Source organism: Sphingomonas sp. SP2, assembly GCF_058313385.1.
Genome location: NZ_JBZFLD010000002.1, coordinates 220,020 through 275,764, shown reverse-complemented (window position 1 = coordinate 275,764; position 55,745 = coordinate 220,020). Strand labels below are relative to the sequence as shown.

The 55,745-nt window shown below is 68.6% G+C and carries 51 protein-coding genes (2 of these 51 cut by a window edge); 21 read left to right on the top strand and 30 right to left on the bottom strand.

The genetic code is table 11. The features are described from left to right. Window positions 1-45 carry the final stretch of a cryptochrome/photolyase family protein gene (locus AC4GYU_RS11980; protein ID WP_491087181.1) on the top strand. Its footprint begins 1,308 nt before the window's first position, so 45 of the gene's 1,353 nt are visible here — the last part of the coding sequence; its start codon lies beyond the left edge, outside the window; the stop codon is at window positions 43-45. Between the two features lie 111 nt (window positions 46-156). Next, the gene (locus tag AC4GYU_RS11975) at window positions 157-1,407 is read left to right on the top strand and encodes a class I SAM-dependent methyltransferase (protein WP_491087180.1); all 1,251 of its coding nucleotides are present in this window, start codon (window positions 157-159) and stop codon (window positions 1,405-1,407) included. A 7-nt stretch (window positions 1,408-1,414) separates the two neighbouring features. On the opposite strand, the gene AC4GYU_RS11970 is transcribed toward AC4GYU_RS11975, so the two are convergent. Continuing rightward, window positions 1,415-2,119, bottom strand: a complete 705-nt coding sequence (locus tag AC4GYU_RS11970) for an SDR family NAD(P)-dependent oxidoreductase (protein ID WP_491087179.1) — start codon at window positions 2,117-2,119, stop codon at window positions 1,415-1,417. Between the two features lie 115 nt (window positions 2,120-2,234). Here AC4GYU_RS11970 and AC4GYU_RS11965 point away from each other — a divergent pair, with 115 nt between their 5' ends. Beyond that, entirely contained in the window at window positions 2,235-3,803 is a 1,569-nt protein-coding gene (locus AC4GYU_RS11965) for a DNA recombination protein RmuC (RefSeq protein WP_491087178.1), read from the top strand. On the opposite strand, the gene AC4GYU_RS11960 is transcribed toward AC4GYU_RS11965, so the two are convergent. The 8 genes from AC4GYU_RS11960 to AC4GYU_RS11925 all read right to left on the bottom strand — a co-directional run bounded on the left by AC4GYU_RS11960 (window position 3,804) and on the right by AC4GYU_RS11925 (window position 9,862). Beyond that, window positions 3,804-4,511, bottom strand: a complete 708-nt coding sequence (locus tag AC4GYU_RS11960) for an META domain-containing protein (protein ID WP_491087177.1) — start codon at window positions 4,509-4,511, stop codon at window positions 3,804-3,806. It lies immediately after the preceding gene. Between the two features lie 105 nt (window positions 4,512-4,616). Then, window positions 4,617-5,411, bottom strand: a complete 795-nt coding sequence (locus AC4GYU_RS11955; RefSeq protein WP_491087176.1) for a TrmH family RNA methyltransferase — start codon at window positions 5,409-5,411, stop codon at window positions 4,617-4,619. 129 nt (window positions 5,412-5,540) lie between these two features. Beyond that, window positions 5,541-5,813 carry an HPr family phosphocarrier protein gene (locus AC4GYU_RS11950; protein WP_491087175.1) on the bottom strand — a complete coding sequence of 91 codons (273 nt, stop codon included), beginning with the start codon at window positions 5,811-5,813 and terminating at the stop codon, window positions 5,541-5,543. Further along, window positions 5,810-6,217 (bottom strand): PTS sugar transporter subunit IIA, encoded by a 408-nt coding sequence (locus AC4GYU_RS11945; protein ID WP_491087174.1) that lies wholly within the window; start codon window positions 6,215-6,217, stop codon window positions 5,810-5,812. Before AC4GYU_RS11945 ends, AC4GYU_RS11950 begins: the two co-directional genes overlap by 4 nt. Window position 6,218: 1 nt before the next feature. Further along, window positions 6,219-7,154: an RNase adapter RapZ gene (gene rapZ / locus AC4GYU_RS11940; protein WP_491087173.1), complete on the bottom strand. Its 936-nt coding sequence runs from the start codon at window positions 7,152-7,154 to the stop codon at window positions 6,219-6,221. Then, a complete protein-coding gene (locus tag AC4GYU_RS11935) occupies window positions 7,151-7,585 on the bottom strand; it encodes an HPr kinase/phosphorylase (protein WP_491087172.1) in 435 nt (144 codons plus the stop codon). The genes rapZ and AC4GYU_RS11935 overlap by 4 nt, the downstream gene beginning before the upstream one ends. Further along, entirely contained in the window at window positions 7,582-9,147 is a 1,566-nt protein-coding gene (locus tag AC4GYU_RS11930; RefSeq protein WP_491087171.1) for a sensor histidine kinase, read from the bottom strand. The genes AC4GYU_RS11935 and AC4GYU_RS11930 overlap by 4 nt, the downstream gene beginning before the upstream one ends. Further along, on the bottom strand, window positions 9,140-9,862 hold the full coding sequence (locus AC4GYU_RS11925) for a response regulator transcription factor (RefSeq protein WP_491087170.1): 723 nt from the start codon (window positions 9,860-9,862) through the stop codon (window positions 9,140-9,142). The genes AC4GYU_RS11930 and AC4GYU_RS11925 overlap by 8 nt, the downstream gene beginning before the upstream one ends. Before the next feature lie 162 nt (window positions 9,863-10,024). Here AC4GYU_RS11925 and AC4GYU_RS11920 point away from each other — a divergent pair, with 162 nt between their 5' ends. Beyond that, on the top strand, window positions 10,025-11,632 hold the full coding sequence (locus AC4GYU_RS11920; protein ID WP_491087169.1) for a phosphoenolpyruvate carboxykinase: 1,608 nt from the start codon (window positions 10,025-10,027) through the stop codon (window positions 11,630-11,632). 10 nt (window positions 11,633-11,642) lie between these two features. On the opposite strand, the gene AC4GYU_RS11915 is transcribed toward AC4GYU_RS11920, so the two are convergent. The 4 genes from AC4GYU_RS11915 to AC4GYU_RS11900 all read right to left on the bottom strand — a co-directional run bounded on the left by AC4GYU_RS11915 (window position 11,643) and on the right by AC4GYU_RS11900 (window position 16,625). Continuing rightward, a complete protein-coding gene (locus AC4GYU_RS11915) occupies window positions 11,643-13,073 on the bottom strand; it encodes a B12-binding domain-containing radical SAM protein (RefSeq protein ID WP_491087168.1) in 1,431 nt (476 codons plus the stop codon). A gap of 166 nt (window positions 13,074-13,239) precedes the next feature. Then, window positions 13,240-15,087 (bottom strand): DUF885 domain-containing protein, encoded by a 1,848-nt coding sequence (locus AC4GYU_RS11910; RefSeq protein WP_491087167.1) that lies wholly within the window; start codon window positions 15,085-15,087, stop codon window positions 13,240-13,242. Window positions 15,088-15,209: 122 nt separating this feature from the next. Next, a complete protein-coding gene (locus AC4GYU_RS11905) occupies window positions 15,210-15,656 on the bottom strand; it encodes an NfeD family protein (protein ID WP_491087166.1) in 447 nt (148 codons plus the stop codon). 3 nt (window positions 15,657-15,659) lie between these two features. Next, window positions 15,660-16,625 (bottom strand): SPFH domain-containing protein, encoded by a 966-nt coding sequence (locus tag AC4GYU_RS11900; protein WP_491087165.1) that lies wholly within the window; start codon window positions 16,623-16,625, stop codon window positions 15,660-15,662. A 66-nt stretch (window positions 16,626-16,691) separates the two neighbouring features. Here AC4GYU_RS11900 and AC4GYU_RS11895 point away from each other — a divergent pair, with 66 nt between their 5' ends. From AC4GYU_RS11895 to AC4GYU_RS11880, 4 genes are all read left to right on the top strand, one after another. Continuing rightward, a complete protein-coding gene (locus tag AC4GYU_RS11895) occupies window positions 16,692-17,534 on the top strand; it encodes an HpcH/HpaI aldolase/citrate lyase family protein (protein ID WP_491087164.1) in 843 nt (280 codons plus the stop codon). Between the two features lie 72 nt (window positions 17,535-17,606). Next, window positions 17,607-19,085 (top strand): IMP dehydrogenase, encoded by a 1,479-nt coding sequence (guaB, locus tag AC4GYU_RS11890; RefSeq protein ID WP_491087163.1) that lies wholly within the window; start codon window positions 17,607-17,609, stop codon window positions 19,083-19,085. A gap of 113 nt (window positions 19,086-19,198) precedes the next feature. After that, on the top strand, window positions 19,199-20,353 hold the full coding sequence (locus AC4GYU_RS11885) for an RsmB/NOP family class I SAM-dependent RNA methyltransferase (RefSeq protein WP_491087162.1): 1,155 nt from the start codon (window positions 19,199-19,201) through the stop codon (window positions 20,351-20,353). After that, window positions 20,350-20,880 carry a tetratricopeptide repeat protein gene (locus AC4GYU_RS11880; RefSeq protein ID WP_491087161.1) on the top strand — a complete coding sequence of 177 codons (531 nt, stop codon included), beginning with the start codon at window positions 20,350-20,352 and terminating at the stop codon, window positions 20,878-20,880. The genes AC4GYU_RS11885 and AC4GYU_RS11880 overlap by 4 nt, the downstream gene beginning before the upstream one ends. Here the strand turns inward: AC4GYU_RS11880 and rsmA are convergent. From rsmA to AC4GYU_RS11860, 4 genes are all read right to left on the bottom strand, one after another. Next, entirely contained in the window at window positions 20,843-21,688 is an 846-nt protein-coding gene (gene rsmA / locus AC4GYU_RS11875) for a 16S rRNA (adenine(1518)-N(6)/adenine(1519)-N(6))-dimethyltransferase RsmA (protein WP_491087160.1), read from the bottom strand. The two genes, AC4GYU_RS11880 and rsmA, sit on opposite strands and share 38 nt — an antisense overlap. A gap of 1 nt (window position 21,689) precedes the next feature. Continuing rightward, entirely contained in the window at window positions 21,690-22,685 is a 996-nt protein-coding gene (pdxA, locus tag AC4GYU_RS11870) for a 4-hydroxythreonine-4-phosphate dehydrogenase PdxA (protein WP_491087359.1), read from the bottom strand. Window positions 22,686-22,728: 43 nt separating this feature from the next. Further along, the gene (locus tag AC4GYU_RS11865) at window positions 22,729-24,069 is read right to left on the bottom strand and encodes a peptidylprolyl isomerase (protein WP_491087159.1); all 1,341 of its coding nucleotides are present in this window, start codon (window positions 24,067-24,069) and stop codon (window positions 22,729-22,731) included. A gap of 79 nt (window positions 24,070-24,148) precedes the next feature. Continuing rightward, a complete protein-coding gene (locus AC4GYU_RS11860; RefSeq protein WP_491087158.1) occupies window positions 24,149-26,383 on the bottom strand; it encodes an LPS-assembly protein LptD in 2,235 nt (744 codons plus the stop codon). Window positions 26,384-26,528: 145 nt separating this feature from the next. Between AC4GYU_RS11860 and AC4GYU_RS11855 the strand changes: the two genes are divergently transcribed. From AC4GYU_RS11855 to ndk, 3 genes are all read left to right on the top strand, one after another. Next, window positions 26,529-28,001 carry a leucyl aminopeptidase gene (locus AC4GYU_RS11855; RefSeq protein ID WP_491087157.1) on the top strand — a complete coding sequence of 491 codons (1,473 nt, stop codon included), beginning with the start codon at window positions 26,529-26,531 and terminating at the stop codon, window positions 27,999-28,001. Window positions 28,002-28,104: 103 nt separating this feature from the next. Then, window positions 28,105-28,542, top strand: coding sequence for a DNA polymerase III subunit chi (locus tag AC4GYU_RS11850; RefSeq protein WP_491087156.1), 438 nt, complete (start codon window positions 28,105-28,107; stop codon window positions 28,540-28,542). A gap of 76 nt (window positions 28,543-28,618) precedes the next feature. Continuing rightward, window positions 28,619-29,041, top strand: coding sequence for a nucleoside-diphosphate kinase (ndk, locus tag AC4GYU_RS11845; RefSeq protein ID WP_491087155.1), 423 nt, complete (start codon window positions 28,619-28,621; stop codon window positions 29,039-29,041). Between the two features lie 81 nt (window positions 29,042-29,122). On the opposite strand, the gene AC4GYU_RS11840 is transcribed toward ndk, so the two are convergent. Then, window positions 29,123-29,398 carry a DUF1294 domain-containing protein gene (locus AC4GYU_RS11840; protein WP_491087154.1) on the bottom strand — a complete coding sequence of 92 codons (276 nt, stop codon included), beginning with the start codon at window positions 29,396-29,398 and terminating at the stop codon, window positions 29,123-29,125. A gap of 94 nt (window positions 29,399-29,492) precedes the next feature. On the opposite strand from AC4GYU_RS11840, the gene AC4GYU_RS11835 reads away from it, so the two are divergent. Together AC4GYU_RS11835 and AC4GYU_RS11830 are read left to right on the top strand one after the other, a co-directional pair. After that, window positions 29,493-29,960, top strand: coding sequence for a DUF2231 domain-containing protein (locus tag AC4GYU_RS11835; RefSeq protein WP_491087153.1), 468 nt, complete (start codon window positions 29,493-29,495; stop codon window positions 29,958-29,960). After that, the gene (locus tag AC4GYU_RS11830; protein ID WP_491087152.1) at window positions 29,957-31,303 is read left to right on the top strand and encodes a PQQ-dependent sugar dehydrogenase; all 1,347 of its coding nucleotides are present in this window, start codon (window positions 29,957-29,959) and stop codon (window positions 31,301-31,303) included. Before AC4GYU_RS11835 ends, AC4GYU_RS11830 begins: the two co-directional genes overlap by 4 nt. Here the strand turns inward: AC4GYU_RS11830 and purN are convergent. Both purN and purM read right to left on the bottom strand, forming a co-directional pair. After that, the gene (gene purN / locus AC4GYU_RS11825) at window positions 31,300-32,262 is read right to left on the bottom strand and encodes a phosphoribosylglycinamide formyltransferase (protein ID WP_491087151.1); all 963 of its coding nucleotides are present in this window, start codon (window positions 32,260-32,262) and stop codon (window positions 31,300-31,302) included. The two genes, AC4GYU_RS11830 and purN, sit on opposite strands and share 4 nt — an antisense overlap. Before the next feature lie 99 nt (window positions 32,263-32,361). After that, a complete protein-coding gene (purM, locus tag AC4GYU_RS11820) occupies window positions 32,362-33,447 on the bottom strand; it encodes a phosphoribosylformylglycinamidine cyclo-ligase (protein WP_491087150.1) in 1,086 nt (361 codons plus the stop codon). A 63-nt stretch (window positions 33,448-33,510) separates the two neighbouring features. Between purM and AC4GYU_RS11815 the strand changes: the two genes are divergently transcribed. From AC4GYU_RS11815 to AC4GYU_RS11800, 4 genes are all read left to right on the top strand, one after another. Then, window positions 33,511-34,788: a heavy-metal-associated domain-containing protein gene (locus AC4GYU_RS11815; RefSeq protein ID WP_491087149.1), complete on the top strand. Its 1,278-nt coding sequence runs from the start codon at window positions 33,511-33,513 to the stop codon at window positions 34,786-34,788. Beyond that, window positions 34,788-35,414, top strand: coding sequence for an HdaA/DnaA family protein (locus AC4GYU_RS11810; protein ID WP_491087148.1), 627 nt, complete (start codon window positions 34,788-34,790; stop codon window positions 35,412-35,414). Before AC4GYU_RS11815 ends, AC4GYU_RS11810 begins: the two co-directional genes overlap by 1 nt. After that, window positions 35,411-37,555: an RNA degradosome polyphosphate kinase gene (locus tag AC4GYU_RS11805; protein WP_491087147.1), complete on the top strand. Its 2,145-nt coding sequence runs from the start codon at window positions 35,411-35,413 to the stop codon at window positions 37,553-37,555. The genes AC4GYU_RS11810 and AC4GYU_RS11805 overlap by 4 nt, the downstream gene beginning before the upstream one ends. 80 nt (window positions 37,556-37,635) lie before the next feature. Further along, on the top strand, window positions 37,636-39,090 hold the full coding sequence (locus AC4GYU_RS11800; protein WP_491087146.1) for a Ppx/GppA phosphatase family protein: 1,455 nt from the start codon (window positions 37,636-37,638) through the stop codon (window positions 39,088-39,090). A gap of 78 nt (window positions 39,091-39,168) precedes the next feature. Here the strand turns inward: AC4GYU_RS11800 and AC4GYU_RS11795 are convergent, their stop codons facing one another. Both AC4GYU_RS11795 and rnd read right to left on the bottom strand, forming a co-directional pair. Beyond that, on the bottom strand, window positions 39,169-39,471 hold the full coding sequence (locus tag AC4GYU_RS11795; RefSeq protein WP_491087145.1) for an I78 family peptidase inhibitor: 303 nt from the start codon (window positions 39,469-39,471) through the stop codon (window positions 39,169-39,171). Then, entirely contained in the window at window positions 39,468-40,646 is a 1,179-nt protein-coding gene (gene rnd, locus AC4GYU_RS11790; protein WP_491087144.1) for a ribonuclease D, read from the bottom strand. The genes AC4GYU_RS11795 and rnd overlap by 4 nt, the downstream gene beginning before the upstream one ends. Before the next feature lie 192 nt (window positions 40,647-40,838). Here rnd and aspS point away from each other — a divergent pair, with 192 nt between their 5' ends. The 3 genes from aspS (at window position 40,839) to AC4GYU_RS11775 (ending at window position 44,557) form a co-directional block, all read left to right on the top strand. After that, window positions 40,839-42,632 carry an aspartate--tRNA ligase gene (gene aspS, locus AC4GYU_RS11785; protein ID WP_491087143.1) on the top strand — a complete coding sequence of 598 codons (1,794 nt, stop codon included), beginning with the start codon at window positions 40,839-40,841 and terminating at the stop codon, window positions 42,630-42,632. 190 nt (window positions 42,633-42,822) lie between these two features. Further along, complete coding sequence (locus AC4GYU_RS11780) at window positions 42,823-43,233, top strand: DUF2147 domain-containing protein (RefSeq protein ID WP_491087142.1); 411 nt, start codon at window positions 42,823-42,825, stop codon at window positions 43,231-43,233. 22 nt (window positions 43,234-43,255) lie between these two features. After that, window positions 43,256-44,557: an OmpP1/FadL family transporter gene (locus AC4GYU_RS11775; protein WP_491087141.1), complete on the top strand. Its 1,302-nt coding sequence runs from the start codon at window positions 43,256-43,258 to the stop codon at window positions 44,555-44,557. Window positions 44,558-44,852: 295 nt separating this feature from the next. Here the strand turns inward: AC4GYU_RS11775 and greB are convergent, their stop codons facing one another. Both greB and AC4GYU_RS11765 read right to left on the bottom strand, forming a co-directional pair. Beyond that, entirely contained in the window at window positions 44,853-45,335 is a 483-nt protein-coding gene (greB, locus tag AC4GYU_RS11770) for a transcription elongation factor GreB (RefSeq protein WP_491087140.1), read from the bottom strand. A gap of 9 nt (window positions 45,336-45,344) precedes the next feature. Next, window positions 45,345-47,297: a lytic transglycosylase domain-containing protein gene (locus AC4GYU_RS11765; RefSeq protein WP_491087139.1), complete on the bottom strand. Its 1,953-nt coding sequence runs from the start codon at window positions 47,295-47,297 to the stop codon at window positions 45,345-45,347. Window positions 47,298-47,399: 102 nt separating this feature from the next. Here AC4GYU_RS11765 and dapA point away from each other — a divergent pair, with 102 nt between their 5' ends. Further along, complete coding sequence (gene dapA, locus AC4GYU_RS11760) at window positions 47,400-48,275, top strand: 4-hydroxy-tetrahydrodipicolinate synthase (RefSeq protein ID WP_491087138.1); 876 nt, start codon at window positions 47,400-47,402, stop codon at window positions 48,273-48,275. Here dapA and AC4GYU_RS11755 read toward each other — a convergent pair. The 6 genes from AC4GYU_RS11755 to cysK all read right to left on the bottom strand — a co-directional run. Beyond that, window positions 48,272-49,522 carry an N-succinylarginine dihydrolase gene (locus AC4GYU_RS11755; protein ID WP_491087137.1) on the bottom strand — a complete coding sequence of 417 codons (1,251 nt, stop codon included), beginning with the start codon at window positions 49,520-49,522 and terminating at the stop codon, window positions 48,272-48,274. The two genes, dapA and AC4GYU_RS11755, sit on opposite strands and share 4 nt — an antisense overlap. Beyond that, window positions 49,519-50,535, bottom strand: a complete 1,017-nt coding sequence (locus AC4GYU_RS11750; protein WP_491087136.1) for an arginine N-succinyltransferase — start codon at window positions 50,533-50,535, stop codon at window positions 49,519-49,521. The genes AC4GYU_RS11755 and AC4GYU_RS11750 overlap by 4 nt, the downstream gene beginning before the upstream one ends. Then, a complete protein-coding gene (locus AC4GYU_RS11745; RefSeq protein WP_491087135.1) occupies window positions 50,532-51,740 on the bottom strand; it encodes a hydrolase in 1,209 nt (402 codons plus the stop codon). Before AC4GYU_RS11745 ends, AC4GYU_RS11750 begins: the two co-directional genes overlap by 4 nt. A 112-nt stretch (window positions 51,741-51,852) precedes the next feature. Next, a complete protein-coding gene (locus AC4GYU_RS11740) occupies window positions 51,853-52,254 on the bottom strand; it encodes a hypothetical protein (RefSeq protein ID WP_491087134.1) in 402 nt (133 codons plus the stop codon). Between the two features lie 68 nt (window positions 52,255-52,322). Then, the gene (locus AC4GYU_RS11735) at window positions 52,323-54,998 is read right to left on the bottom strand and encodes an EAL domain-containing protein (protein WP_491087133.1); all 2,676 of its coding nucleotides are present in this window, start codon (window positions 54,996-54,998) and stop codon (window positions 52,323-52,325) included. Window positions 54,999-55,085: 87 nt separating this feature from the next. Then, window positions 55,086-55,745: the 3' portion of a cysteine synthase A gene (gene cysK, locus AC4GYU_RS11730; protein ID WP_491087132.1), read on the bottom strand. The gene runs 273 nt beyond the window's last position; only the last 660 of its 933 coding nucleotides appear in the window; its start codon lies beyond the right edge, outside the window; the stop codon is at window positions 55,086-55,088.

Below are 55,745 nucleotides of genomic sequence, written 5' to 3'. Positions count from 1 at the left end.
GCGCGCGAGCGCGCGCTGGCGGCGTTCAAGGCGCGCACCTCTTAGTCCCAATCCGTTCGCCCTGAGCGAAGTCGAAGGGCATTCGCGCAAACGTGCTTCGACTTCGCTCAGCACGAACGAGTTGAATATGGACCTTGCTTGGCTCTAGTCGAAGCCATGGCCACCCGCGGCGCTCATCTCCTCAATGCCGACCGCGGCTTCGCCACCGGCGCTGGTCTTCTCGGTCGGCTCGCGGCCCCGGCCTTCGCACGGCTTCTCGACACGCTTCACGAGCGGCTTCGCGAGGGCGGCATCCACGCGACCCTTCCCGACGGCACCCGCCGCAAGATCGGCTTCCATGCGCCCGGTCCCGAGCCGGTGGTCGAGCTCAAGAGCTGGCGCGCGCTCGTCCGCCTCGCCACCAGCGGCAGCGTCGGCTGGTACAAGGCCTGGGCGCGCGGCGAATGGGCCTCGCCCGACCCGGTGCCGCTGTTCGATCTTTTCATGCGCAACGCCGCCAGCCTCGGCGGGACGGCACGGGCCAAGGGGCTCTTCCGCCTCGTCAACTGGATGGCGCACCAGTGGCGTGACAATGCCCCGGTCCAGGCGCGCGAGAATATCGCCGCCCACTACGACCTCGGCAACGATTTCTACGCCGCCTGGCTCGATCCTTCGATGACCTATAGCGCGGCGCTCTGGGCAGGGGCGGGAAGCCTTGAAGCCGCGCAGGACCAGAAGATCGCGGCCCTGCTCGATCGGCTGGAACTCCGGACGGGCGACCGGCTGCTCGAGATTGGTTGCGGCTGGGGTGCGCTGGCCATTGCCGCCGCCCGGCGCGGCGCGATCGTCACCGGCCTGACCCTCTCGACCGAGCAGAAGGCCTGGGCCGAGCGGCGTATCGCCGAGGAGGGGCTCTCAGACCGGATCACCATCCTCCTCGAGGATTATCGCGCGCATCGCGGCAGCTATGACGCGGTCGCTTCGGTCGAGATGGTCGAGGCCGTCGGGCAGCGCTGGTGGCCGACCTATCTCGACGCCATCGCCGCGGCACTCCGTCCTGGCGGCCGCGCGGCGCTCCAATATATCTCGATCCGGCCCGAGCTGTTCGCGGCCTATGCCCGAAGCGCCGATTTCATCCAGACCTATATCTTCCCGGGCGGGATGCTGCTGAGCGAGCCGATCTTCGCTTCCCTCGCGGCCGAGCGCGGGCTCGGCTGGAGCGACCGCCACGCCTTCGGCATCGACTATGCCGAAACGCTCAAGGTCTGGCGGGCCAATTATGACGCCGCCGTCGACGCTGGCCGACTCGACGAGTTCGGCCCCGAATTCCACGACTTGTGGCGCTATTATCTGATGTATTGCGAAGGCGGCTTCCGCGGCGGCGGGATCGACGTCGCGCAGGTCTCGATGGTTCGCAGCGGCGCCTAGGCGCCTGTCAGTCGACCCGGACCTTGGCGCCGGTCGGGCGCTCTTCCTCGAACAGGGCAAGCAGCCGCTCGGCGACGGCCTGGGGCGGCTTCACCGAGCTCGGCTCCTCGCCGGGAAAGGCGAGGGCGCGCATCCGGGTGCGCGTCGCGCCCGGATCGAGGATCGTGACCCGGAGCTTGCCGGTATAGGCGGTCTCGTCGGCATAGGTGCCGAGCAGGCATTCGAGCGCCGCCTTGGACGAGCCATAGGCCCCCCAGAAAGCCCGCGGGGTTGCCCCGACGCTGCTGGTCACCGCCACCACCTCGGCCTTGTCGGCGGCCTTCAGCAGGGGATCGAAGGCCGCGATCAGTGCCTGGTTGGCGAGCAGGTTCAAATTAATGACCCGCGCATATTCCTTGACGTCGATATGCTCGACCGGCGTCAGGCTGCCGAGCATCCCGGCATTGAGCACCATGAAGTCGAGCTTCTGCCAGCGCCCGGCGATCGCCTGGGCGAGCTTGGCGATGTCCTCGGCATTGCCGAGATCGAGCGGGGCGATGGTGGCGGTGCCGCCGGCGGCGTGGATTCGCTCCTCGACCTCCTCGAGGCCCTTGGCCGAGCGCGCGGTGAGGATGACGTGCGCGCCTTCGCGGGCGAGCGCCTCGGCGATGGCGGCGCCGATCCCACGGCTGGCTCCGGTGACGAGGGCGAGGCGGTCGGCGTATCTGCTCATGGGCGCGGGCCCTAGCCGGGAAGACGCGGGTGGCCAAGTCGTTGTGTCGGCCGCCCGAACAGGCTAGTTCTTGCTCTGTTCTGTTCGAGATTGGGGGCGGGTTGTGGACGCGTGGATGGTAGCAGTGCTGGTCGGGGTCATCGCCGTCGCGGGGGTGCTGCTCGGCTGGTTCCTCGGCAGCCGGCCAAGCGCCGCCTTTGCCGCCGAAGCCGCGCAATTGCGCGATCAGGTGGCGACGCTCGGACGCGATCAGGCGGTCGCCGCCGAACAGCTCCGCCGATCGGTCCAGACCGAGGAAGCCTTGAAGTCGGTGACCGACGAGCGTGATTCGCTCGCGGGTGAGCTCGCCGCGTCGCGAGTCGTCTCGCAGCGCTATGCCGAGCTCGAGGAGCGTCACCGCGCGCTGCAGGACGATGCCGGCAATCTGCGCGGTGACATCGCCAGCGCCGCCGAGCGGCTCCAGCGGCTTGCCGAAGTCGAGCGGCTGCTCGAGCAGCGCACCGCCGAGCGCGACGAGGCGCTGCGGCTGAAGGCAGGGCTCGAGACCGAGGTGAAGAGCTTCGAGGAACGGCTCGTCGACCTCCGCAAGTCGCGCGACGAACTGGTGATCCAGTTCCGAGAGGTCGGCGACAAGCTCCTCGAAAAGGCGCAGGCCGATTTCCTGGCCAAAGCCAACGAGCGCTTGAGCAAGGCCGATCTCGAAAGCCAGGCCAAGCTTCAGACCCTGCTTCAGCCGGTGTCCGACACGCTGAAGCGCTACGAGGAAGGGCTGCAGCGGGTCGAGGCCGAGCGCAAGGACAGCTATGGCGAATTGCGCGGCGTCCTCGGCGAGCTGCGCAAGGACAATAGCCAGGTGCGCGACGAGACCCGCAACCTCGTCAATGCGCTCCGCTCGAGCCCCAAGGCGCGCGGCCGCTGGGGCGAGCAGAGCTTGCGCAACGTCCTCGTCCAGGCGGGCCTGACCGAAGGCATCGACTTCGAGATGGAAGTCAGCCTCGAGACCGCCGACGGTCGCCTGCGCCCCGACGTGGTGGTCAACCTGCCAAGCAACCGCAAGCTGGTGATCGACGCCAAATGCTCGCTGAACGCCTTCCTCGACGCCTGCGACGAGGTCGACGAGGAGCGCCGTCAGGCCTGCTTCAAGCTCCACGTCGCCTCGATGCGCAACCATGCGCAGGCGCTGGGCTCGAAGGACTATTGGGCGCAGTTCGGCGAGGCGGCCGACTATGTCATCATGTATATCCCGGGCGAGCATTTCCTCACCGCCGCGCTCGAGCAGGATCCGCAACTCTGGGACTGGGCGTTCGAGCGGCGCGTGCTCCTCGCCACCCCGACCAATCTCGTCGCGATCGCGCGCACCGTGGCCAGCGTCTGGCGGCAGGAGAAGATCACCGAGCAGGCCGAAGTCATCGCCGCGCTTGGCAAGGAACTCCATTCGCGAATCGCCACCATGGCCGAGCATGTGGTCCGTATGGGCCGCAACCTCGCGACCGCGAACGACGCCTACAACAAGATGGTCGGAAGCCTCGAGACGCAGGTCTTCACGCAGGCCAAGCGTTTCGAGGGCCTGGGGTCGGGCAGCAGCAAGGAGATCGCTTCGCCGCCGCTGGTCGAAACCGCACCGCGCCCGCTGACGAAGCTGGCGCCGCCCGCGGCCGCGGACGACGCCATCGCCGCCGAATGATCAGGGCCGGAAGCGGCCCATCCGGATCTCGCCGGCATTGTTCGAAAGGATGAGGTCGCCGCTCGTGGTCCAGGCCATGCGCATCGGCTGGGCGAGGATCTGGCCGGCGGCGGTCTCGGCGCGCATGTCGGGGCAGGCCATGCGGGTCGCGACGACCGGGCCGGCGATGAGCGTCTGGCCCTCGACCCGGTAGGAGCCGCTCATCCGGTTGCAGCCGAACTGGCCGCTGAGCTGCCCGCCGTTGAAGGTCAGCCGATAATTATCGCCTGACACGAGCTGACGGCCGACCGCGAGAACCGTCCAGTCGCCTTGAAGATTCCCCGCCGAGGCGACCTCGACCGGACCGCCACAACCCTCGTAGCGGCGGCCGTCGACCGACACCTGCACCTTGTCGGGATAGGTCCGGTCGCTCATCCCGTCGCTGCAGCGCTGGCCGTGGACGATGTTGAGGTTGATCCGGCGGCCCTGGTAGATGTCGCCGGCAAAGCCGTGGATCGCGCGCGGCTGGGCTTCGGCGACGCGCTGGCCGTCGACGGTCGTGAAGACCATCTGCCGCCCGTCGAGCGTCAGGCCCCAGAAAGGCTCGGTCCCGAGCGCACGATAGGAAGCGCCGGCCACGGGCGGCGGTCCGCCCGGCGGCGGCATCATCGTCTCGCAGCCCGCCAAGGCGATGGCGGCGGCGGTGGCAAGGATCGCAAGGCGCATCATCTCAACTCCCTTGGCGGACGAGGTCGTCCCGTTTTCCGACCGAAAACCGCTGGGCGGCGTCGGTTCCATCTTGGCGTCCGTAACGGGTCGAAGATGAACGCTTAGCTAGCGCCAGCTGGCGCGGATCTGGAAGGCCATGATCGCCGCCGCCACCGCCGCATTGAGGCTGTCGGCCTTGCCGTGCATCGGGATCTTCACGAGGAGGTCGCACTCGGCCTCATAGGCCTCGGGAAGCCCCGCCTGCTCGTTGCCGATCAGGAGGAAGCAGGGCTGCTCGTAGGTCGGGCCGATATAATCGTGGTCGGTCTGGAGGCTGGTCCCGACCAATTGACCGGGGCCGCTGCGGAGCCAGGCGTGGAAGGTCGACCAGGGCACCTGCACGATCTTCTGGGTGAAGATCGCGCCCATGCTCGCACGCACCGCCTCGACGCTGAACGGGTCGGCGCTGTCGTCGACGAGGATCAGCCCGCCCGCGCCGACCGCGTCGCCGGTGCGCAGGATCGTGCCGATATTGCCGGGATCGCGCAGCTTTTCGGCAACCAGCCACAAGGGCGCCGCGGCGCGGTCGAGGTCGGCAAGGCCGAGCCGGGGCTGGGGATAGGCGCCGAGCAGCAGGGGCGGATTGTCCTTGCCGCTCATCTTGGCGAGAATTTCGTCCGGAACCGCGATCGCCTCGGCTCCGGCGGCCTCGGCCTCGGCGACGATCTGCGCCGCGAGCGGGTGGAGCTCGCCTTCCGAGCAGGCGACGATGGTCGGGAGCACGCCCGCCTCGCGCGCCTCGGCCATGATCCGCAGCCCCTCGGCTAGGAACAGCCCCTCGAGCCGCCGCGCCTTCTTCTCGCGCAGCGAACGGAGGCGTTTCACGGTGTCGTTGGAAAAGGAGGTGATGTGGCGGGGCATGATTCTCTTTCGCTCCTCCCCCGGGCACCTGGGGGAGGTTACACGAAGTGCCGGAGGGGGTGGGGCAGGAGGCCCCCTCAGTCAGCTACGCTGACAGCTCCCCCAGGTGCCCGGGGGAGCGACGTGGAGTCATTCTTCCCCGAACTTGTCCTCGACCAGCCGGCTGAGTTTCGCCACCGCCTCGTCGGCGCCGTCGCCCGCGGCGCTGATCTCGATCGAGTCGCCGCGCGCGGCGCCGAGCATCATCAGGCCCATGATCGAGGTTCCGCAGACCTTGTTGCCGTCCTTGGCGACCTCGACCGCGCAGGTCAGCTCGCTCGCCAGCGTGACGAACTTCGCGCTCGCCCGGGCATGGAGCCCGCGCTTGTTCTCGATCCGGACGATCTTGGAGACGGCGTTCAAGCGGCGGCCTCGCCGAGAATCTCGGAAGCGACCGAAATATATTTGCGCCCCGCCTCGCGGGCGGCGGCGACGGCGGCGCGGACGTTCATCGCCTTGCGCGCGCCTTCGAGCCGGATCAGCATCGGCAGGTTGACCCCGGCGATCACCTCGATGTCGCCCGACTTCATCAGGCTGATCGCGAGATTGCTGGGAGTGCCGCCGAACAGGTCGGTGAGAATGATGACCCCGGCGCCGCGGTCGACGCGCGCGATCGCCTCCGCAATATCCTTGCGGCGCGCTTCCATGTCGTCATCGGGACCGATGCAGATGCCGGCGATGGCATCCTGCGGTCCGACCACATGTTCCATGGCAACGATGAACTCGGCCGCAAGACGACCGTGGGTCACCAGCACTAATCCGATCATTCTAGCGGTCTCTTGGTCCTTCGTTGCGTTCCTGCCCCTGCTCGAAAGAATCATCGGGGCGAAGCGCCAGGTCTCGGTGACGGATATTCGGCGAAAAGCCATGGCTTCGCAACCGTTCCGCCATTTCCAGCGCGGCGGCGACCGAACGATGGCGCCCGCCGGTGCAGCCGAAGGCGATCCCGACATACGCCTTTCCGGCCGCCCAGTAGCGCGGGAGGAGGCCGACGATCAGCTGTTCGGTCCGGTCCATGAATTCGTCCCAGCCGTCCTGGGCGGCGACGAAGTCGGCGACCGGCGCATCGGCCCCGGTCAGCGGGCGAAGCTCGTCGACCCAGTGGGGGTTGGGCAGGAAGCGCAGGTCGAAGACGAGGTCGGAGGTGCGGCTGATCCCCCGCGCGAAGCCGAAGCTCGTGATGGTGACGACCAGATCGTCGCCCTCGTCGCCGTAGCGCTGGCGCAGGTGGTCGCGGAGGTCGGCGGGCTTGAGGTCGGTGGTATCGAGCACCGCGTCGGCGGCGAGCCGGAGCGCGGCGGTGAGGTCGCGCTCGCGGCCGATCCCGTCCTCGGCCGGGCGGTCGGGGCTCAGGGGATGGCGCCGGCGGGTCTCGCCATAGCGGCGGATGAGCTCGGCCCCGGTCGCGTCGAGATAGAGGATCTCGGGCCGGACGCCGGGGATGGAGTGCAACAGGGCAGGAATGGCGTGCGGGTCGAAGCCGCGGCTCCGCGCATCCATCCCGACCGCGACATGGGCGGTCCGGCGCGACCGGTCGGCGCCATGGACGAAGTCGTGGAGGAGGGCGGTCGGCAGATTGTCGACCGTGTCCCAGCCCATGTCCTCGAGCGCGTCGAGCACGGTCGACTTGCCCGCACCCGACATTCCGGTGACCAGCAGCAGGCGCGGCAGCCGCCTGGAAGAGGGGCGCCGCGGACCGCTCACTTGAGGCCGAAGCGATCGAGCGCGAGCGCGACCTTGGCCGGCGCCGACGCGGTCATCGCGTCGATGCTGATCAGTGGCACCTTGAGGCCGCAGATGACCCGCTCGCGCGAATCGTCGGGCAGGCGCTGGATGTCGCTGGCAAGCTCGACCACGAGGGCCAGCGGAATGTCCTCGACCACGGGCATCGGAATGATGCCCATCCCGCGGATCTCGAGCTTGCCGCGAATGGTCGCCGGCGCGCTGACGTAGAGCCGCTCGCCGCGCTTCTGGACCACGGTCTGGTCGTCGGCGACGAGGGTGAAGCCGCGGTCGATCAGGCGGAGCGCGAGGTCCGACTTGCCCGAGCCCGACAGGCCCGCGATCAGCACCGCGCGGCCTTCGTGGGCGACCGTGGTCGCATGAAGCGTTTCGCTCGAAAGGCGGATGTTCATTCGCTGTCCCCTTCGCCCGCCGCTGCCGGAAGGCGGATGGTGAAGCGGGCGCCCGAAGGCGCGTCGTCGCGGTCGGCCACGTCAATCTCCCCGTCATGGCCCTTCACGATCGCACGCGCGATCGCAAGGCCGAGCCCCGAGTGGCGACCGAAATCGCCTCCCTCGGGCCTTACTGAGACGAAGCGGTTAAAGATGGCTTCACGGACGCTGGCGGGAACGCCGGGACCTTCGTCGTCGATTCGGATCAGCACCTCCTCGCCGACCCGTGCCACCGCCACCTCGACCAGGCTTCCGGCGGGCGAGAAGCTGATCGCATTGTCGATGATATTGTCGATCGCGCGGGCGAGGCGGGCGGGCTCGCCGAGGATGATCGCCGAGGCGGCGCGCGGCCGGGCGAAGGCGATCCGGACGTCGCCGGTCAGGCGCCGCTGCTCCCAGGCGTCGCACAATTGTCCGACGAGGAGGCCGAGGTCGACCGGTTCGAAGGCGGCTCGGGCCAGCTCGGCGTCGGTCCTTGCGGCCTCGCCAATGTCGCCGATCAGCCGGTCGAGCCGGAGCACGTCCTGCCGAACGACGTCGAGCAATTGCCGGCGCAGCGCGGGATCCTCGATCCGGTCGAGCCCGTCGACCGCGCTGCGGAGCGAGGCGAGGGGGTTCTTGAGTTCGTGGGTGACGTCGGCGGCGAAGGCCTCGATATTGTCGATCCTCAGCCGCAGCGCCTGGCTCATGTCGCTGACCGCGCGGGCGAGCATCCCGATCTCGTCCTTGCGCTTGGCGAAGCGCGGCACGCGGACCTCGCGCGACCGGCCGAGCCGGACCCGGTGCGCGGCGAGCGCCAGCCGGTGAAGGGGGCGTGCGATGGTCCGGGCAAGAAACAGCGACAGGAACAGGCTGAACATTGCCGCGGCGAGGAGGCCGCCGGCAAGCTTGGCCCGTTCGCCGCGGACGGTGCGGGTGAAATTGCGGTCGTTGGCGGTGACCAGCAGCACCCGCTCGCCCGCGACCGGGGCGGCGGAGGTCAGCACCGGGGTGAGGTCGGGGGCGTTGCGGACCGCGCCCGCCGGCTTGCCCGACTGCCGCGCGGCGACGGCCTCGGGCCAGGCGGTGCTGCGATCGGTGGCGGGTTCCACGAAGTCGGGCAGGGTCTTCTCGCCGACGATCGCGTTGAAGCCGCGATCGAGTGCCCGGGCGATCTCCTTGGTCCAGTCCTGCTGGCGCGGGTCGCGCAGGCGATAGGTGGGGCCGGTCCGGTCCCAGCTGTCGAGGAGCTTGGCGCCATCGGGGCCGTAGAGCCGGAGCCGGGCGCCGGTGCGCTGGCCGACCGCCGCGAGGAAGGGTCCGATCTCGCGCTGGTCGGTGGCGGGAAGGGCGGCGGCGGTGATCTCGGCGATGTCGAGCGCCTGCGCCTCGCGCTCGGTCCGAAGCTGGTTGCGGAAGCTGTCCAGGAACAGGAGGGCGAGCGCCAGCACCAGCAGGATGATGACGTTGACCGCGAGGATCCGCTGGGAAAGGCGCCAGTTCAGCTCCTTGGAGAAGCGGCCCCGGCGGGCAGGATTAGCCATCGTTGAACCGATAGCCGACGCCGTACAGGGTCTCGATCGCGTCGAAGGTCGGATCGGCGCTGCGGAACTTGCGGCGGATCCGCTTGATGTGGCTGTCGATGGTGCGATCGTCGACGAACACGTCTTCCTGATAGGCGACGTCGAGCAGCTGGTTGCGGCTCTTCACCACGCCCGGCCGCTGGGCGAGCGCCTCGAGGATCAGGAATTCGGTGACGGTGAGCGTCACCGGCCGCCCGTCCCACATGATCTGGTGGCGGGCCGGGTCCATCATCAGCCGCCCGCGCTCGATAACCGCCGGCGCGGCTTCCTCGCCCGCGAGCGGGGCGCTCCGAACCATCTCGGCGCGGCGCAGGATCGCCCGGATCCGCGCGATCAGCAGCCGCTGGCTGAAGGGCTTGGCGATATAATCATCGGCCCCGGCGGCAAGGCCGTGCGCCTCGTCCTGTTCCTCGTCCTTGGAGGTGAGGAAGATGACCGGCATCGCCGCCGCCGCGCCGCCCTTCTCGCGAAGCGCGGCGAGCAGGGCGAGGCCGTCCATTCCCGGCATCTTGATGTCGAATACGCTAAGGTCGGCGGGATTGTCGGCCAGCGCCTTTAGCGCGGTCGCGCCATCGGGATAGAGGCGGGTGACGAAGCCCTCCGCCTGGAGCGCGATCGAGACCGAAGTCAGGATGTTGCGGTCGTCGTCGACCAGCGCGATGACCGGAGCCGTCATGGGGACGCGCCGTAGCGCCAAAGCGGGACGGGCATCAAGCGCGGCGCCGGTTTGACCCGCGCAACCTTTTGCGGGCATAGGCGCTCTATCACCGCATACGTATGCGGCGGCGCCCGGATTCCCCGGGTCGGCCGCCGCTTGAGCATGAGCGAAAGGTCGTAAATGTCGATTCGGGTTCCTTCCTTCGGCCTCGAGGCCCAGGGGATTTCCACCGCTGCCAAGCTTCACTGGAACCTGGTCACCGCGCCGCTCTACGAACAGGCCGTGCTTCGGGGCGAGGCGATGATCGCCAAGGAAGGGCCGCTGGTCGTTCAGACCGGCGCGCACACCGGCCGCAGCGCGCAGGACCGCTTCATCGTCCGTGACGAGACCACCGAGAACACGATCTGGTGGGGCAAGTCGAACAAGCCGATGGACCCGGCCGCCTTCGACCGTCTCCACGAGGACTTCCTCGCTGCGCTCGGCCAGAAGGACGAACTGTTCGTCGCCGACCTGTTCGGCGGCTCGCAGCCCGAGCACCGCGTCAACGTGCGCGTGATCAACGAGCTCGCCTGGCACAACCTGTTCATCCGCACGATGCTGGTCCGCCCGGAAGGCGAGCAGCTCGCCGGCTTCGTTCCCGACTACACGATCATCGACCTGCCGAGCTTCAAGGCCGACCCCGAGCGTCACGGCTGCCGCTCGGAAACCGTGATCGCGATCAACCTCACCAAGAAGCTGATCCTCATCGGCGGCACGCAGTACGGCGGCGAGATGAAGAAGAGCGTCTTCGGCCTCCTGAACTATCTCCTGCCGCAGGACGGCATCATGCCGATGCACTGCTCGGCCAACATCGGTCCGGACGGTGACACGGCGGTCTTCTTCGGCCTCAGCGGCACCGGCAAGACGACCCTCTCGGCCGATCCTAACCGCACGCTCATCGGCGACGACGAGCATGGCTGGTCGGACACCGCGGTCTTCAACTTCGAGGGCGGCTGCTACGCCAAGATGATCCGCCTCTCGGAAGAGGCCGAGCCCGAGATCTACGCGACCACGCGCCGCTTCGGCACGGTGCTCGAGAATGTCGTCATGGACCCCGAGACCCGCGAGCTCGACCTCGACGACAACAGCCTCGCCGAGAACAGCCGCGGCGCCTATCCGATCGACTTCATCCCGAATTCGAGCGCCGACAATCTCGGCCCGGTGCCCAAGACGATCGTGATGCTCACCGCCGACGCGTTCGGCGTGCTGCCTCCGATCGCCCGGCTGACCCCGGACCAGGCGATGTTCCACTTCCTGTCGGGCTACACCGCCAAGGTCGCTGGCACCGAGATCGGCGTGACCGAGCCGGAAGCCACCTTCTCGACCTGCTTCGGCGCGCCCTTCATGCCGCGCCACCCGAGCGTCTACGGCAACCTCCTCAAGGAGCGGATCGCCAAGGGCGGGGTCACCTGCTGGCTGGTCAACACCGGCTGGACCGGCGGCAAGTATGGCACCGGCAAGCGCATGCCGATCAAGGAGACCCGTGCGCTCCTCAACGCGGCGCTCGACGGCAGCCTCAACAATGTCGAGTTCCGGAAAGACCCCTATTTCGGCTTCGACGTGCCGGTCGCGGTGCCGGGCGTCGACACGGCGATCCTCGATCCGCGCTCGACCTGGGCCGACAAGGACGAGTTCGACCGCACCGCGGCCAAGCTGGTCGACCTCTTCTGCGACAATTTCGAGCAGTTCGCCGAGCATGTCGAGGAAGGCGTCCGCCAGTGCGCCCCCAAGGTCGCCGAAGCGGCCTGAGGCCAGACATTCAGACCAGAGGCGGGCTCGTCACCAGGCGAGCCCGCCGCTCCTGAACCGGAACGGCGGGCGTCGCCCGGTTGCTGACGCGGGACAGCACGGCCTCGAGCATCGGGGTCATCGCCCGCAGCCGCCTGGCCTTGATCACGATGTCCCACAGGGGCTCGAACTTCTTCCACCCCGCCGCATAGGCGAAATGCTTGAGCCTGTGCCGGGCGCTGTCGTGCGTCAGCGCTCCCGCCGCGATGTTCCGCCAGCCGTAGAAGTCGCGGTAGGCGCGATCATAGCCTGCCTTGAGCGCCTGCGCGCTGAGCCGGGCCGGTCGGTAGACGACATGGCGCGTATCATAATCGTCCCAATCGTGGCTGGTGATCCGGCCCTGCGCCGCAAGCTCCTGATGGAGCTTCGTCCCCGGATAGGGGGTCTGGATGTGGAAGGTAGCCGTCGTCACGCCGTGGCTTACGGCCCAATCGACGGTGCGGGCGAAGACGCTCTCGTCGTCCTCGTCCATGCCGAACACGAAGGAGCCGTTGATCATGATCCCGAGGTCGCTCAGCCTTCGCGCGACGGCGGCATAGTCGCGCGCCAGATTCTGCTTCTTGTTGCTGCTGACGAGATTGCGCTCGTCGAACGTCTCGAAGCCCACGAACAGGCTTCGAAGGCCGGCGTCCGCAGCCCGCTCGATGAGGTTGCCGCGAAGCACACTGCCGACCGTCGCGGCGCCCTGGAACAGCCGCCCCATGCCCCTCATCCCCTCGAACAGTCCCTCGGCGAAGCGGCGGTCGCCGAGGAGGTGGTCGTCGAGGAAATATAGGTGGCGGCCCGGAAGCCGGTCGATCTCGGCCAGCGCCTCGTCGACCCGCTGGGTGTAGAAGGATTTCCCGCCCGCGAAGAACGCGTCCTTGTAGCAGAAGCTGCAATGCTGCGGGCAGCCGCGGGTGACGGTAATGCTGTTGGGGACGAGATAGAGATGGCGCTTGATGAGGTCCCGCCGGATCGCGGGAAGGCCGTGAATGGTGCGGCCGGCGCTCGACACGTAGCGCGGCCTCGGCATCCCGGCGCGAAGGTCGGCGAGAAAGGCCGGGAAGGTCTGTTCGCCCGGGCCGATGAAGATCGTGTCCGCATGCCTCGCGGCTTCGTCGGGAAGGGACGTCACATGAAGGCCGCCCAACGCCACGTGGCAGCCCTTCGCCCGGTAATGATCGGCCAGCGCATAGGCCCGGTAGGCGTTGGTGATGTAGACCTGGATGACGACGAGGTCGGGGCAGTCGTCGGTCGTCAGGACCTCGACATGATCGTCGACCAGTTCCACCTCGTCATCGGGCGACAGGAAGGCGGCAAGCGTCGCAAGGCCAAGCGGGGGAAAGAGCGAATATTTGATCGGACGCCAGAATGGGCTCCTGGCCTCGGTCAGCGCGGGCAGGATCATCTTCACCTTCATGCATTCGTTCCCCATCGTGGACGTGACGGGACGAATGGCGCGGCCATGGCTGAACGGCATGAGGCGAAGGTGAGCAATTGCTGAAAAGGGACGGCGCCTACGCTCGCGCGAGGTCTACCGTCCCCGGTGTCACGTCAGGACGGCTTTCCGCTGTCCGACATTGCGGTCAGCTTCGTCCGCCCTTGCCCCGGATATACTCGCCGACATTCAGCGCGAGTACGTCCATCGGCACGTTGCCGCCGAGCAGGACCGCATCGTTGAAGTCGCGGAGGTCATAGGCCGAACCGAGCGCGGCCTGCGCCCGGCCGCGCTGGCGGACGATCTCCTGATGGCCGATCTCGTAGCCGCAGGCCTGGCCCGGCCAGCTGCAATAGCGGTCGACTTCGCTCGCCACTTCGAGCGGGTTGCTGCCGTTGCGCTCGACGAAGAACTGGACGCCCTGTTCGCGGGTCCAGCGCTTGGCATGGAGGCCGGTGTCGACCACGAGCCGACAGGCGCGGAAGGCGATCGACTGCAAGTAGCCGAGGCGCCCCGCCGGGAAATCGTCGAACACGCCCAGCTCGTCCGCCAGTTGCTCGGCATAGAGCGCCCAGCCTTCGGAATAAGCGTTGAACGCGAGCAGGGTCCGGATGCGCGGCAGCGAGAAGGTATATTCGCCCTGCCAGACATGGCCGGGGATCGCCTCGTGGTGCGCGAGGTCGGGCAGGCTGACGCGGCTGTGGAGGTCGGTGGTCCTGAGGTTGATCCAGAACTTGCCCGGGATCTTGCCGTCTGGCGAACCCGCCCCGCCATAGGCGCCGGGCGCGCCGGGCTCTTCCTCGGGCGGCAGGCGCTTCACCTCGAGATTGCCCTTGACCAGGGTCCGGAAGGCACGGGGGAGCTGGGCGCGGATGATCCCCAGCCGCTCCTGGATGAAGGCCATGATATCGGCCCGGCCGGGATCGCCGTCGGCGAACTTGTAGCGCGGGTCGACCGCCAGCGCGCGCATCCGCTGGCCGACCGAGCCCTGGGTCAGGCCAAGCTGGCGCAGCAGCGGATCCATCCGCGCGTGGAGCGCGTCGAGCGTGGTCAGCCCCAGTCGGTGGATCTCGTCCGGGGTCATCTGGGTGGTCGTGCTCGCCTTGAGCGCCCAGGCATAATAAGCCTCGCCGCCCGGCCGCGCCCACATGCCGGCCTGGTCGGTCGCGCGCGGACGCTGGCGGCGGAGCTCGGCGATCTGGCGGGCAAGGGCGGGCGCGACCTGGCCGGTGGCGATGGCCCGGGCCTTGGCATCCCAGTCGCCGGATATGCCCTTCTCGCGGGTCCGGCGGACGAGGCTCTCGACCAGGCTTCCGCCCTTGGCCGCGTCCTCGGCCGAGCGGGTCATCTGGGTGATCGCCTTGTCGATCAGGAAGCCCGGCGGGATCAGCCCCTTGGCGGCCGCGTCCTGCATCCGCGCGAGCTCGCCATCGAGCACCGCCGGATATTGTGCGAGCCGCGAGAGATAGGTCTCGGCATCCTCGCGGGTCTCGATCAGATGGTCGGTATCGAGGAAGCGGGGCACGTCGAGATAGGCGCCGGTATTCTGGATCACGACATAGGGCGTGTTGCGCCAGCTCCCGACGGCGACATCGCCATAGGGCAGGGCGAAGCCTTGAAGCGCCGTGCGATAGGTCGAGCGGATGACCTCGAGCGTGGTCCGGGTCGAATGGTCGAGCGCGGAGAAGTCCGCGGTGTCGAGGGCGGCAAGGTCCTCGCGCAGCCCCGCGGCATAGCGCGCCTGGCCGGCGGGACCGCGATCGGCCAGCTGGCCGCGGAGCGCGGCATAGGCGCCCTTGTCGATATTGAGCCCGGTCGCGCTCTCGGGATTGGCGCGGAGGAAACGGTCGGTGATGCGCTCGATCAGCGCGTCCGCCTCCGCCTTGGTAAGCGGCCGCTTGCCGGTCGGGGCGAGAGATCCCGGGGTGGCGCAGGCGGCGAGGGTCGCGGTCGAAGCGGCGGCGGCAAGCGCCTGGCGGCGGGTGAGGCTGGTCATGTTCAACTTAAAGCAAACCCGCACCACGCCGTCACCCTGAACTTGTTTCAGGGTCTATCCCGCCAGGCGGGCAATGGGTCGGGTGGAGCGATGGATGCTGAAACGAGTTCAGCATGACAAGATCAGGGGAGCTTGGGCGCAGTCCGCACGATCAGGCAATTGCCTTCGACCGCCACGATCTCGACCCGCTCGCCGACAGTGGCGGGACCGCCGCGGGCGCTCCATTCGCTGTCGCCGAGACGGACCCGGCCGCCATGGTCGTCGATCGGCGCGACCGCCACCGCGGAGCGACCGACCAGCGCGCCCGAGCGGTCGTTGAGGTGCCTGGCGGTCGAGGCGACCGGCCGGTTTGCATAGACCTTGCGCCCGAAATAGACCGCGACCGCGGTGTAGATGGCGAACAGGGCCAGCGCGGGCGCAAGGCCGAAGCCGAACAGCAGGACGAACAGGCCGGTGATGATCGCCGCGACCCCGATGAAGAGCAGGAAGAAGCCGGGCGCCACCACTTCGGCGATGAGCAGCAGGACGCCGCCGATCAGCCACCACCAGCCCTGTGTGATATCCTCCATGGCTCAGGCCTGCGGAATGCCGGGGACGACCCGCGGCTTGGCCGGTGCGGCGGGCGCCGGCTCGTCCTTGAATGCTGCCTTGGCCAGCTCGCCGATCCCGCCGAGGCTCCCGATTAGCTGGGTCGCCTCGACCGGGAAGAGGATGGTCTTGGCATTGGGGCTGGTCGCGAACTGGCTCAGCGCCTCGACATATTTCTGGGCGATGAAATAGTTGATCGCCTGCGTATTGCCGCCGGCAATGGCGTCGCTGACCGACTTGGTCGCCGCCGCCTCGGCCATCGCCGCGCGCTCGCGTGCCTCGGCCTCGCGGAAGGCGGCTTCCTTCATGCCCTCGGCCGAGAGGATCTTGGCCTGCTTCTCACCCTCGGCACGAAGAATTTCGGATGCGCGCATGCCTTCGCTTTCGAGGATGGCGGCGCGCTTCTCGCGCTCGGCCTTCATCTGGCGGGTCATGGCGTTGACGATGTCGGCGGGCGGCCGGATGTCCTTCAGTTCGACCCGGGTGATCTTCACCCCCCAGGCCTCGGTCGCATGATCGACCACCGACAGCAGCCGGGCATTGATCTCGTCGCGCTTGGACAAGGTCTCGTCGAGGTCCATCGACCCCATCACGGTGCGCAGGTTGGTGGTCGAGAGCGCGAGGATGGCGGTGTAGAGGTCGCTCACCTCATAAGCCGCCTTGGCGGGGTCCAGCACCTGGAAGAAGACCACCCCGTCGACCGCCACCATGGCATTGTCCTTGGTGATGATCTCCTGGCCCGGGATGTCGAGGACCTGCTCCATCATGTTGATCTTGCGCCCGACGCGATAGAAGAAGGCGGGCACGAAGTTGAAGCCCGGATCCGCGACGCGGATGAAGCGGCCGAAATGCTCGATCGTGTAGCGATAGCCCTGGTTGACGATCTTGATGCTCATCATGACGAACAAGGCGACCAGGATGGCTACGAACAGCAGGAACGTCTCGATCATGTCTTTCCCCGGTAGAACTGTCGCTCATCATGCGTCGGCCGTGCAGGCTTGCGAAGCGAAATCGGCATGACGGCGGACCTGTTCGGCAGACCGGCGGTGCTGTTCCTTCCTGCCAATCGCGCGGGCGCCGTGGCGAAGGCCCGGGCGAGCGATGCCGACATCATCTTCCTCGACCTCGAGGACGCGGTCGCGCCCGACGCCAAGGAGGCGGCGCGGGCAGCGGCGGTCGCCGCGGTAGCCGAGCCCTTCGGCCGGCCCGCGGCGATCAGGGTGAACGGCTTTGCCAGCGACTGGTTCGGCGCCGATGTCGAGGCGGTCGCCGACAGCGCCGCCGATCTTGTCATCGTTCCCCGTGCCGAGGGGCCTGAGGTCATCCGCGAGGTGAAGGCCCTGACCGGAAAGCCCGTCGCGGCGATGATCGAGACCCCGCTCGGGGTCCGCCGCTGCTGGGAGATCGCCGACGAGGCCGCCGCGCTCATCGCCGGGACCAACGATCTTCGCGCCTCGCTCCGGCTGCCTGGCGGGGCCGGGCGGGGCGAGCTGCAGGTGGCGCTCCAGACCATCGTCCTTGCGGCGCGCGCCGCGGGCATTCCCTGCTTCGACGGGGTCTTCAACCGGCTCGAGGACGAGGCCGGGCTCGCCGCCGAGGCCGAGGAAGGGCGCCGGCTCGGCTTTGACGGCAAGACCCTCATCCACCCCAGCCAGATCGCCGCCTGCAAGGCGGCCTGGGCGCCGACCGACCAGGAACTCGCCCGCGCCGAGCGGCTGGTCGCGGCGGCCACCGGCGGCGCGCAGCGTTTCGAGGGCGAAATGATCGAACGGATGCACGTCGCGGCGGCGGAGAGAATGCTCCAAAACCGTCGTCCCCGCGAAGGCGGGCACCTCGGGCAGGGGAGCGCAATCAGCTGAGATCCCCGCCTTCGCGGGGATGACGTCCTTCTGGGTACTTGCCGAATCGCGCCATCCCCGCCAAGTGCGCGCATGGCCGACCTTCTCAACGCCCCCGACATCCCGCTGGGCCTCACCTTCGACGACGTCCTCCTCCAGCCGCTGGAATCGAGCGTGCTCCCGAGCGAGGCCGATACCGGCACCCAGCTGACCCGCAGCATCCAGCTCAAGATCCCGCTCCTGTCGTCCGCGATGGACACGGTGACCGAGGCCGACATGGCGATCGCCATGGCCCAACTGGGCGGCATCGGCGTCCTCCACCGCAACCTGACCGTCGAGCAGCAGGCCGACGCGGTCCGCAGCGTCAAGCGGTTCGAGAGCGGGATGGTGGTCAATCCCTTCACCCTCACGCCCGACCAGACGCTGGCCGACGCGCTCGAACTGATGAAGCGTCACAAGATCAGCGGCGTGCCGGTGGTCGAGAATGGCGGCCGCCTCGTCGGCATCCTCACCAACCGCGACGTCCGCTTCGCCGAGAATCCGCGCCAGCCGGTCAGCGAGCTGATGACTCACGACAATCTCGCGACCGTCGCCCCCGGCACCAGCCGGCAGGAAGCGCAGCGGCTGCTTCACCAGCGCCGGATCGAGAAGCTCCTCGTCGTCGACGATGCCGGCCGCTGCGTCGGTCTCATCACCGTCAAGGACATCGAGAAGGCCGTGGCCTCGCCCAATGCGACCAAGGACGGCGAAGGCCGGCTGCGCGTAGCGGCGGCCTCGACCGTCGGTGACAGCGGCTGGGAGCGCAGCCAGGCGCTGATCGACGCCGGGGTCGACTGCATCGTAATCGACACCGCGCACGGCCACAATATCGACGTCGGCCGCGCGGTCGAGCGGGTGAAAGCGCTCAGCAACAGCGTCCAGGTCATCGCCGGCAACGTCGCCACCGCCGAAGCGGCGCGGGCGCTCGCCGACGCGGGCGCGGACGCGATCAAGGTCGGCATCGGCCCGGGCTCGATCTGCACCACCCGCATCGTCGCCGGCGTCGGCGTGCCCCAGCTCACCGCCATCCTCGGCGCGAGCGCGGCGGCCAAGGCCGCGGGCATTCCGGTCATCGCCGATGGCGGCGTCCGTACTTCGGGCGACATGGCCAAGGCCCTTGCCGCGGGCGCCTCGAGCGTGATGGTCGGCTCGCTCCTCGCGGGCACCGACGAGACCCCGGGCGAAACCTTCCTCTACCATGGCCGCGCCTACAAGTCTTATCGCGGCATGGGCTCGCTTGGCGCGATGAGCCGCGGCTCGGCCGACCGCTATTTCCAGCAGGACATCAAGGACACGATGAAGCTCGTGCCCGAAGGCATCGAGGGGCAAGTCCCTTACAAGGGTCCGGTCCGCGACGTCGTCCACCAGCTGGTCGGCGGGGTGAAGGCGGCGATGGGCTATACCGGCTCGCGCACCATCCCCGAGCTGCAGCAGCGCGCCCGCTTCGTCCGCATCACCAATGCGGGCCTCAGCGAAAGCCACGTCCACGACGTGAGCATCACGCGCGAGGCGCCGAACTATCCGACGCGGTAAACCTCCAGAACGAGGCTCGTTCGTCCTGAGCGAAGTCGAAGGACGCTGGGCAAGCGCCCTTCGACTGCGCGCTGCGCGCTCCGCTCAGGACGAACGATGACGGACGAACGACCATGACCCCCTCCGCCCGCGCGCAGGCCGCGATCGAGATCCTCGACCAGGTGATCGCATCCGCGCGTGACGACGGATCGCCCGCCGACGCGCTCGTCTCGGCCTATTTCAAGACCCGTCGCTATGCCGGCTCGAAGGATCGCCGCGCGGTGCGCGAGCTGGTCTTCCGCGCGATCCGCCATTCGAGCGAGGTGCCGCCAAGCGGCCGCGCGGCGCTGCTGCCGCTCGTGCCCGAGCTGTTCGACGGCGCGGGCCACGGCCCCGCGGCGCCCAGCAACGACGAGCCGCGCGCCGAGGCGGGGATCGTCCCGGGCTGGATCGCGCCGCTCCTGTCGCCGCTCGTCGGCGAGGAGGAATGGCCCGCGCTCACCGACCGCGCGCCGCTCGACCTTCGCGCCAACATCGCCCGCACCACCCGCGACGAGATGGTCGCGCATTTCGGTGCCGAGCCGACCCCGCTCAGCCCGTGGGGCCTGCGACTGCCGAGCGACGCCGCCGCCAGTGCCGACGAAGCCTTCGCGGACGGCCTCGTCGAAGTGCAGGACGAAGGCAGCCAGCTGATCGCGCTCGCCTGCGCCCCCGCCGACGGCCAGACAATCGTCGACCTTTGCGCCGGGGCAGGAGGCAAGGCGCTCGCACTTGCCAGTGCCGCGCCAAAGGCCCGGATCATCGCCTGCGACACCAGCCTTTCGCGCCTGCGCAATCTCGGCCCCCGCGCCGAGCGTGCCGGTGCCACGATCGAGACCCGCCTCCTCGACACGCCGCGCGAGGCCGAGGCACTGGCCGACCTCGAGGGCCAAGCCGACGTCGTGCTGGTCGACGCGCCCTGTTCGGGCTCGGGCACCTGGCGCCGCAATCCCGAGGGCCGCTGGCGCCTCAATCCGGAGCGGCTCGACCGGGTCGAAGCGCTTCAGCGGCGCGTGCTCGACCTCGCCGCGCCGCTGGTGAAGCCCGGCGGGATCCTCGTCTATGCCGTCTGCTCGTTGCTCGCGAGCGAGGGTGCGGCCCAGGCCGCCGCCTTCCTCAGCCGCCATTCAGGCTTCCTGCCCGAGGATATCGGCATGGACGTCGGGCGTTTGGACGGAGTGGGCCGCCTTCTCACCCCGGGACACGACCGGACGGACGGCTTTTTCATTGCGCGGTTCCGGGCTAGATGACCGGTTCCGACTGGAAGGAAGTGCTGATGCGCGTGATGCCTATTGCTGCAGCCCTGGGGATCGTGGCGGCGACGCTCGCCAGCTCCGGAGGAACGCAGGTCCCCGACGCGCAGCTCAACCCCCAGTCGGTGCAGTGGCAGAAAGCGGGCGAGACCGCGCTTGCCGCCGGCAATTTCCAGGCCGCCGACGATGCGCTCGAGACCGCGCTGGTGCTTGATCCGCGCAACCGCGGCGCCTTCATCTCGCTCGCCCGCGTCGCGCAGAAGCAGAAGCTCTACGGCCAGGCGATCCGGCTGACCAACAAGGCGCTCGCGCTCGAGCCCAACGACATCGTCGCGCTCGGCGTCCAGGGCGAGGCGATGGTCGAGCTCGGCGCTGCCGGCCGTGCGCAGCAGAACCTCGCCAAGATCAAGGGCATCTGCGCGGCCAAGCCCTGCGCGCCCGCGACGTCGCTCGCCGCCGCGATCCAGCGCGGCCCGGCGATGGCGGTCAAGGCGCCGGCGCCGACGGCTCCGAAGAAGAACTGAGGGTCCGCGCCAGCGCGACCCACTCGTCGACGCTGACCGTTTCCGCGCGCCGCTCGGGCGCGATGCCGAGCCCGGCCAGCGCATCGAGCGCGTCGGGCACGGCCTTCAAACTCTGGCGGAGCATCTTTCGCCGCTGCCCGAACGCCGCGGCGGTCAGCCGTTCCAGCACCTCGAGCTTCACGCCTTCGGGCTCGTCGGCGGGGACGATGTGGACCACCGCCGAGGCGACCTTGGGCGGGGGGACGAACGCCGAGCGATGGACGGCAAGCGCGATCCTCGGGCGCGCCCGCCACTGCGCAGCGACCGCCAGCCGGCCATAGGCATCGTCGCCCGGCCCGGCGACGATCCGCTCGGCGACTTCCTTCTGGAACATGAGCGTAAGGCTCGCCCACCACGGCGTCCAGTCGGCGCCGAGCCAGCGCAGCAGCAGCGCCGTCCCGACATTGTAGGGAAGGTTCGAGACGACATGCACGCCGCGCCCGACCAGGGCCTGCTCGTCGACCTTCAGCGCATCTTCCTCGAGCAGGGTGAGCTTGCCGGGGAAGAGAGCACCGAGTTCCTCCAGCGCGGGGATGCAGCGGCGGTCGCGTTCGACCGCGGTGGCCCTGGCCCCGGCGTCGAGCAACGCGCCCGTCAGCCCGCCCGGCCCGGGCCCGACCTCATAGGCCTCGGCGCCGGCAAGGTCGCCGGGGATGGCCGCGATCCGCGCCAGCAGCTGGCGATCGAGGAGGAAGTTCTGGCCGAGCGCCTTGGACGCGCTCAGTCCGTGGCGGGCGATGACCTCGCGCAGCGGCGGGAGCGTCGCCATCTCAGGCCGCGGACGCGCGGACCCGGGCGCAGCTCGCCGCGACCCGGATCGCCGCAGCCATCGCTCGCGGGTCGGCGCGGTCCTGCCCGGCGATGTCGAAGGCGGTGCCATGGTCGGGCGCGGTGCGGACGATGGGGAGGCCGAGGGTGAGGTTCACCCCTTCCTCGAAATGCAGCGCTTTCAGCGGGATGAGCGCCTGGTCGTGATACATGCACAGCGCCGCATCGTAGCGGCCGCGGGCGCTGAGGTGGAACATCGTGTCGGCCGGATAGGGTCCGCCGACGTCCCAGCCTTCGGCCCGGAGCGCCTCGATCGCGGGGATGATGACCTCGATCTCCTCCCGACCGAGCGCCCCATTCTCGCCCGCATGCGGATTGAAGCCCGCGACCGCGAGGCGCGGGGCGGCGATCCCGAAATTGCGCTGGAGCCCGCGCAGGGTCGCCCGCGCCCGCGCCTCGATCAGGCCCGGGGTCAGCGCATCGGCGACGTCGCGGAGCGGCATGTGGGTGGTGACCGGCACCGTCCGGAGCGTCGGCCCGGCGAGCATCATCGCGACATTGTTGGGCGAGACGCCGCACCGCTCGGCGACGAATTCGGTCTGGCCGGGATGAGTGAAGCCGATCGCGTAGAGCTGGTGCTTGGCGACGGGGCCGGTGACCACCGCCGAACAGCTTCCTGAGCGGGTCAGGCCGACCGCGAGCTCGAGGCTGTCGAGGCTGCAATGCGCCCCGGCCATGCTCGGCACGCCGGCGATACCGGCCTCCTGCGCGGCGACCGCGAGGAGCGGGATGCCGGTCTCGAACACGCCTTCCGCCTCGCGCGGATCGGAGATGATGGCGAGCGGACCGTCCCACACTTCGGACAGGCTGCGGGGATCGCCGACCGCCACGAACGGCGGCAGGCCGAGGTCCCGGCGATTGTCCCAGCATTTGGCGACGACCTCGGGGCCGATCCCGGCCGGATCGCCGAGCGACACCGCGAGCGGGGGCAGGGGCATGCTCATGGCCGGCCCCTAGCGCGCCCGTCGCCTTGCGTCATCCTCAGCGGAAGTCGATGACGGCGTCGCGGCGAAGGTCGCGCAGATAGCGGCGGGCACGCAGGTTGATGCGCTCTTCCTGCAGCTGCGCGAAGACGGCGTCGGGGTTCGGCGCGCTGGCCGACTGTTCCTCGTCACGGCCGCAGATGACCAAAACGCGGACGCCTTCCTCGATGCTCCCGAACGGGCGGGTCGCCTGGCCGACCTGCATCGGCAGCATCATGTTCTGGAGCGCCGGCGGAAGGTCGCGCAGCTTGATCTGGTCCGACTGGACGACGTCGCCCTTGAATTCGGCCGCCATCTTCTCCGCGCCGCCGCAGCCGCCGACATTCTGGGCCGAGACCGCGAAACGCTGGAGGATCGGTTCGGCGCTGGCCGAGGTGGTGCCCTTGGGGAAGCTGATCGAGATCTGCTTCAGCGCCAGCACGGCATTGCGCGGATCGGCGGTGAGGACCTTGCGCATGTCCTGCACGGCGATGATCGAGAAGCCGCCCTGGACCGGGATGACTTGCGACAGCTGGCCGGCGTTCATGCCGCGCACCGTGGTGGCGAGCGCGTCGGGAAGCTGCTCGGGACGGACCCAGCCAAGGTCGCCGCCGACCGCCGCGGTCGAGGCTTCGGAGAACTGGCGGGCATAGCCGGCGAAGCTCGCGCCTTGGCGCAGCGCGTCGACGATCTTCTGGGCGTTGGCCGCCACTTCCTGCTGATTGGCGGAGGTCGCCGAAAGGAAGATTTCGCCGACGCGATATTCCTGCGCGCCCTTGGACGCGTTGAGGCGATCGATCACGGCCTTCACCTCGTCGTCACCGACGCTGACCTGGCTCTCGATCTTCTGGCGCTGGAGGCGCGACCAGGCGATCTCGCCCTCGATCTGGCGGCGGATCGAGCGGATCGAGCTGCCGTTCTGCTTGAGATAGTCGGCGAGCTGCGCCGGGGTGCGCTTCACGCCGTCGGCGACGCGGGCGACCGTGCGGTCGATGTCGGACTGGTTGACCTTGATCTCGGCCTGGCGGGCGGCCTGGATCTGCAGCGTCTCGTCGATGAGGTTGCGGAGCACCTGGACGCGCAGCCGCTCGAGCTCGGCCTCGGGGATCGGCTGGTTGTTCGACAGCGCGAGCAGCGCGAGGCGCTGGTCAATGTCGGTCTGGGTGATGACTTCCCCGTTGACGATCGCGCTGGCCTTCACGACCGCCGGGATCGGCTTGCCGTAGACGGTCAGGTTGCTCGGCAGGTTGAGCGGCGCGGTGCTGTTCGGAGCCGTGGGCGCGGGGGCGGTCTGGGCCCAGCCGGCACCCGCCAGCGTTGCCAGTGCAACCGTCGTCAGAAACCTCTTCGCAGTGCCCATGGGGGTCGTTCAATCCCTTGTTATCGAAAGCTATTCCGGGGACGTGCCCCATCCCCGCTTAACCGGCGATGAGCGCCTTCTAGCGGCTCAGGCCCTTCAAAGACAGGCGGAAACTGAAGGTGCTCCCCTCGATCCGGGTACCGAGCCGCTCATAGTCGCGGCGCCAGCTGACCCCGAGCGCGATGCAGTCGTCCTCATAGTCGAGACTGAGGCGGTGGCGGACGCTGTTGATGCCGTCGGCGAGGCTCAGCGGATCCTCGTCGCTGTTGGTGAGGTCGAGCACGGTCGCACCGAACACCGACCAGTGACGATGGAATTTCCAGCGCCCGGCAAGCCGCAGCTCTTCCTTGTCGCGCAAATCCTCGATCTGCGGGTCGACGTTTCGGTTGAGCCGCAGATAGTCGATCCGCGCATAGGTTTCGGTCGTGCCAACGGTAAGGTCGAGCTCGTTCCGGCGGACCGCGAAATTGTCCTTGTCGAGCCGGAAGCGGTGGGTGAGGTCGATGAACCGCCCGAACTTCAGCCGCGTCCGTCCGACGAAGTCCGACCAGCGATCGGTAAGCCCGGTGCCTTCGGGGAAGATCTGGACGTCGCGGTTGAGGCGATAGGACTGGCCGATGTTGCTCGACACCGACCAGCCCGGCCGGTCGAGATTCCAGTCGACGCCATAGGTGATGCGGCTGCCGTCCTCCCACCGGTCGTAGCCGGGGAAGCGGTTGAGCGAGAAGAGGTTGCTGTCCTCGAGGTCGACCGAGCGGCTGTCCTCGTTGGGCAGGCTGATGTTGGCGGTCGGCGGGGTCACCACCAGCTGCACGCGCGGGGTCAGGCGCTGGATTCCGCCGAGCAGCGGACCCATCAGCGGCCAGCGCAATTCGGCCGCGGCAGCGACGATCCCGCGCGCCTTCCATCCTTTCTCGCCGCGATAATAGACGGTCTGGGTGAGCTCGTTCTCGTCGCTGTGATAGACGTCGCCGCGGGTGAAGCCGGTCAGCAGCAATTCCTGCCCGAAGCTCGTCAGGCGGCGCATGTCCCAGCGCGCCGAGACGAACGCCCGCTGGCTGTCCTGGCCTTCGCGGCGGAGCACGGCGAGGCTGTTCGCCTGCAGCTCGACCCGCCCGCCGAGCACCGGCTGGCCGAGCCGGATCCGCGCGTCGAAGGCGGGGAGGGCGATCGGCAGCTGCTTCTGGACGTCGGTCTGGCGGAGACCCTGGAAGGCCCAGCCGGCGAGGCTCAGATAGCTGTCGGTGTCGATCCGCTCGAGGTCGAGGAAGTTACGGAAGCGATCGTCGCGGCTGATGTCGTAGAAGCGCGCGACCGACTTGTCGGTGGCGAGCCGGACCTGGCCGGTCAGGCTCCACAGCGGATCGAACTGGAACTTGCCGTTGCCCTCGACATAGGCGCGCAGGCCCTTGTCGTCGCGGGTGTCGTCGTAGCTGGTCGTGTCGCCGTAGGTAAGGAAGCCGCCGATCGTGAATGCGCCAAGCTTGCTGAGGTCGCGGTAGCGCGCCTCGAAGGCGGGCTCGGTCTTGGTATAGACGTGCGGGGTCAGCGTGAGGTCGCGATTGGGCCCGAAGCGCAGGTGATAGGGAACGGCGAGCTCGGCCCCGCGGCGGCGGCTGTAGCGAAGCTCGGGCGCAAGGACGCCGCTATAGCCTTCGCCGCCGCGGCCGGTGCCGAGGCTGAACACCGGGAGGAGGGGGATCTGCACCCCGAACAATTCGAGCCGGCCACGGTCGAATCGGACCCGCCCGGCCTTGCGGTCGTAGCGGACCTGCGCCGCGAGGATCCGCCAGCTCGGCCGCTTGGGACAGCCGTTGACCGTCGTCACCGCGCAGGGCGAATAGACCGCATTCTCAAGCGTCGTGATGTCGCCGTTCTGGGTCCCGCGGTCGGCGGCGAGGCGCCCGCCATTCTCGAGCACGACGAGGAGGTTCTCGATCGTCGCGTTGCGCAGGTCGTCGCTGAGGACCGCGCGCTCGGTGACCAACTTGTCGCCCTGCGGCTGGACCAGCACGACATTGCCGGTCGCGACCACTTCGCCGGTCTTGCGGTCCCAGCGGACCTGGTCGGCGGCGACGAAAGTGCCCTGGCGGTTGACTCGGACCTGGCCGCTCGCGACCACCACCTCGGCCTCGCTGTCATAGCTGACCGTGTCGGCGCTGAAGGCGATGTCCTGTTCGCTCTCGGCGACGCCGCTGGCGGGCGTGGCGGCGGGGGCGGGCTCGGCCACGGGCACGGCGTCCTGCGCCATCGCCGGCGCCGAAAGCGCGAGGACCAGCGGCAGCGCTGTCCAGCCCGTGACGCCGTTTCGCACCTTGATTGTCCGCCCTGATCCACCAGCTTGAAGGAAGCCCGCCTATTGCAGCTTGGGCCATGCGGGGCAACGGGCTTGGCAGTCCGCCCCCGCGCGGCCTAAGGCTCCGGCGATTTTCTCCTTCTTGTTCCAGGTGACCCGACCCATGCAGATCCGCTTTGCCGACCAGCTCCCCTCCAGCGCCCATGCGCTCGTCCTCCCGGTCGCCGGGGTGGAGCGCGGCAATCTGGCGTCGCTCGGGGAAGCCCGCGCGGCGGTCGAGGCCGCGGCCCGCGGCCAGCGTTTCGAGGGCGAAGCCGGGGCGGTCGCCGAGACCTGGACCGGCGGCACCGGCGGCGCGCCTGTCCGCCGCCTGATCCTCATCGGGACCGGCAGCGCCAGCGACGGCCCGGCGGCCGAGAAGCTCGGCGGCGGCGCGGTTGCCCGGCTGCTGACCTCGGGCGAGAAGGTGGTCGCGATCGACCTTACCGGCACCCGCTTCGACAGCGACTCCGCGGCCCGGCTGGTGCTTGCCGCCGCCGCCCGCGCGTGGCGCCACGATCGCTATCGCACCACCCTCAAGGAAAAGCAGAAGCCGACCGTCGAGGAGCTGGTCATCGTCGGGGCGCCGGCCGGCACCGAGGCGCGCTGGGCCGAGCGCTATGCCGCGGTCCTCGACGGCCTCAAGCTCACCCGCGAGCTCGTCGCCGAGCCCGCCAACATCATCTACGCCGAGACCTTCGTCGAGCGCGTCAAGAAGGCCGCCGAAGGCACCGGCCTCGTCGTCGAGGCGCTCGGCCAGGCCGAGATGGAGAAGCTCGGCATGGGCTCGCTCCTCTGCGTCAACCAGGGCTCGGTCCGCGAGCCGCGGCTGCTCATCATGCGCTGGAATGGCGGCGAGGAGGGCGGAACGCCGCTCGCGCTGATCGGCAAGGGCGTTACCTTCGATACCGGCGGCATCTCGATCAAGCCGGCCGCCGGCATGGAATCGATGAAGTGGGACATGGGCGGCGCGGGCGCCGTCGCCGGGGCGATGCTCGCCATCGCCTCGCGCAAGGCCAAGGCCAATGTCGTCGGCCTGTGCGGCCTCGTCGAGAATATGCCCTCGGGCAGCGCGACCCGTCCGGGCGACGTCGTCACCTCGATGAACGGCCAGACGATCGAGGTCATCAACACCGACGCCGAAGGGCGCCTCGTCCTCGCCGACGTCATCACCTACGCGCAGCGCAAGCTCGGCGTGAAGAAGATGGTCGACCTCGCGACGCTCACCGGCGCGATGGTTATCAGCCTCGGCCACGAATATGGCGGCATCTTCTCGAACAATGACGCGCTCGCGGGCGAGCTCGCCACTGCCGGCCAGGAGACGGGCGACAAGCTGTGGCGCATGCCGCTCGGCGACGCCTATGATCGCCTGATCGACAGCCCGATCGCCGACATCAAGAATGTCGGTCCGCGCGAGGGCGGCTCGATCACCGCGGCCCAGTTCCTCCAGCGCTTCGTCGAGGAAGGCACCGACTGGGCCCACCTCGACATCGCCGGCACCGTCTGGTCGGACAAGCCCGGCACCACCTACGACAAGGGCGCGACCGGCTTCGGCGTCCGCCTGCTCGACCGCTGGGTGGAGACGGTCGCGGGGTGAGATCACGCTTCGAGAGGTCGTTCGCTTTGAGCGAAGTCGAAGGGCGCCTGTACCGGCGTTCTTCGACGTTGCTCAGCACGAACGAACGCTATTGCCTCCGCCCATGAAGGTCGACTTCTACCAGCTCGGGACCACCCCCCTCCACGAGGTCATCGCCGTCCTCGCCGGCAAGGTCCTCGACAGCGGCGAGCGCCTGCTCGTCGTCATGAACGAGGAGAATCAGCTCAGCCGCCTCGACCGCCTGCTGTGGGACGAGGGCGAGACGAGCTTCCTTGCCCACGGCCTTGCCGGCGGCGCCGACGACAGCCGCCAGCCGATCCTCCTCTCGACCACGCCCGAGCCGGCCAACCGCGCCCGCAACATCCTTCTCGCCGACGGCGAATGGCGCGAGGCGGCATTGAGCTACGACCGCGCCTTCCACCTGTTCGACGAGAGCAACCTCGCCGACGCGCGGCTCGCCTGGAAACTGCTCTCGGGCCGCGAGGGGGTCGAGCGGCGCTACTGGGCGCGCGAGGACGGGCGCTGGGTCAACAAGGGCTGAGCCTTGCCTGTTGGCCCCCCGCCCGCTAGGGGCGCGGCCAATTCCAACCCCATCAAGACAGGAGCCTCGCGACGCCATGGCGATTACGCGCACCTTTTCGATCATCAAGCCCGACGCCACCCGCCGCAACCTGACCGGCGCCGTCACCAAGATGCTTGAGGAAGCCGGCCTGCGCGTCGTCGCCTCCAAGCGCATCCAGATGACCAAGGAGCAGGCCGAAGGCTTCTACGGCGTCCACCGCGAGCGTCCCTTCTTCAACGACCTCGTCAGCTTCATGATCTCGGGCCCGGTCGTGGTCCAGGTGCTCGAGGGCGAGAATGCCGTCCAGCGCAACCGCGACATCATGGGCGCGACCAACCCCGAAAATGCCGACGCCGGCACCATCCGCAAGGAACTTGCGGAATCGATCGAAGCCAATTCGGTCCACGGCTCGGACTCGGACGAGAATGCCAAGATCGAGATCGACTATTTCTTCAAGCCCGAAGAGATCGTCGGCTAAGCCGATCACGCTTCCTCCGCGCGCGCGGAGAAGGTGAGCAAAGGGCCCGTCGGAGCGATCCGGCGGGCCCTTTTTCTTTTGTCAGAAGACGCTCAGCGCAACGCCCGCGCCGACCTGCACCGCGGCGATCAGCCACAGCCGGGTGGAGAAGGGCTTTTTGCGCGTCTTGTGCCGGAACCAGCGCCGGGCCGCGAACGCCCCGGGCGACCCGCCGAGGAGCGCGAGGGTGAGGAGATCGCGCTCTGGAATCCGCCGCGCGCCCGCTTCCGCGCGCTTCTTGTCGCTGCGAAAGCTGAGGATCGTCAGCAGGTTGACCAGCAGGATCCAGGTCGATCCGATCAGCAGGGGCGGGGACATCGGACCGCTCTAGCGCGCCATCGGTACGCGTCGAACATTTCACGGCGGCAAGTTCGTCGCGGAACCGCAACGCTTGGTCGTTCGTAGCGCGACCATGGCAGATCACGCTTTGCACCAGCCCGGCGATCGACCGCGCTCCACCGCCGCCATCTTCGGCCATCCGATCCACCCGATGCTGGTGCCGTTCCCCATCGTCTGCTGGGTCGGCGCGCTCGTCACCGACATCGCTTATTCGCGCACCGCCAACATCCAGTGGGTCAATTTCTCGGCCTGGCTGCTGCTCGCCGGCCTCGTCATGGGCGGGCTCGCGGCGCTGGTCGGGATCATCGACTATCTCGGCGACCGCCGGGTGCGCAGCCGGACCGCTTCGGTCCACGGCCTGCTCAACATCATCGTCTTCGTGATCCAGATCTTCAACAGCATGATCCATGCCCGCGACGGCTGGAATTCGGTCGTCCCGACCGGCCTCATCCTGTCCGCGATCGCCGTCCTCCTGCTGGCGGTAAGCGGCTGGCTCGGCGGGAGCCTCGTCTACAAGCAGGGCGTGGGGACTCCGCGATGAACCGCCGCCTGCTCGCTCCCCTGCTCCTCTCGGTCGCGCTTGCCGCCTGCGGCTCGGTCGAGCCCGGCAATCCCGACGAACTCGTCGGACCCAACCCCAAGCTGCCGCCGGTCCAGCAATATCTCTTCCCGCCGATGAAGATCAAAGAGCCGCAGGGCTGGAAGAACGGGCAGCATCCGACCGCGCCCGCCGGCTTCACGGTCCAGGCGATGGCGTCCAACCTCAAGAACCCGCGCTTCCTCTATCCTCTGCCCAATGGCGACGTGATCGTGGTCGAGAGCACGGGCCCGGGGCTCGAGGGCATCAACCGGCCCAAGGACCTCTTCATGGGCTATTTCTTCGGCCGGGCGCACGGCAACGTGCCGGGCGAAGGGCCCTCCAACCGGCTGGTCCTGCTGCGCGACGCCAATGGCGACGGGATCGCGGAAGGCAAGTCGGTCCTGATCGACCATGTCGATTCGCCCTTCGGCGTCGTCGTCGCCGACGGCAACCTCTACGTCGCGAGCCATGAATCGGTGCTTCGCTACCCCTTCACCCCGGGGCAGACGAAGATCACCGCGGCGCCGACCCTCCTGACCGACCTTCCCGGCGGGCCGATCGACCATCACTGGACCAAGAGCCTGACCATCAGCCCCGACGGCCAGCGACTATACGCCACCGTCGGCTCCAATTCGAACATCGTCGAGAATGGCTTCGAGGCCGAGCACAACCGCGCCGCGGTGTGGGAGATCGATCGCCAGACGGGCCGCTCGCGGGTCTTCGCGACCGGCCTTCGCAATCCCAACAGCCCGACCTTCTACCCCGGCACCAACACCTTCTGGGTGGTCGTCAACGAGCGTGACGAAATCGGCCAGAACCTCGTCCCCGACTATATGACGAGCGTGAAGGACGGCGGCTTCTACGGCTGGCCCTACAGCTATTACGGCCAGAACGTCGACCCGCGGGTCCGCCCGCAGCGGCCCGACCTCGTCGCCAAGGCGATCGCGCCCGATTATGCGCTGGGGCCCCACGTCGCCGCCTTGGGCCTCACCTTCTACACCGGCGCGAGCTTCCCGGCGACCTACCGCGGCGGGGCTTTCGTCGGCCTCCACGGAAGCTGGAACCGGACCCAGTTCAACGGCTACAAGGTCGGCTTCGTCCCCTTCGCGGGCGGGCGTCCCAACGGCAAGATGCAGGACTTCCTGACCGGCTTCACCGACGGCGAGAAGGTCTATGGCCGCCCGGTCGGGGTCGCGCAGGATCGCACTGGCGCGCTCCTCGTCGCCGACGACGCAGGCAACACCGTCTGGCGCGTCGCGCCCTCGGCCCAGGCCCCGGCCCAGGCACGAGTTGCCAGCCGCTAGAATTCGTCGGCGGCCCGCATCAGCTTCGTCAGGCGCGCGGGCGCGGCGGCGGCCCAGCTGCGCTCGAGCCACTCGCGCACCTGGCTCCAGTCGGTGTCGGGCCGATTGAGCTTGAGGCCGAGCCACCCGCTCGCGCCATAATATTTGGGCCAGTAATAAAGCTCGGGATCGGCCTCGATCAGCCCGCTCATCTCGTCCGCGCCGCTCGCCTTCACGAGCAGCCCGATCGCTTCCTCGCCATGGTGGCGGTCGGCGAGGATGGCGAACAGTTTCGCGCTCTTTTCCGCGCCCACCGACCAGCCGGGCGAGCCGTGACTGGTCTTGCGCCCGACCTCGGGGAGGCTCGCCGCAAGCGAGTCCACCTGCGCCTCGATCCAGCCGGCATCCTCGTGGCGCGAGACATAGGCCGAAAGCGTCGCCGGGTAGAGCTGATGCTCGGCCAGCCGCACCCGGGCGGCGAGCGTCTCGGGCGTGTCGTCGCTCCGCACCGCGACCGCGACCTGGCCGAGGATCGCGCCCTGGTCGACGTCCTCGGTGACGAGATGGACCGTGCAGCCCGCCTGTGCGTCGCCCGCCGCGATCGCCCGCTGGTGGGTGTCGAGCCCGGGATAGAGGGGAAGCAGCGACGGGTGGATATTGAGCAATCGGCCGCGCCACGCCGCGACGAATGAGGGGGTCAGGATCCGCATGTAGCCCGCCAGCGCGACCGCGTCGGGCCGGGCCGCGGCCAGCGCCGCGCCGAGCGCCGCATCGAAATCCTCGCGGCTCATGCCCCGGTGCGACTGCGCCCAGGTCGGGATGCCTTCGGCCTCGGCCAGCACCAGCCCCGGGGCTTCGGGATTGTTCGAGGCGACCAGCACCACCTCATAGGCTGATCCTGGCAGGCGGCTCGCATAGAGGAGGGCGGCCATGTTGCTGCCCTCGCCCGAAATGACGATGGCGACCCGGGATTTCGTCACGACGCAACAATCGTCGTTCGTGCTGAGCGAAGTCGAAGCACGTTCGCGCCGCGCCCGTCGACTTCGCTCAGGGCGAACGAGGGGCGAGGGCGATAAGATCTAGCCATGATTGTGCGTGGCGCTCCACACGCCGCGGGCACTCCACGTCTCGTTCGAGCCGCGCACGGTGCAGCCGCGCTGGCCCTCGCGGATCGTGCCGATCCGATGCACCGTCTCGCCCGCTTCCTTAAGCGCGGCGCTGACGGCGTCAGCCTCGTCGGCCGCGACCACCGCGACCATGCCGATCCCGCAATTGAAGGTGCGCGCCAGTTCCTCGGGCTCGATCCCGCCGCCGGCCTGGAGCCAGGCGAACAGCGGGGGGAGGGGCCAGGCGTCGGCGTCGATCTCGGCGTGGCAGCCCTCGGGCAGCACCCGCGGGACATTCTCCAGCAAGCCGCCGCCGGTGATGTGCGCGAGACCGTGGATCCGGCCGTCGCGGAGCAGCGGCAGCAGGCTCTTCACGTAGATTCGCGTCGGCTCGAGCAGCAGGTCGCCGAGCAGACGATCGGGGGCGAAGCGGGCCGGGCGGTCGAGCTTCCAGCCGTTCACCTCGATCAGCTTGCGGACCAGGCTGAAGCCGTTCGAATGGACCCCCGAGCTCGCCAGCCCGAGGACGACATCGCCGGGTGCGATCTTCTCGCCGGTCAGCTGCCGCCCGCGCTCGACCGCGCCGACGCAGAAGCCGGCCAGGTCATAGTCGCCCGCCGCATACATGCCCGGCATCTCGGCCGTCTCGCCGCCGATCAGCGCGCAGCCCGCCTGGCGGCAGCCCTCGGCGATCGAGGCGACCACGGCTTCGGCGACCCCATTGTCGAGCTTCCCGGTCGCGAAATAGTCGAGGAAGAAAAGCGGCTCGGCGCCCTGGACGATGAGGTCGTTGGCGCACATCGCGACGAGGTCGATTCCGACCCCGCGATGGTCGTTGCCGTCGATCGCCAGCTTGAGCTTGGTCCCGACCCCGTCATTGGCCGCGACCAGGATCGGGTCGGTGAAGCCCGCGGCCTTGAGGTCGAAGAAACCCCCGAAGCCGCCGAGATCGGCGTCGGCACCCGGCCGGCGGGTCGATTTGGCGAGCGGCGCAATCGCCTTCACCAGCGCGTTGCCGGCGGCGATGTTCACCCCGGCCTGTTCGTAGGTCAGCCCCATGGAAGAAGCGCCTAGCCCACAAGAGCCTTGGAAATCGAGCCCCAAGCTGCTTTGAGGAGCGCCATGTTGCGCCGCCGTCCTGGCCTCACGCTTGCCGTGCTGTCTGTCCTCGCCGTCGGGGCCGCCGGCACCGTCTTCGCCCAGCTTGAGAGCGGGGATCGCGGGATTCCGCCCATCGACAGCGCCAGCACGCTCGAAATCGGCGGGATCAAGGTCGATGTCGCGGCCAAGGATGCCGAGACCGCGCGGCTCGCCGGCTGGCGCATTTCCCAGCGCGAGGGATTCCGCAAATTGTGGGCGCAGCTTCATCGCCGCCCGGTCGGCGAAGCGCCGACCCTGCCCGATTCCACCCTCGACGACATCGTCAGCTCGATCGCGATCGAGCAGGAACGGATCGCGCCCGGCCGCTATATCGCCTCGCTCCAGATCCTGTTCGATCGCTCGCGCGCCGCCGGCCTGCTCGGCGCCGCCGGCCCGGTCCGCCGCTCGGCCCCGCTGCTGCTGATCCCGGTGATGGTCAGCGGCGGCACCGCGACCACGGTCGAACTGCGCAATCCCTGGCAGCGCGCCTGGGCCGAATATCGGACCAGCAACAGCGCGATCGACTATGTCCGAATCTCGGGCCAGGGGATCGACCCCTTGCTCGTCACCGCCGCCCAGACCCGCCGTCCGGGCCGCGCCATGTGGCGCAACCTCGTCGATTTCTACGGCGCCGCCGACGTTCTCGTCGCGACCGCGCAGGTTCGCCGCCTCTATCCGGGCGGTCCCGCCGTCGCGACCTTCAGCGGGACCTTCGGCGCCGACCGCAAGCCGCTCGGCAGCTTCACCCTCCGTGCCGAGGACAGCGCCGACGTGCCGCGGATGATGGCCGAGGGCGTGCGCCAGATGGACGCGCTCTATACCCGCTGGCTCGCCGCCGGCGCGCTCCGCCCCGACCCCAGCCTGCTTCCGCCGCCGCCGCCGCCGGTGGAGGAAGTGGAGGAAGTGGCCGACGAAGCACCGACCGAGCAGGTCATCCAGATCGCGGTCAGCTCGCCTTATTCGCCGGTCGGCTGGCTCCGCTCGATCCCCGGGGTCCGAACGGTCCAGGAGATTGGCGCGCAGGTGCTGGTGGTCCGCTACAAGGGTTCGGCCGCGCAGCTTGCGGGCGCGCTCAACGCCCGTGGCTGGCAGACCAGCAGTGCGAGCGGCGTCTTCACCATCACCGGCTATGCGCCGCCCCGGCCGCAGCAGCCGCAGCCGCCCGCGCCCGGCGCGCCACCGCCGGCGCAGGGCTCGGCACCGGCCCGTCCGGCGCCCGAGCCGCTGACCCCCGTCACCACCAATACGCAAGGGCGCTGATGCGGGCGCCCGACCAGTTCGCGCTCCCGCTCGACTGGCCCCAGGGAAGCGACGACAGCCGGTTCATCGTCAGCCCGGCGAACGAGGCCGCATTCGAGCATTTCCGCCGCTGGTCGAGCTGGCCGGTCAAGGCGACCATCCTGACCGGGCCGCGCCGCTCGGGCCGCTCCTTGCTCGCGCGCAATTTCGTCGCCCGGGTCGAGGGCCGGCTGTTCGACCGGGCCGAGGCGCATGACGAGGAAGCCCTGTTCCACGCCTGGAACCAGGCGCAGGAGACCGGCCGGCCGATGGTGATGATCGCCGACCGCGCGCCGCCCGAATGGGAGATACGGCTGCCCGACCTGCGCACCCGGCTCGCGGTCACCCCGGTGGTCCGGATCGAGCTTCCCGACGACGCCTTGTTCGGCTCGCTCATCCGCCGCCTGTTCGCCGATCGCGGCCTGCATCTTCCCGACGAGGCGCTGCGTTATATCGTCAGCCGGGTCACCCGCGATTATTGGACGGCGGAGCGCGTGGTCGACGCGATCGACCGCTTCGCCATCGCCAGCCAGGCGCGGCTGACCCTGCCGACCGTCCGCCGGGCGCTCGTCGCGGGCGGCCTGATCGATGGAGGAGGGGAGGAATGAACGCGCCGGCCGAGATCAAGCCGACCCGCCTTCGCGACGGCGAGAGCCGCTATTTCAACCGCGAACTGTCGTGGCTGGCCTTCAACCGCCGCGTGCTCGAGGAAGCCGCCAATCCCGCGCACCCCCTGCTCGAACGGCTGCGCTTCCTCTCGATCAGCGGCTCGAACCTCGACGAATTCTTCTCGGTCCGGGTCGCCGGCCTCAAGGAGCAGCAGCTCGAGGGCGTCGAGCAGCGCAGCTACGACGGCCTCTCGCCCGCCCAGCAGCTCGAACAGATCAGCCGCCACGCCGACCTCCTCATCGCCGACCAGCAAAGGATCGGCGAGGAGCTTCAGTCGCTGCTGGCCACCGTCGGCATGGAAGTGGTCGACGGCGAAGGGCTCGGCCCGGACGAGCGCGAGTGGCTCCGCACCTATCTCGCCGCCGAGGTCTTCCCGGTCCTCACCCCCCAGGCGATCGACCCCTCGCACCCGTTCCCCTTCGTGCCGCACCTCGGCTTCGCGCTCGTCTTCGCGATGGTCGATCCGTCCGACGGCGAGGCGGTCAACGAAGTGCTGATGATCCCGGCCTCGGTCCCGCGCTTCTTCAAGCTGCCGGGCGGGAACAGTCGCTACATCGCGATCGAGGAAGCCATTTCGGCCAATCTCGACATTCTCTTCCCGAGCTTCCGGCTGACCGGCGCGGGCGCCTTCCGCGTCCTGCGCGACACCGACATCGAGATCGAGGAAGATGCCGAGGACCTCGTCCGCCACTTCCGCTCGGCGATCAAGCAGCGCCGCCGCGGCCGAGTCATCCGCCTCGAATTCTCCAGCGGCACGCCGCTCGACATGGAGGAGATGGTCCGCGAGGGCCTGGGCGCCGAACATGCCCTGATCGCCGAATCCAGCGGCTTCATCGGGGTCGTCGACCTCGGCCTCCTGGTCGAAAGCGAGGACCGGCCCGAGCTCAAGTTCGCCCCCTATACGCCGCGCCTGCCCGAACGGATCAAGGAGCATGGCGGGGACTGTTTCGCCGCCATCCGGACCAAGGACATCGTCGTCCACCACCCCTACGAAAGCTTCGACGTGGTGGTCGCCTTCCTCCGCCAGGCCGCGAGTGACCCCGACGTGGTCGCGATCAAGCAGACGCTCTACCGCGCGGGCAAGCAGTCGGCGATCATCGACGCTTTGGTCGCCGCGGCCGAGAACGGCAAGTCGGTGACGGCGGTGGTCGAACTGAAAGCCCGCTTCGACGAGGAGCAGAACCTCCTCTGGGCCTCGCGGCTCGAGCGGGCAGGGGTCCAGGTCGTCTACGGCTTCACCCAGTGGAAGACCCACGCCAAGGTCTCGCTGGTGGTCCGCCGCGAAGGCGGCAACTTCCGCAGCTACTGCCATTTCGGAACGGGCAATTATCACCCGACCACCGCGCGCTTCTACACCGACCTCAGCTTCTTCACCGCCTCCAAGCGCGCCACCCGCGATGCGGCCAAACTGTTCAACTACATCTCGGGCTACGTCCCGCCCAAGGGCCTTGAGACGCTGGTGATGAGCCCCGTCAACCTGCGCGAGAAGCTGACCGGCTGGGTCGACAACGAGATCGCCAATGCCAAGGCCGGCAAGCCCGCCGCCATCTGGGCGAAGATGAACAGCCTGGTCGATCCGGCGATCATCGAGAAGCTCTACGAAGCGAGCGAGGCGGGGGTGAAGATCGACCTCGTGGTGCGCGGCATCTGCTGCCTCCGCCCGGGGCTTCCCGGCCTGTCCTCGAACATCCGGGTGAAGTCGATCGTCGGCCGCTTCCTCGAGCATAGCCGCGTCTGGTGCTTCGCCAACGGCGCCCGCCTGCCGCACGCCAAGGCGCGGGTTCTCATCTCCTCGGCCGACTGGATGCCGCGCAACCTCGACCGCCGTGTCGAGGTCGCCGTCCCGCTCGAGAATCCGACCGTCCACGCCCAGGTCCTCGACCAGGTGATGGTCGCCAACCTCATCGACAACGAGCAGAGCTGGAGCCTCGACAGCGGCGGCAAGTACAGCCGCGTGCCGACCGGCAAGAAGCCGTTCAACCTCCACACCTATTTCATGACCAATCCATCGCTTTCGGGTCGCGGCCAGGCGCTCGAAGGCCGCAAGGTGCCCAAGCTCAGGCTGGAACAGGGCGGCTAGCCGCGCATTCCCTTTCCGGTCCAGGCCGGCCTCCAGTAAGCGTGCCCCGCATCGCCTTTTCACCGGAACAACACAGACCCATGAAATCTTCCTTCGGCCCGGTGGGCATCATCGACATCGGCTCCAACTCGATCCGCTTCGTCGCCTATGCCGGGTCCGAGCGCGTCCCTTCGACCCTGTTCAACGAGAAGGTCTCGGCCGGCCTCGGGCGCGAGCTCGCGACCACCGGCCGTCTCCCCGACAAGGCGATGGACCAGGCGATCGCGGCGCTTGCCCGCTTTCGCCTGCTGGCCAAGGAAATGAAGCTGAAGCGCCTCGACGTGGTCGCCACCGCCGCGGTCCGCGACGCCGAAAATGGCGAGGACTTCCTCGCCCGCGCCCGCAAGGTCGGGATCGAGCCGACCCTCATCACCGGCGAGGAGGAAGCCCGGCTCGCCGCGCTCGGGGTCATTTCGGCCATTCCGACCGCCCGCGGGGTCGTCGCCGACCTCGGCGGCGGGAGCCTCGAGCTGACCCCGGTCAACGGCGGTCAGCCCGAGCCCGGCATCTCGCTGCCGCTCGGTGTGCTCCGGGTGGGCCCCGACGCCAGCGCCAAGCAGATCGCCACCATGCTCAAGAAGCAGGTGCCGCCCTCGATCCTCGCCGCCGCGGCCGAGCGCACCCTCTATCTCGTCGGCGGCTCCTTCCGCGCCTACGTCCAGCTCGACCAGCACAGCGCGGGCTATCCGCTCCACATCGTCCACGGCCACGCCCTCGACCAGGTCCGCGCGCGCGAGCTTCGCCAGCTGATCCGCTCGATGACGCCCGAGCAATTGAAGAGCCGCTTCGGCCTGTCCTCGACCCGTGCCCAGACGCTTCATGCCGCCGCCGCGGTGCTCGAGGCCCTGTTCCGCGTGCTCGAGCCCGCCCGCGCGGTCGCCTCGGCCTACGGGCTTCGCGAAGGGCTCCTTTTCGACCACCTTACCATCGACCGTCAGCACCAGGACCCGTTGCTGGTCGCCGCGCTCGAGGCTGGCGAGAAGCTCGGCCGCTTCGGCGATCATGGCGCCGAACTCGACAGCTGGATCGCACCGCTCTTCCCCGACGACGACGATGCCGCGCGGCGCCTGCGCCTCGCCGCCTGCCTCCTCGCCGACGTGGGCTGGGAAGCCCATCCCGACTTCCGCGCCTTGTGGGCAGTCGACATGGGCGTTCACGGCAATTGGGTTGGCATCGACGCCGAGGGCCGGACCATCATCGGCCGCACCCTGTGGGCGGCGTTCGGCGGCGACGGGCCTTTTTCGCCAAGCCTCGCCAACCTCGTCGAGGAACGCGTCCTCGAGCATGCCGGCCAGTGGGGCGCTGCAATCCGTCTCGCCCAGCGCCTGTCGGGCGGGACCGAGAAGGTGCTCGGCCGGTCGAGCATCGCGCTCGAGGAAGGCGCGGTGGTGCTCCGCCTCAAGCCCAAGGACCGCGCGCTCTACAGCGACGCCGTCGCCCGCCGCCACCGCCAGCTCGCCAACCTCATGGGCTGCGAGGCACGGTTGGAGGTGTGACTGTTCCCCTGCGAAGGCAGGGGCCCAGTGCCCTTCATCGATGAAGAAAACTGGGCTCCTGCGTGTGCAGGTGAACGCTCAACCGCAGCTGACGCGCTTCACCTTGTTCTGCTCGTCGAGATAGATGCGCACGCGGTCCTCGCGGAAGTCCATCGTCACCATCATCCCGGCGCCGACCCACTGCAGGGTCTTCGAGCCCGAGGCGCGGATCACCTCGTTGCCGAGCTCGGCGCTGGCCGGGCGGCCGACGAACTGCTCGAGCATCGTATTGCGGCAGACGTAGCGATCGGCGCTGTTGCCGCCCGGATAGGGCGAACCCGGCTGGGCGGTGGCGCAGGCCGCGAGCGCGAACGGCAAGGTGGTGAGCAACAGGCGGGTCATTCGGCATCCTCCAGGCTGCGGGTCATCTTCAACTTGCCCCCAACGGTTGCGAACGCCAGTCGGCCCTCGACGAGGTCCAGCGCGTCGCGGCCGAATTCCTCGAACCGCCAGCCCGACAGGATGGCGAGGTCCTTGCGGACCCCGGCGGCGAGCGCTTCCAGCTCGTCCGAGCGCGCGATCAGCTTGGCCGCGACGCCCGCTTCCTTGGCCTTGATCTTGAGGAGAAGCTTGAGGAGGTCGGCGACCAGCGCCCCGTCCTTGGTCAGCCCCGGGCGGCTCGGGCCGCGCTCGGGCAGTTCGTCGGGGCCGAGCGGCTCGGCCTCGGCCAGCGCCGCCATCAGCCGCCCGCCGATGTCGTTGTTCTTCCACCCGGCGGAGAGGCCGCGAACCTTGGCGAGATCCTCCTGCGCCTTGGGCGGATGGCCGGCGATGTCGGCCAGCGTGTCGTCCTTGACGATCCGCCCGCGCGGCAGATTCTTGCTCCGCGCCTCGCGCTCGCGCCATCCGGCCAGGGCGCGCAGCCGGCCGAGCACCTGCGGATTGCGGCTCGGCAGCTTGAGGCGCTTCCACGCGTCGGCGGGATCGAAGGCGAAACTCGACGGATCGGCCAGCCGCTCCATCTCCTCGTCGAGCCACAGCCCGCGCCCGGTCTTCTTCAGCTTGGCGACCATCCGCGGGAAGATGGTCGCGAGATGGGTGACGTCGCCGATCGCATAATCGATCTGGCGCTTGTCGAGCGGGCGGCGGCTCCAGTCGGTGAAGCGCGCGCCCTTGTCGAGCGCATGGCCGAGCATGCTCTCGATGAGGTTCGAGTATCCGACCTGCTCGCCATAGCCGAGGGCCATGGCCGCGATCTGGGTGTCGAACAGGGGGTGGGGCACCTTGCCGGTCATGTTGTGGACGATCTCGAGGTCCTGTCCGCCCGCGTGGAAGACCTTCAACACGTCCTCATTGTCGACCAGCAGGTCCCACAGGGGCTTGAGGTCGATGCCCTCGGCCTTGGGATCAATCGCGGCCGCTTCCTCGACGCTCGCGATCTGCAGCAGGCAGAGGTCGGGCCAGTAGCTGTTCTCGCGCATGAACTCGGTATCGACCGCGACGAAATCGTGGCTGCTCAGCCGCTCGACCAATGCGGCGAGGGTGGCGCTGTCGGTAATCAGGGGATGAATCTTCATGTCGGCAGCGCTGTAGCGAGGTGGCGCCGGGTTGACAAAAGGGAAGGGGATGGGGAAGCGCGCGCCATCCTATTATCGTCACCCCGGACTTGATCCGGGGTCTGCCTCCCTTCCTGCCTCACCCTGGCCGACGAAGGAAGGCGGATCCCGGATCAAGTCCGGGATGACGCTCATTCGCGAACGAGAACCAACATGCACGCCTATCGCACCCACCATTGCGGCCAGCTTCGCGGGACCGACGTCGGCAGCGACGTCCGCATCTCGGGCTGGATCCATCGCAAGCGCGATCATGGCGGCGTGCTGTTCGTCGACCTTCGCGACCATTACGGCATCACCCAGGTCGTCTGCGACAGCGACAGCCCGGCGCTCGCCGTCCTCGAGAAATTGCGCGCCGAGAGCGTCGTCACCATCGACGGCTCGGTCAAGGCGCGGGCCGAAGGCACGACCAACGCCAATCTCCCGACCGGCGAGATCGAGGTCTACGCCCGCAGCGTGACCGTCCAGTCGAGCGCGGCCGAGCTGCCCATGCCGGTCGCGGGCGAGCAGGAATATCCTGAGGAAATCCGCCTCAAATATCGCTACCTCGACCTTCGCCGCGAGCGTCTCCACGCCAACATCATGCTGCGCTCGAACGTCATCGCCTCGATTCGCCGCCGCATGGTCGAGCAGGGCTTCACCGAGTTTCAGACCCCGATCCTGACCGCCTCGAGCCCCGAGGGCGCGCGCGACTATCTCGTCCCCAGCCGCGTCCACCCGGGCAAGTTCTACGCGCTCCCGCAGGCGCCGCAGATGTTCAAGCAGCTGCTGATGGTCGCCGGCTTCGACCGCTATTTCCAGATCGCGCCCTGCTTCCGCGACGAGGACGCCCGCGCCGACCGCAGCCCCGGCGAATTCTACCAGCTCGACTTCGAGATGAGCTTCGTCACGCAGGACGACGTCTTCAACGCGATCGAGCCCGTCCTCGCCGGCGTGTTCCGCGAGTTTGCCAACGGCCGCCACGTCACCGAGGGCGCCTTCCCGCGCATCCCCTACAAGGAAGCGCTGCTGAAATACGGCTCGGACAAGCCGGACCTCCGCAACCCGATCCTCATCTCCGATGTCGGCCAGCACTTCACCGGCTCAGGCTTCGGCCTGTTCGCGTCCATCGTCGAGAAGGGCGGCTTCGTCCGCGCGGTGCCGGCGCCCAACACCGCCGACAAGAGCCGCAAGTTCTTCGACGAGATGAACGACTGGGCCCGCGGCGAGGGCTTCGCCGGCCTGGGCTACGCCACCCGCAAGGGCGGCGAATGGGGCGGCCCCATCGCCAAGAACCACGGCACCGAGGGCATGGACAAGCTCGCCGCCGAACTCGGCCTCGGCCCCGACGACGGCATCTTCTTCGCCGCTAGCGCCAAGGAAGCCGAAGCCGCCAAGCTCGCCGGCGCCGCCCGCACCCGCGTCGGCACCAGCCTCGGCCTCATCGACGAGAACCGCTTCGACTTCTGCTGGATCGTCGACTTCCCGATGTTCGAATATGACGAGGAAGCGAAGAAGATCGACTTCAGCCACAACCCCTTCTCGATGCCGCAGGGCGAACTCGAGGCGCTCGAGACCAAGGATCCCTTGGACATCCTCGCCTGGCAGTATGACATCGTCTGCAACGGCGTCGAACTGTCGTCGGGCGCGATCCGCAACCACCGTCCGGACATCATGTACAAGGCGTTCGAGATCGCCGGCTACAGCCGCGAGGAGGTCGACACCAACTTCCCGGGCATGATCGGCGCCTTCAAATATGGCGCGCCCCCCCACGGCGGCTCGGCGCCGGGCATCGACCGGATCGTCATGCTGCTCGCGGGCGAGCCCAACATCCGCGAAGTGGTGGTCTTCCCGATGAACCAGAAGGCCGAGGACCTGCTGATGAACGCCCCGGCGTTCGTCACCGCCAAGCAGCTCAAGGAACTGTCGATCAAGGTCGTCGGCGAAGCCGCCCAGCCGCCGCAGGGCTGAGGCTTTCAGGAGGGGGCAGGGGCGAAAGCTGCCTGCCTCCGCGCCTTTGCGGCGCGCGCACCACCGTTCGTCGCGTCCTTCCCCCGTTCGTCGCCGCGACGCTTGACCGGCGCTCTGCCCGAACCCATCGCCGCCGCACGCGGGCGGACGATCCGCCCTCCTGTCGAACCTTTGGGAAAGCCCCGACCCCATGCTGTCCATTCTCCTTGCCGCCGCGTCGCTGGCGGCCGCTCCGCCCGTCGCTTCGGACGGCGTCCTTGGCCTGTGGAAGACGCAAACGCGCAACGGCATCGTCGAGATCAGCCGCTGCGGCGCGTCGGTCTGCGGCCGCCTCGTCGCCTCGGACGGGCTCAAGGCCAGCCCCAACCTCAAGGACGTCAACAACAGCAATGCCGCGCTTCGCGGCCGCCCGCTCAAGGGCCTGCTGATCCTGTCCGGCTTCAAGCCCGACGGCGCTACCTGGAACGGGGGCAAGATCTACAATGCCGAGGACGGCAAGACCTACAGCGCGCGCCTGACGCCCAACGGCAACCAGCTCCAGGTCCGCGGCTGCATCTTCGTTCCGCTCTGCAAGACCCAGACCTGGACCCGCATTCGCTAATCACTGCTGAAAGACTGACCCCATGTTGAAGCGTAACTTCGCGGCCTTCGCCGCCACGACGACTCTCGCCCTCGCGTTCGGCGCGACCCCGGCCTTCGGCCAGGCCTTCTACCTTCAGGAACAGTCGGTGCGCGGCGCCGGCCGGGCCTTCTCGGGCGAAGCGGCCGACACCGGCTCGCAGAGCCTGTGGTGGAACCCCGCCGCGATCGGCGGCCAGACCGAGACCAGCGGCGCGCTCGGCGTCTCGCTGATCCTGCCCCATGGCCGCGTGGTCGATACCGGCACCCGGATCGTCCGCCCGGGCCAGGCCCCGGCGCCGGTCGGCGGCGAGCCGATCGCCCGCAATCCGATCAACAAGGGCGCGCTGCCCTCGGCCTCCTTTGCCATGCCGCTCAACGACCGCATCGCGGTCGGCATCGCGATCAGCTCGCCGTTCAGCTTCACCACCGACTATGACGCCAACAGCTGGACCCGCTACAGCGCCGACCGCACCAGCCTTCGGACCATCGACATCCAGCCCTCGATCGGGGTCGCGGTCACCGACAATCTGCGCATCGGCGGCGCGCTCAACATCGAGCATGCCAAGGCGACGCTCGGCAATGCGCTTCCCAACCTCTCGCCGTTGCTTCCGGACGGTGCGCAGCGCCTCAAGGGCGACGGCTGGGATCTCGGCTGGAGCGCCGGCCTCCAGTGGCACGACGACCGCGCCACGGTGGGCATCTCCTACAAGTCGGCGATCCGCCACAAGCTGAAGGGCGACCTTGAGGTGACGGGCCTCGTCGGTCCGCTCGCCGGCTCGAACCTTGCGCTGAGCGGCGTCACCGCCCGCTTCCGCACCCCCGACCAGTTCATCGTCGCGACCCGCTACCGGGCAACGGACCAGCTGACGCTCAATGCCCAGTTCGTCCGCTTCGGCTGGAAGAAGTTCGACGCCATCCGCCTCGGCGAGCCGGTCGACGAGGCCCTCCCGCAGAATTATCGCAACAGCTGGAGCCTGGCCGGCGGCGTCGACTATGCCGTCTCGCCCCAGCTCACGGTGCGGGCCGGCGTGCAGCGCGCGCTGACCCCGACCCGCGACGGCCAGCGCGACGCCCGCGTTCCGGACGCCAATCGCTGGAACCTCGGTCTCGGCGGCAGCTATGCCGTGTCGCGCGCCTTCACGGTCGACGCCGCGGCCAATTACGTCGACTTTGCCCGCGCCTCGATCGACCGCCCGACCGCGGCCTATGTCGGCACCCCGGCGCAGACCGTCATCCTGACCTCGGGCGAACTCCAGAACGCCCGCGCGCTGGTCCTCTCGCTCGGCGGGGCCGTCCGCTTCTGATGCACCGCAGGAGGGGCCGCCCCGACGCGGCCCCTCCTGTTCGCCTCCTCGGCGACATGGCGCTCCGTCGCCCCGCTGCCAGCGCGCGCCTCGGCAGATTTCCGACGCCGCTTGCGCTGTAGGACAATAAGTGGTCAACTCACCGGAGCGGTTCGCTGCGCGCTCTTTCTCTTCGTCGACCCCGTGCCTCGACTCACTGAGTCGCCGGCCAATTGTCACCTGTGATTGAAAAGAGGGATCGCAACCGGACCGCGGAGTGTGTCAACTTCGTCAACTTCGCCCGGCAGACGATTCGTCAAACCGGATAGGTGATTTCCATCACTTCCCAGCTCTTCTCGCCGGCGGGCAGTCGGACCACGCGCTCGTCCCCGACTCGGGCGCCGACTAGGGCGCGGGCCATCGGGCTGCCCCAGGCGATCCGGCCCTCGCCGGCATCGGCCTCGTCGTCGCCGACGATGGTGAAGGTGCGCCGTGCATCCTCCTCGTCGGCGAGCTCGACCGTCGCTCCGAAGCGGATGACGTCGCGGTCCGGCTGGGTCGCCGGATCGACCACCTTGGCGTTCTTCATGACCTTGGAAAGGTAGCCGAGCCGCCGGTCGATCTCGCGCAGCCTTTTGCGCCCGTAGATATAATCGCCATTCTCCGAGCGGTCGCCATTGCCCGCGGCCCAGCTGATCGTCTCGACCAGCTTGGGCCGTTCGGTCCCGAACAACTGCTCATATTCGGCCCTGATCCTGGCAAAGCCGGCGGGCGTGATGAAGCGGGGACGGTCATTCATCCCCGGCTCCTAGCCGAGGCGGGACTTGCCGAGGAAGTGGCTGAGCTGCCGCGGTGCCGAGGCGGTCGGGTTCATCCGGTCGTAGACCACCGTATTCTCGAGCACGCGCTGGACGTAGCCGCGGGTCTCGCTGAACGGGATGTCCTCGATCCAGGCGACGACGTCGGTGCCCGGATTGCGCGGGTCGCCGTTGCGGTTGACCCACTTGCGGACATTACCCGCCCCCGCATTATAGCTCGCCACCGCAAGGACGTAATTGCCGTTCCACTGGTCGAGCAGCCGGCGGAAATAGGAGGAGCCCAGCATCACGTTATAGGCCGGATCCGAGGTCAGCCGGCCGAAGTCGTAGCCGACCCCCATCTTGCCCGACTGCTCCTGCGCCGTGGCCGGCATCAGCTGCATCATGCCGCGCGCGCCGGCGCCGCTGACCGCGGTCCGGTCGAAGCTGCTCTCCTGCCGGGTGATGCCATGGGCGACGGCCCACAGATGGTCCTGGCTGAGGGTCGAGCCCGCGACCGTCGGGAAAGCCGCGCGATAATAGAAGGGCGCCCCGTCGTTGCGCGAGCTGCGCGCGGTCCAGACGGCGAGGTCCTGGCGGGCGATCTGCCCGGCGAGCTCGGTCGCAAGCAGGCGATCGCCGTCGCTGTTGAGATGCTCGGACAGCGCCCGGACGAACAGCGCCTGCTCGTCGCGGCGGCCCTGGCTTCCGAGGACACGCACCGCCCGCACCAGCGACTGGTTGGCGAAGGCGCTCCGCTGCATCGGCGTGATCGCCACCGGCGGGGCGGCATTGGGGGCGGGGACGGTCCGGCCCAGCCGCTCGTGGGCGAGCTGGCCGTAGAAGAGGTCGGGATAGGCCGCGGCGCGGGCGAAATGCGCGGTCGCATTCTGAAGCTGCCCGGCCTGCGCGGCGGCGCGGCCGGCCCAGTAGGCGCCCTTGGTCATGACCTGGAGCGAGCGGCCCCCGGTCGAATATTTGTCGAACAGGGTGACCGCCTCGGCCGGTCGCCCAAGCGCCCGGATCGCCATCGTGCCGGCAAGCCAGGTGAGGTTGGTATATTCGTCGCGGACGGTCAGCGACTGGCTGACGATGGTCTGCCCGGCCGGGATCGCGTCATCGACCTGCCGAGCGATGTCGTAGGCGAGCGTATATTGCCGGTCCGCCGCGGCTTCCTGGGCGACGATCCGCTTCAACTCGAGCCACTTGCCGGGATCGACCGGCAGGTAGGTGAAATTGTGCGGGCGGGCGAGGAGCTGGCGGGCGGCGGCCTGCCAGTTGGCTTCGCGCAGGTAGCGCGCCCGGTCCTGCATCAGCCCGGCGTCCGTCGTCACCTGCGCGAGGACGGCATTGTAAAGCGCCTCGGTATTGGGATCGCGCTTCTGCATCGCGATCCGAGCAGCGAAGGCGGGGCGGCGCGCGGCGCTGGTCGAGGCGAGCAGGCGCGCGGCATCGTCGGGGTCGCGGTCGATCAGCAGGCGGTCGACGCGCCGGTCATGGTCGGCGCTGGTGAAGCTCGCGCCGAAGCGCTGGTAGAGGGCGATCTCGTCGATGGCGGCGAGGTCCGACGCGCTCCACGCCTTGCGCGCCGCGGCCAGTGCCTCGGCCTGGCGCCCCTGCGCGGCATAGGCCTCGGCGAGGCGCGCGAAGCCATTGGCGCTGGTCGGTTCGTCGGTGCGGAAGAAGGCGATCACGGTCGCCGGATTCTCCCCGGCGCGCATCTGCCGCTCGGCCGCTCGCCGCATCGCGCTCTCGCCCGGCCAGCCGGGGTAGGCGGTGAGGAAGCGGGCATAGTCGGCGAACGCCCAGCCGGTGCTCGAGCGAAGCCGGCGCCAGTCGTTGAGGGCATAGCCGACGTCGTTGACTGGCGCATATTGCACCGCTGGCTGGCTGGTGCTGACCGGCACGAGCTGAGCCGAGCCCGCGTTCGGAGCGATCAGGGCCAGAGGAAGAAGATAAGCCACCCGTCTCATGCTGGACATACTCGTCGCAAAGTCCTTATCACCGCCTGAACGGACGGGCTGGCAGTCTAGCCCCCCACAAAAATAGAAATAGAGGAAGCGCCCATGTTCTCCGGGTCGATCCCCGCACTCGTGACACCGTTCACCGCAGGTGAGGTCGATCTCGCCGCCTTCCGCGATTTCGTCGACTGGCAGATCGCCGAAGGCTCGGGCGCGCTAGTGCCGTGCGGGACGACCGGCGAGGATCCGACGCTTGACGCCGACGAGCATGCCGCGGTGGTCCGGGCCACGGTCGAGGTCGCAAGGGGACGGATCCCGGTGATCGCGGGCTGCGGCAGCTTCTCGACCGCCGCCGCCCTCAAGAAGATGAAGGCCGCGAAGGATCTCGGCGCCGACGCCGCGCTGGTCGTCATTCCTTATTACAACAAGCCGAGCCAGGCCGGCATTCTCGCTCACTTCAAGGCGCTCGCCGAGGGCTGCGACCTTCCGATCGTCGTCTACAATGTGCCCGGCCGGACGGTCGCCGACATCTCGGTCGCGACGCTGGCCGAAGTGGCAAAGCTGCCGAGCGTGGTGGGCATCAAGGATGCGACCGGCAATCTCGCCCGCGTGACCGCCCAGCGGCTGACCTGCGGCGAGGACTTCTGCCAGCTCTCGGGCAATGACGACATGGCGCTCGGCTTCAACGCCATGGGCGGAGTCGGCTGCATCTCGGTCACCGCGAACGTCGCCCCGCGGCTCTGCGCCGACTTCCAGGCGGCGACGCTGGAGGGGCGCTGGGACGAAGCCAGGGCGCTCGCCGATCGGCTCTATCTGCTGAGCGACGCCATGTTCGCCGACAGCTCGCCGGGGCCGGCGAAATATGGGCTGTCGCGGGTCCGTCCCGGCTTCTCGCAGGAACTCCGCCTGCCGCTCACCCCTCCGAGCGAGGCGGCGCGGGCCGCGGTGGATGCCGGGCTTAAGGCGGCGGGGCTGCTCTAGGCGAGTTCGCCTAGGCCGCAGGCCTCGAGCAGGGCCGCGCGAGCGGCCTCGATGTCGCGGATCAGGGCAGGGTTAGCGAGATCCTCGACCGCAATCTGCTCGGGCCAGGTTCGGGCGATGATTTCGGCCAGCCGGTCGAGCCTGTCCTCGTCGACGAGGAATCGCGGGTCGACCGTTGCGGGATCGCAGACGACGCGGAGCCTGAGGCAAGCGGGGCCGCCACCATTGGCCATCGACTGGCGAACATCGACCACCCTCACGTCGCGGATCGCGCCATTGCCGGCGAGGTGGCGCTGGAGCCAGTTCCAGACCGATGGCGTTTCGCGCGCTTCCTCGGGCACGATCAGCGTCGGGCGGCCGTCGGGCGGAGTCACCAGCTGCGCGTTGAAGAGATAGGAGCGGATCGCGTCCTCGAGGCTCACCTCGCTTGCCGGGACTTCGACATAGTCGAGCTCGGGAAAAATGCCGCGAAGCTCGGCGAGGAAGCCGTCCTTGTCGGCGAAGGCCAGCTCATGCGCGAAGAGCACGCGCTCGTTGGCAACGGCAACCACGTCATTGTGGAAGGCGCCGGCGGCAATGGCTTCCTCGGACTGCTGGACGAACAGGGTCCGGGCGGGATCGAGCCGGTGGTGGCGGGCGATGGCGCGCCCGGCCTCGACATGCTGGCGGGCGGGGAAGGGACCGCCGGTCACGCCATAGACGAAGACTTCGACGCCCGGCTCCCCGTGGCCGCCAGCGAGCCGCATGTGGTTGGCCGCGCCCTCGTCGCCGAAGGTGGCGGGGACTGGTCCGTGGACCGCGAAAGCGGGGTCGGCAAAGGCGACACGAAGCTGCGCGAGCGTCGCCACCCACTCGTGGCTGCGGTGAACCATGGTGCGAAGGTTGGCGACGGTGAGGTGGGTGCGGCCGTCGACGGTGTCGGGCGCCGGGCTGACGGTCGCGGCATTGGCGGCCCACATGGCGCTCGCGCTCATCGCGTTGGCGAGAAGGGCGGGAGACGCCTCCTCGGGCGTAGTGCCGAGCTCGGCGAGCCAGGCGCGGGCCGGGCGCGGCTGGGGTAGGAAGATGCCTTGGGGCAGGCCCAGGCGCAGATTGGAACGCATCTTCTCCAGCCCCTGCAGCGCGGCGGCACGGGGCTGGCTGACGGCGCCAAAATTGCGCGCGGAGGCGAGATTGCCGAGGCTGAGCCCGCCATAATTGTGGCTGGGGCCGACGATCCCGTCGAAGTTGATCTCGACGAGGCTCATCGCGCCACCGCCAGCACCTCGGCGCCCTCGTCGATCTCGAGCAGCTCGGCGGTCTCGCGGCTGATCCCAAGCCCCTTGCGCCCGACCTTGCGGACCTCGGCGAGGACGCAGCGGAAATCGCGCAGGCGGCCCGCGGCGAGCAGCATCTTGACCTTGCCGCCTTCGCCGACCTCGGCGATTGTTTCCGCGACGCTCTCGCGGATGGTGCGGACATTGTCGGTCGGGGCGGTGACCGTGGGTCCGCCGTCGAAGATGTCGATGTAGCGGTCGAACACGAGGCCCTCCTCCTGCAACATCCGGAGCGCGGCGCGGCCGGTCGGGTGCGGCTGGCCCATCACCGCGCGCGCCGCCTCGGGCAGGAGCGAGACGTAGATCGGCGTCTTGGGCATGAGGTCGGCGATGAACTGGGTCCCGTTGACGGCATTGAAGCCGTCGGCCTCGGGGAAGGTCATGTCGAAGAAACGGCCCGCGAGCGCGTCCCAGAAGGGCGAATTGCCGGCTTCGTCCATGACTCCGCGGAGTTCGGCCAGCAGCCGGTCGCCGAAGCGCTGGCGATGCGCCTTGATGAAGAGGTAGCGGCTGCGCGCGAGCAGCATGCCGAGCCCCCCGGCCCGCATCTGCGGGTGGAGGAACAGCCCACCGACCTCGCTCGCCCCCTCAAGGTCGGTGGTCAGCGTCAGCATCTGGTTGCGGAAGGTCTTGCCGAGCTCGGGGCTCCACTGGGTGAGCGTGGAGAGATGGTAGGAATAGAAAGCCTGGGTGACCCCGACCTGGCCGAACACTTGGCAGGTGCCGCGGATGACCCCGGCCTTGGGATCCTCGAGGACGAAGATGAAGCAGTCGTTGCCCTGCTTCTCCTCGGTCTTGTCGAAGGCGAGCTCGGACTTGGCGAGCTTTCCGACCAAAGTGCCCTTGTCGGCGGGAAGATTGGTGAAGCCCCCGCCGGTCAGCTTGGCCATCTCGTAGATGGCGTCGAAATCGTTCGGCGTGGCGGGGCGGATCCGGAAGCTCATGCGTCCTCACTGGCGAGACGGGCAAGGACAAGTGTCGACAGCGCCGCGCGCTCGGCCAGGGACTCGGGGATCAGATATTCCTCCTCGCTGTGAATGGCGCCGCCGCGAACGCCCATGGTGTCGACCACGGGCACGCCGCAGGCCGCGATATTGTTGCCGTCGCAAACCCCGCCGCTGTCCTTGCGTCCGATAGTCTGGCCAAGGTCGCGGCCGGCATGCTGGACCAGCGCGAACAGTTGCTCGGCCTCGGGGGTGAGGGGCTTGGGCGGACGGCCGAAGCCGCCGTGGGCATGGATCTGGACGTCGCGCGCGGAAGCGACCGCGGCGACCATCCGCGCAATCTCCCGCTGCGCCTCGGCCTGGAGGTCGGGCGTCCGGGGGCGGAGGTTGACGCGCAGCACCGCATGGTCGGGCACGACATTGTTGGGACTGCCGCCCTCGATCCGCGCGACATTGACGCTGAGCCCCGGGCGACGAAGCGATTCGAGGAGCAGCGCGAGCTCGGCGGCGGCGGTGATGGCGTTCCGGCCATCCTCGGGATTGCGCCCCGCGTGGGCGGCGCGGCCGGTTATACGGAAGGAGAAATTGCCCGAGCCCGGGCGGGCGCCGGCGAGCGTTCCGTCGGGGAGCGCCGAGGGTTCGTAGGTGAGCGCGGCCCGCTTGCCGCGCGCGGCGGCCGCGAGCAGCGGGGCGGAGGAAGCCGAGCCGACTTCCTCGTCCGAATTGATGACGACTTCATAGCCGGTGGAGGCGGCGTCCGGGTGGCGCTCGAAGGCGGCGAGGGCGGCAATCATCACCGCGATCCCGCCCTTCATGTCGGCGACGCCGGGACCGTTGACTCGCCCATCGGCAAGGTCGCGAACGTCCTGGAACGGGTGGTCGGCCGGATAGACGGTGTCCATGTGCCCGGTCAGCAGAAGCTGGCGGCGGGCCTCGGGACGGACGATGAGATGAAGGTGGCGGCCATGGGCGATCTCGACCTCCCGGCCCTGGCTGTCGAGCAAGGTGACCGGCGCCGGGGTCACGAAGGCAAGTTCGCCCGGAAGGACCGCGAGCGCGTCGGCGAGGACATCGGCCATGGTGGCGAGCCCGGAAAGGTTGGTCGAGCCGCTGTTGATGCTGGCCCAGGCCCGCACCTCGTCGAGCCGGCAGGAATCGGCCGCATGATCGACCAGGCTGCGTTCGACGGACGAAAGTTCCCCCATGGCTGAGCCCTTAGCCGGGGGCCCGCCGGAAGGCGAGGGGGCGGCACGCACAAGAAAAAAGCCCCGGCGGTGAGGCCGGGGCTTTTCTATCTGTCTGGCTGAGGCCTGAGACTTAGACCGGGCTGACCGGGGTGATCTCGATGCCCTGGCTCTTGCCGCTGCTGGCGATGAGGGCGATGGCGCCGGCCAGAACCGCGAGGCCAGCGATCAGCGGAAGAACGCCGAGGCCGGTGCCGCCGACGGCTTCCGGAACGACCGCGACCGGCTCGTTGCCGACCGGAGCGACCGGGGCATCAGTGGCCGGAAGGACGCAGCCCGGGGTGCCAGCCTGCGCCGCAGTGGTCGCAGCAGCGCCGCAAAGCGCCTGGCTCGAGGACTGGCCAGCGAACGCCGACAGCGCAGCCCACGGGCTGTACGAAGCCGACTGCGCCTGCACGGCCGCCGACGCCGGAGCGCTGAGGGCAATGGTGGCGGCGCCGGTCATGGCGAGAACACGGGCTGCGACGCTCTTCATCAACTGACTTACTCCTGAATTTGTCGCCTCATGACCTAAATCTAGGTCATTGCCAAGGCCTAAACCGACTAGCTTGCCGCTCGTTCCACATACCATGGTGTCAACATGGTCACCTGGTTTTTACGCTCCTGTTTGGCGGCAAGTCGCCCCAGATCGAATTGTTCGTCGAACCGGACTCCGAACCGGTTCCGCTGTGCCCAGCGCACGAGACCGGTAACCGGGCCCACGCCGACGATGTCGATCGTCAAAGACTTACCGGGTGTTACCGGGGAAGCACACTCGACCAGGGCGCCCATCGCCGAGATGTTCCGCAGGCGGACCTCGGTGACCTTGCCTTCGAGCGCGACGAGGGCACGGCGCATCAGCCGCTGGCGCGGTTCGCGGACGAACTGGTGTCCGTCGGCCTCGACGCTGCGGCTGCGGGCAAGGGTGGTCGCGTCGATCAGGTCGGCGGGCCGGCCGAAGATGAAGCCCTGAATCTGGCTGACCCCGAGGTCGCGCATCAGCTGGAGGTCGTCATGGGTCTCGACGCCCTCGGCGACCGTATCCATGCCGAGGCTCTCGGCGAGGGTGACGATGGCGCGGATGATCGCCGCATTGCGGCTCGACCGCGACGCCGCGCCGCGGACGAAGCTCTGGTCGATCTTGATCTTGTCGAACGGCGCCTTCTTCAGATAGCCGAGCGACGAATAGCCGGTGCCGAAGTCGTCGAGCGCGAGGCGGACGCCGAGTTCCTTGAGCTTGGCGAAGGTACCGTCGGTGGCGTCGCTGTCGGCGAGGAACACGCCCTCGGTGATCTCCAGCTCGAGCCGCGCAGGCTTCACATTATGGACCTTGAGCGCGGCCTCGACGATCTCGACGATCTTGGGATCGTTGAACTGGATCGGCGACAGGTTGACCGCAATCCGGACGTCCTCGGGCCAGGTGCGGACCGCGGCGAGGGCGGCATTGAGCACCCATTCGCCGACCTTGCCGATCATTCCGCATTCCTCGGCCAGCGGAATGAAGTCGGCCGGGGAGATGGCGCCGCGCTTGGGATGCTGCCAGCGCACCAAAGCCTCGAAACCCGCCATTTCCTCGCCGGCGGCGCGGACGATCGGCTGGTAGACGACGCTCAGCTCATTGCGTTCGATCGCGCCACGCAGGTCGTTCTCGAGCATCTGGCGATTGCTCGCCTCGGAATGCATCGAGGCCTCGTAGAAGCAATGCTTGCCGCGGCCCTGCGCCTTGGCGGCGTAGAGGGCGAGGTCGGCGTTGCGGATCATCGAATCGGCGCACGAACGACCCGGATCGCCGATCGCGATCCCGACCGAGGCGCCGATGGTCACGCGATGCCCATCGAGCATGTAGGGCCGCGAAACCTGATCGATCAGCGTCTTGGCGAGGCTTTCGAGGAGGCCGATGTCGACCTGGCCCGGAAGCACCGCCTTGAACTCGTCGCCGCCGAGGCGGCCGATCTTGCCATGTTCGCCCATCACCGAGGTCAGGCGCTGCGCGACCTGCTTCAGCAGCGCGTCGCCGGCCGGATGGCCGAGCGTGTCGTTGACGTTCTTGAAGCGGTCGAGGTCGATGAGGAAGAGCGAGCAGCCCTTCTGGCGATGGGCGGCATTACGCAGGCCTTCGTCGAGCGTCTGGCGCATCATCGCCCGGTTGGGCAGGCCCGTCAGCGAATCGAAGCGGGCGAGGCGGCTGATCTCCTGCTCGGTGCGACGCTGTTCGGTGAGGTCGGTGCCGATGCCGCGGAAGCCGAGGAAGCGGCCATTGTCGTCGAAGATCGGATTGCCCGACAGCGACCAGTGGACGTCCTCGTCGCTGGCCGGGCGGACCACCACGTCCGAGAAGGGGAAGCGCGCCGAAAGGTGGAAGCCGAGCGTGCGCTCCTCGCGCAGTTCGTCGCCGCTGCCATTGTCGACAGACAGGAGGTCGGTGAACTGGCGGCCGAGCAGCGCCTCGGGCGAGGTCTTGAAGTCATCGGCCAGCTGCTGGCTGACGTAGGAGAGGGTGCCCGAGGCATTGGTCTCCCAGAACCAGCCGCGGCCGCTATTCTCGAATTCCTCGACGAAGTTCAGTGCCTTCTTGGCGGTCCAGTCGAGCAGCAGGCGGCGGCGCGAGCTTGCCAGCATCATGCGGGTGATGCCGATCGAATATATGGCGGTCGCCATGCCGAGCAGCGGGATCGCGGCCTTGAGCAGCGGATCGTTCGAGAAGAGATTGACCCCGACGGTAGCGAGCAGGGCATTGATGATGGCGGCCGGGGGCGAGCCGATGCTGAGCATCGCCTTGACCGCGAGCCCGGCGCCGAGCGCCAGGGGAAGGAAGCTCCGGTCGGCGAGCCCGCCGTAGGCGGCGCCCCCGAACAGCATCCAGAGAAGGCCGCTGGCGGCAAACCAGACCATCACCAGCCGGGCGGTCAGGACCGGCGACAGGTTGATGCGCTTGCGCAGCCCGAGCATCAGCGCCGCACCAAGGTCGAGCGCGATGGCGGCAATGATCGGCACGATTGCGAGCAGGAGCGACGAATAGGCCATGTGCGGCACGCCGCGCACGAGCAGGATCATGCCGATGATGCCGTGGGTGATCCCCAGCAGCCAGGGCGCATAGGCCCACATGGCCACGCGCTTGGACTGCAGGGTGAAGTCGTCGTCGGTTTCCGGTGGGAGGACGTCGAACGTCATCGCCTCGCGCGCGGACACGCGCACGTCACGGCGATTCTCGGTGCTGATGGTGACTCGTGTCCGACGCATGATGGTTCCTGCCCGATCCCCCCGAGCACGAACACATTATGCGTCGACGCGTTAACGGAATGTCACATTCGGAGCATTAAACAACCATCAACCCTGTTCGGGAAGGAAGTCCGGCACCGACAGGTAGCGCTCGCCCGTATCATAGTTAAAGCCGAGCACGCGCGGATTGGCGCCGAGCTCGGGAAGCTTCTGGGCAATGGCGGCGAGAGTCGCGCCCGAGCTGATCCCCACCAGCATGCCTTCCTCGCGCGCGGCACGGCGGGCCATTTCCTTGGCATCCTCCGGCGCGACCTGGATGACGCCGTCGAGGATCGACGTGTCGAGGTTCGACGGGATGAAGCCGGCGCCGATGCCCTGGATCGGGTGCGGCGCGGGGTCGCCGCCCGAGATGACCGGCGACAGCGTCGGCTCGACCGCGAACACCTTGAGGTTCGGCCAGCGCTTCTTGAGTTCGCGCCCGGCGGCGGTGATGTGCCCGCCCGTGCCGACGCCGGTGATCAGCGCGTCGAAACCGCGATCGTCGTCACCGAAGTCGGCGAGAATTTCGGGAACGGTCGTGTCGACATGGACTTGGATGTTGGCGGGATTGTCGAACTGCTGCGGCATCCACGCGCCGGGGGTCGCGGCGACGATTTCCTCGGCCCGCGCGATCGCGCCCTTCATGCCCTTTTCGCGCGGCGTCAGGTCGAAGGTCGCGCCGAAGGCCAGCATGAGGCGGCGCCGCTCGATGCTCATGCTGTCGGGCAT

Bases quoted from the DNA above. Each gene is read 5' to 3' on its own strand.
- AC4GYU_RS11830 (WP_491087152.1), top strand. From the start codon at position 29,957: ATGAACCGCCGCCTGCTCGCTCCCCTGCTCCTCTCGGTCGCGCTTGCC.
- AC4GYU_RS11895 (WP_491087164.1), top strand. From the start codon at position 16,692: ATGACGGCGGACCTGTTCGGCAGACCGGCGGTGCTGTTCCTTCCTGCC.
- AC4GYU_RS11750 (WP_491087136.1), bottom strand. From the start codon at position 50,535: ATGAGCTTCCGGATCCGCCCCGCCACGCCGAACGATTTCGACGCCATC.
- AC4GYU_RS11910 (WP_491087167.1), bottom strand. From the start codon at position 15,087: ATGACCAGCCTCACCCGCCGCCAGGCGCTTGCCGCCGCCGCTTCGACC.
- AC4GYU_RS11755 (WP_491087137.1), bottom strand. From the start codon at position 49,522: ATGAGCCTCGTCGAGATCAACTTCGACGGGATCGTCGGCCCCAGCCAC.
- AC4GYU_RS11735 (WP_491087133.1), bottom strand. From the start codon at position 54,998: ATGCGTCGGACACGAGTCACCATCAGCACCGAGAATCGCCGTGACGTG.
- rsmA (WP_491087160.1), bottom strand. From the start codon at position 21,688: ATGGCGACGCTCCCGCCGCTGCGCGAGGTCATCGCCCGCCACGGACTG.
- AC4GYU_RS11920 (WP_491087169.1), top strand. From the start codon at position 10,025: ATGTCGATTCGGGTTCCTTCCTTCGGCCTCGAGGCCCAGGGGATTTCC.
- AC4GYU_RS11775 (WP_491087141.1), top strand. From the start codon at position 43,256: ATGTTGAAGCGTAACTTCGCGGCCTTCGCCGCCACGACGACTCTCGCC.
- AC4GYU_RS11740 (WP_491087134.1), bottom strand. From the start codon at position 52,254: ATGAAGAGCGTCGCAGCCCGTGTTCTCGCCATGACCGGCGCCGCCACC.
- AC4GYU_RS11855 (WP_491087157.1), top strand. From the start codon at position 26,529: ATGCAGATCCGCTTTGCCGACCAGCTCCCCTCCAGCGCCCATGCGCTC.
- AC4GYU_RS11965 (WP_491087178.1), top strand. From the start codon at position 2,235: ATGGTAGCAGTGCTGGTCGGGGTCATCGCCGTCGCGGGGGTGCTGCTC.
- AC4GYU_RS11745 (WP_491087135.1), bottom strand. From the start codon at position 51,740: ATGGGGGAACTTTCGTCCGTCGAACGCAGCCTGGTCGATCATGCGGCC.
- AC4GYU_RS11900 (WP_491087165.1), bottom strand. From the start codon at position 16,625: ATGATCGAGACGTTCCTGCTGTTCGTAGCCATCCTGGTCGCCTTGTTC.
- AC4GYU_RS11800 (WP_491087146.1), top strand. From the start codon at position 37,636: ATGAAATCTTCCTTCGGCCCGGTGGGCATCATCGACATCGGCTCCAAC.
- AC4GYU_RS11810 (WP_491087148.1), top strand. From the start codon at position 34,788: ATGCGGGCGCCCGACCAGTTCGCGCTCCCGCTCGACTGGCCCCAGGGA.
- AC4GYU_RS11805 (WP_491087147.1), top strand. From the start codon at position 35,411: ATGAACGCGCCGGCCGAGATCAAGCCGACCCGCCTTCGCGACGGCGAG.
- ndk (WP_491087155.1), top strand. From the start codon at position 28,619: ATGGCGATTACGCGCACCTTTTCGATCATCAAGCCCGACGCCACCCGC.
- AC4GYU_RS11935 (WP_491087172.1), bottom strand. From the start codon at position 7,585: ATGAACATCCGCCTTTCGAGCGAAACGCTTCATGCGACCACGGTCGCC.
- greB (WP_491087140.1), bottom strand. From the start codon at position 45,335: ATGAATGACCGTCCCCGCTTCATCACGCCCGCCGGCTTTGCCAGGATC.
- AC4GYU_RS11970 (WP_491087179.1), bottom strand. From the start codon at position 2,119: ATGAGCAGATACGCCGACCGCCTCGCCCTCGTCACCGGAGCCAGCCGT.
- pdxA (WP_491087359.1), bottom strand. From the start codon at position 22,685: ATGCCCCTGCCCCCGCTCGCGGTGTCGCTCGGCGATCCGGCCGGGATC.
- AC4GYU_RS11955 (WP_491087176.1), bottom strand. From the start codon at position 5,411: ATGCCCCGCCACATCACCTCCTTTTCCAACGACACCGTGAAACGCCTC.
- AC4GYU_RS11815 (WP_491087149.1), top strand. From the start codon at position 33,511: ATGTTGCGCCGCCGTCCTGGCCTCACGCTTGCCGTGCTGTCTGTCCTC.
- AC4GYU_RS11840 (WP_491087154.1), bottom strand. From the start codon at position 29,398: ATGTCCCCGCCCCTGCTGATCGGATCGACCTGGATCCTGCTGGTCAAC.
- rnd (WP_491087144.1), bottom strand. From the start codon at position 40,646: ATGAAGATTCATCCCCTGATTACCGACAGCGCCACCCTCGCCGCATTG.
- AC4GYU_RS11945 (WP_491087174.1), bottom strand. From the start codon at position 6,217: ATGATCGGATTAGTGCTGGTGACCCACGGTCGTCTTGCGGCCGAGTTC.
- guaB (WP_491087163.1), top strand. From the start codon at position 17,607: ATGGCCGACCTTCTCAACGCCCCCGACATCCCGCTGGGCCTCACCTTC.
- AC4GYU_RS11975 (WP_491087180.1), top strand. From the start codon at position 157: ATGGCCACCCGCGGCGCTCATCTCCTCAATGCCGACCGCGGCTTCGCC.
- AC4GYU_RS11835 (WP_491087153.1), top strand. From the start codon at position 29,493: ATGGCAGATCACGCTTTGCACCAGCCCGGCGATCGACCGCGCTCCACC.
- AC4GYU_RS11795 (WP_491087145.1), bottom strand. From the start codon at position 39,471: ATGACCCGCCTGTTGCTCACCACCTTGCCGTTCGCGCTCGCGGCCTGC.
- AC4GYU_RS11960 (WP_491087177.1), bottom strand. From the start codon at position 4,511: ATGATGCGCCTTGCGATCCTTGCCACCGCCGCCGCCATCGCCTTGGCG.
- AC4GYU_RS11880 (WP_491087161.1), top strand. From the start codon at position 20,350: ATGACCGGTTCCGACTGGAAGGAAGTGCTGATGCGCGTGATGCCTATT.
- purM (WP_491087150.1), bottom strand. From the start codon at position 33,447: ATGGGGCTGACCTACGAACAGGCCGGGGTGAACATCGCCGCCGGCAAC.
- AC4GYU_RS11865 (WP_491087159.1), bottom strand. From the start codon at position 24,069: ATGGGCACTGCGAAGAGGTTTCTGACGACGGTTGCACTGGCAACGCTG.
- AC4GYU_RS11915 (WP_491087168.1), bottom strand. From the start codon at position 13,073: ATGAAGGTGAAGATGATCCTGCCCGCGCTGACCGAGGCCAGGAGCCCA.
- dapA (WP_491087138.1), top strand. From the start codon at position 47,400: ATGTTCTCCGGGTCGATCCCCGCACTCGTGACACCGTTCACCGCAGGT.
- AC4GYU_RS11885 (WP_491087162.1), top strand. From the start codon at position 19,199: ATGACCCCCTCCGCCCGCGCGCAGGCCGCGATCGAGATCCTCGACCAG.
- aspS (WP_491087143.1), top strand. From the start codon at position 40,839: ATGCACGCCTATCGCACCCACCATTGCGGCCAGCTTCGCGGGACCGAC.
- AC4GYU_RS11905 (WP_491087166.1), bottom strand. From the start codon at position 15,656: ATGGAGGATATCACACAGGGCTGGTGGTGGCTGATCGGCGGCGTCCTG.
- AC4GYU_RS11925 (WP_491087170.1), bottom strand. From the start codon at position 9,862: ATGACGGCTCCGGTCATCGCGCTGGTCGACGACGACCGCAACATCCTG.
- AC4GYU_RS11850 (WP_491087156.1), top strand. From the start codon at position 28,105: ATGAAGGTCGACTTCTACCAGCTCGGGACCACCCCCCTCCACGAGGTC.
- AC4GYU_RS11780 (WP_491087142.1), top strand. From the start codon at position 42,823: ATGCTGTCCATTCTCCTTGCCGCCGCGTCGCTGGCGGCCGCTCCGCCC.
- AC4GYU_RS11930 (WP_491087171.1), bottom strand. From the start codon at position 9,147: ATGGCTAATCCTGCCCGCCGGGGCCGCTTCTCCAAGGAGCTGAACTGG.